This window comes from Brevibacillus sp. NPDC003359 (genome assembly GCF_042878995.1).
Classification (GTDB): domain Bacteria; phylum Bacillota; class Bacilli; order Brevibacillales; family Brevibacillaceae; genus Brevibacillus.
In genome coordinates, this window is record NZ_JBIAOR010000001.1 from 115344 (window position 1) to 173014 (window position 57671).

The 57671-nt window shown below is 45.9% G+C and carries 60 protein-coding genes and 2 other annotated features (2 of these 62 cut by a window edge); of the genes, 42 read left to right on the plus strand and 18 right to left on the minus strand.

Annotated elements, in window-relative coordinates; all coding sequences use genetic code 11:
- On the minus strand, positions 1-307 hold the start of the coding sequence (locus ACFYU8_RS00400; protein WP_390296933.1) for a sigma-54 interaction domain-containing protein. It extends 1112 nt beyond the left edge of the window; 307 of the gene's 1419 nt are visible here — the first part of the coding sequence; the start codon lies at positions 305-307; the stop codon falls past the left edge of the window.
- Positions 308-504: 197 nt separating this feature from the next.
- Between ACFYU8_RS00400 and ACFYU8_RS00405 the strand changes: the two genes are divergently transcribed.
- Positions 505-1716 carry an ornithine--oxo-acid transaminase gene (locus ACFYU8_RS00405; RefSeq protein WP_390296930.1) on the plus strand — a complete coding sequence of 404 codons (1212 nt, stop codon included), beginning with the start codon at positions 505-507 and terminating at the stop codon, positions 1714-1716.
- A 276-nt stretch (positions 1717-1992) separates the two neighbouring features.
- Positions 1993-2130: a sporulation histidine kinase inhibitor Sda gene (sda, locus tag ACFYU8_RS00410; protein WP_390296927.1), complete on the plus strand. Its 138-nt coding sequence runs from the start codon at positions 1993-1995 to the stop codon at positions 2128-2130.
- A gap of 98 nt (positions 2131-2228) precedes the next feature.
- On the opposite strand, the gene ACFYU8_RS00415 is transcribed toward sda, so the two are convergent.
- Positions 2229-2732 (minus strand): molybdopterin-binding protein, encoded by a 504-nt coding sequence (locus ACFYU8_RS00415; RefSeq protein ID WP_390296924.1) that lies wholly within the window; start codon positions 2730-2732, stop codon positions 2229-2231.
- Positions 2733-3139: 407 nt separating this feature from the next.
- On the opposite strand from ACFYU8_RS00415, the gene ACFYU8_RS00420 reads away from it, so the two are divergent.
- The 5 genes from ACFYU8_RS00420 (at position 3140) to ACFYU8_RS00440 (ending at position 9388) form a co-directional block, all read left to right on the plus strand.
- On the plus strand, positions 3140-4666 hold the full coding sequence (locus ACFYU8_RS00420) for an AbgT family transporter (protein ID WP_390296921.1): 1527 nt from the start codon (positions 3140-3142) through the stop codon (positions 4664-4666).
- 129 nt (positions 4667-4795) lie between these two features.
- Positions 4796-5965, plus strand: a complete 1170-nt coding sequence (locus ACFYU8_RS00425) for a MalY/PatB family protein (protein ID WP_390296918.1) — start codon at positions 4796-4798, stop codon at positions 5963-5965.
- 78 nt (positions 5966-6043) lie between these two features.
- The gene (gene glsA / locus ACFYU8_RS00430) at positions 6044-6976 is read left to right on the plus strand and encodes a glutaminase A (RefSeq protein WP_390296915.1); all 933 of its coding nucleotides are present in this window, start codon (positions 6044-6046) and stop codon (positions 6974-6976) included.
- Between the two features lie 93 nt (positions 6977-7069).
- Complete coding sequence (locus ACFYU8_RS00435; protein ID WP_007725848.1) at positions 7070-7351, plus strand: Fpa/YlaN family protein; 282 nt, start codon at positions 7070-7072, stop codon at positions 7349-7351.
- Between the two features lie 108 nt (positions 7352-7459).
- Positions 7460-7700: a binding site (T-box leader), on the plus strand.
- A gap of 50 nt (positions 7701-7750) precedes the next feature.
- Positions 7751-7990, plus strand: a binding site (T-box leader).
- Positions 7991-8053: 63 nt separating this feature from the next.
- Complete coding sequence (locus tag ACFYU8_RS00440) at positions 8054-9388, plus strand: sodium-dependent transporter (RefSeq protein ID WP_390296911.1); 1335 nt, start codon at positions 8054-8056, stop codon at positions 9386-9388.
- A 58-nt stretch (positions 9389-9446) separates the two neighbouring features.
- Here ACFYU8_RS00440 and cax read toward each other — a convergent pair whose 3' ends face one another.
- Positions 9447-10490 (minus strand): calcium/proton exchanger, encoded by a 1044-nt coding sequence (gene cax / locus ACFYU8_RS00445; protein ID WP_390296908.1) that lies wholly within the window; start codon positions 10488-10490, stop codon positions 9447-9449.
- Between the two features lie 102 nt (positions 10491-10592).
- Here cax and ACFYU8_RS00450 point away from each other — a divergent pair, with 102 nt between their 5' ends.
- On the plus strand, positions 10593-10859 hold the full coding sequence (locus ACFYU8_RS00450; protein WP_106837709.1) for a hypothetical protein: 267 nt from the start codon (positions 10593-10595) through the stop codon (positions 10857-10859).
- Between the two features lie 56 nt (positions 10860-10915).
- On the opposite strand, the gene sleB is transcribed toward ACFYU8_RS00450, so the two are convergent.
- Positions 10916-11683: a spore cortex-lytic enzyme gene (gene sleB, locus ACFYU8_RS00455; protein ID WP_390296904.1), complete on the minus strand. Its 768-nt coding sequence runs from the start codon at positions 11681-11683 to the stop codon at positions 10916-10918.
- A 154-nt stretch (positions 11684-11837) separates the two neighbouring features.
- Between sleB and ACFYU8_RS00460 the strand changes: the two genes are divergently transcribed.
- Positions 11838-13466 (plus strand): thiamine pyrophosphate-binding protein, encoded by a 1629-nt coding sequence (locus ACFYU8_RS00460; RefSeq protein ID WP_390296901.1) that lies wholly within the window; start codon positions 11838-11840, stop codon positions 13464-13466.
- Between the two features lie 75 nt (positions 13467-13541).
- Complete coding sequence (locus ACFYU8_RS00465) at positions 13542-13883, plus strand: Asp23/Gls24 family envelope stress response protein (RefSeq protein WP_390296898.1); 342 nt, start codon at positions 13542-13544, stop codon at positions 13881-13883.
- Positions 13884-13929: 46 nt separating this feature from the next.
- On the opposite strand, the gene ftsW is transcribed toward ACFYU8_RS00465, so the two are convergent.
- Positions 13930-15099, minus strand: coding sequence for a putative lipid II flippase FtsW (gene ftsW / locus ACFYU8_RS00470; RefSeq protein ID WP_390296895.1), 1170 nt, complete (start codon positions 15097-15099; stop codon positions 13930-13932).
- A 66-nt stretch (positions 15100-15165) separates the two neighbouring features.
- Entirely contained in the window at positions 15166-15510 is a 345-nt protein-coding gene (locus tag ACFYU8_RS00475) for a YugN family protein (protein ID WP_390296892.1), read from the minus strand.
- Positions 15511-15661: 151 nt separating this feature from the next.
- Between ACFYU8_RS00475 and ACFYU8_RS00480 the strand changes: the two genes are divergently transcribed.
- From ACFYU8_RS00480 to ACFYU8_RS00505, 6 genes are all read left to right on the plus strand, one after another.
- Positions 15662-16102 carry a CBS domain-containing protein gene (locus tag ACFYU8_RS00480; protein ID WP_390296889.1) on the plus strand — a complete coding sequence of 147 codons (441 nt, stop codon included), beginning with the start codon at positions 15662-15664 and terminating at the stop codon, positions 16100-16102.
- 115 nt (positions 16103-16217) lie between these two features.
- Positions 16218-17255 (plus strand): MerR family transcriptional regulator, encoded by a 1038-nt coding sequence (locus ACFYU8_RS00485; RefSeq protein ID WP_390296886.1) that lies wholly within the window; start codon positions 16218-16220, stop codon positions 17253-17255.
- 462 nt (positions 17256-17717) lie between these two features.
- Positions 17718-18425: a thermonuclease family protein gene (locus ACFYU8_RS00490; protein ID WP_390296883.1), complete on the plus strand. Its 708-nt coding sequence runs from the start codon at positions 17718-17720 to the stop codon at positions 18423-18425.
- Between the two features lie 213 nt (positions 18426-18638).
- Positions 18639-20330, plus strand: coding sequence for a methyl-accepting chemotaxis protein (locus ACFYU8_RS00495; RefSeq protein WP_390296880.1), 1692 nt, complete (start codon positions 18639-18641; stop codon positions 20328-20330).
- A gap of 24 nt (positions 20331-20354) precedes the next feature.
- Positions 20355-22802, plus strand: coding sequence for an EAL domain-containing protein (locus tag ACFYU8_RS00500; protein WP_390296876.1), 2448 nt, complete (start codon positions 20355-20357; stop codon positions 22800-22802).
- Positions 22803-22844: 42 nt separating this feature from the next.
- Complete coding sequence (locus ACFYU8_RS00505) at positions 22845-25295, plus strand: bifunctional diguanylate cyclase/phosphodiesterase (protein ID WP_390296873.1); 2451 nt, start codon at positions 22845-22847, stop codon at positions 25293-25295.
- Positions 25296-25393: 98 nt separating this feature from the next.
- Here ACFYU8_RS00505 and ACFYU8_RS00510 read toward each other — a convergent pair whose 3' ends face one another.
- The gene (locus ACFYU8_RS00510) at positions 25394-25900 is read right to left on the minus strand and encodes a hypothetical protein (RefSeq protein ID WP_390296870.1); all 507 of its coding nucleotides are present in this window, start codon (positions 25898-25900) and stop codon (positions 25394-25396) included.
- A gap of 345 nt (positions 25901-26245) precedes the next feature.
- On the opposite strand from ACFYU8_RS00510, the gene ppsA reads away from it, so the two are divergent.
- From ppsA to ACFYU8_RS00590, 16 genes are all read left to right on the plus strand, one after another.
- A complete protein-coding gene (gene ppsA, locus ACFYU8_RS00515) occupies positions 26246-28861 on the plus strand; it encodes a phosphoenolpyruvate synthase (protein WP_390296867.1) in 2616 nt (871 codons plus the stop codon).
- A gap of 184 nt (positions 28862-29045) precedes the next feature.
- The gene (gene copZ, locus ACFYU8_RS00520) at positions 29046-29249 is read left to right on the plus strand and encodes a copper chaperone CopZ (RefSeq protein WP_390296864.1); all 204 of its coding nucleotides are present in this window, start codon (positions 29046-29048) and stop codon (positions 29247-29249) included.
- Between the two features lie 102 nt (positions 29250-29351).
- The gene (locus ACFYU8_RS00525; RefSeq protein ID WP_390296861.1) at positions 29352-29978 is read left to right on the plus strand and encodes a nitrite reductase; all 627 of its coding nucleotides are present in this window, start codon (positions 29352-29354) and stop codon (positions 29976-29978) included.
- Positions 29979-30160: 182 nt separating this feature from the next.
- Positions 30161-30484, plus strand: a complete 324-nt coding sequence (locus ACFYU8_RS00530; RefSeq protein ID WP_390296858.1) for a metal-sensitive transcriptional regulator — start codon at positions 30161-30163, stop codon at positions 30482-30484.
- 128 nt (positions 30485-30612) lie between these two features.
- The gene (locus tag ACFYU8_RS00535; RefSeq protein ID WP_390296855.1) at positions 30613-31356 is read left to right on the plus strand and encodes a PIG-L deacetylase family protein; all 744 of its coding nucleotides are present in this window, start codon (positions 30613-30615) and stop codon (positions 31354-31356) included.
- A 17-nt stretch (positions 31357-31373) separates the two neighbouring features.
- A complete protein-coding gene (locus ACFYU8_RS00540; RefSeq protein WP_390296852.1) occupies positions 31374-33191 on the plus strand; it encodes an ABC transporter substrate-binding protein in 1818 nt (605 codons plus the stop codon).
- 93 nt (positions 33192-33284) lie between these two features.
- Positions 33285-34262, plus strand: coding sequence for an ABC transporter permease (locus ACFYU8_RS00545; protein ID WP_390296849.1), 978 nt, complete (start codon positions 33285-33287; stop codon positions 34260-34262).
- The gene (locus tag ACFYU8_RS00550; RefSeq protein ID WP_390296846.1) at positions 34255-35109 is read left to right on the plus strand and encodes an ABC transporter permease; all 855 of its coding nucleotides are present in this window, start codon (positions 34255-34257) and stop codon (positions 35107-35109) included. The genes ACFYU8_RS00545 and ACFYU8_RS00550 overlap by 8 nt, the downstream gene beginning before the upstream one ends.
- A 6-nt stretch (positions 35110-35115) precedes the next feature.
- Positions 35116-36072 carry an ABC transporter ATP-binding protein gene (locus ACFYU8_RS00555; RefSeq protein ID WP_390296843.1) on the plus strand — a complete coding sequence of 319 codons (957 nt, stop codon included), beginning with the start codon at positions 35116-35118 and terminating at the stop codon, positions 36070-36072.
- A gap of 3 nt (positions 36073-36075) precedes the next feature.
- Positions 36076-37122 carry an ABC transporter ATP-binding protein gene (locus ACFYU8_RS00560; protein WP_390296841.1) on the plus strand — a complete coding sequence of 349 codons (1047 nt, stop codon included), beginning with the start codon at positions 36076-36078 and terminating at the stop codon, positions 37120-37122.
- Positions 37123-37244: 122 nt separating this feature from the next.
- Complete coding sequence (locus ACFYU8_RS00565; RefSeq protein WP_390297389.1) at positions 37245-38117, plus strand: cupredoxin domain-containing protein; 873 nt, start codon at positions 37245-37247, stop codon at positions 38115-38117.
- A gap of 99 nt (positions 38118-38216) precedes the next feature.
- A complete protein-coding gene (locus tag ACFYU8_RS00570; RefSeq protein WP_390296838.1) occupies positions 38217-38966 on the plus strand; it encodes a cytochrome c biogenesis CcdA family protein in 750 nt (249 codons plus the stop codon).
- A gap of 37 nt (positions 38967-39003) precedes the next feature.
- Complete coding sequence (locus tag ACFYU8_RS00575; RefSeq protein ID WP_390296835.1) at positions 39004-39387, plus strand: rhodanese-like domain-containing protein; 384 nt, start codon at positions 39004-39006, stop codon at positions 39385-39387.
- A gap of 124 nt (positions 39388-39511) precedes the next feature.
- Positions 39512-39739: a spore coat associated protein CotJA gene (locus ACFYU8_RS00580; protein ID WP_069844587.1), complete on the plus strand. Its 228-nt coding sequence runs from the start codon at positions 39512-39514 to the stop codon at positions 39737-39739.
- Entirely contained in the window at positions 39736-40008 is a 273-nt protein-coding gene (locus ACFYU8_RS00585) for a spore coat protein CotJB (protein WP_007725800.1), read from the plus strand. The genes ACFYU8_RS00580 and ACFYU8_RS00585 overlap by 4 nt, the downstream gene beginning before the upstream one ends.
- A 21-nt stretch (positions 40009-40029) precedes the next feature.
- Positions 40030-40599, plus strand: coding sequence for a manganese catalase family protein (locus ACFYU8_RS00590; RefSeq protein ID WP_007725798.1), 570 nt, complete (start codon positions 40030-40032; stop codon positions 40597-40599).
- 53 nt (positions 40600-40652) lie between these two features.
- On the opposite strand, the gene ACFYU8_RS00595 is transcribed toward ACFYU8_RS00590, so the two are convergent.
- From ACFYU8_RS00595 to ACFYU8_RS00610, 4 genes are all read right to left on the minus strand, one after another.
- Positions 40653-41777 (minus strand): copper amine oxidase N-terminal domain-containing protein, encoded by a 1125-nt coding sequence (locus ACFYU8_RS00595; protein ID WP_390296832.1) that lies wholly within the window; start codon positions 41775-41777, stop codon positions 40653-40655.
- A gap of 67 nt (positions 41778-41844) precedes the next feature.
- Entirely contained in the window at positions 41845-42294 is a 450-nt protein-coding gene (locus ACFYU8_RS00600; protein ID WP_390296829.1) for a copper amine oxidase N-terminal domain-containing protein, read from the minus strand.
- Between the two features lie 74 nt (positions 42295-42368).
- Positions 42369-42695: a hypothetical protein gene (locus ACFYU8_RS00605; RefSeq protein ID WP_390296826.1), complete on the minus strand. Its 327-nt coding sequence runs from the start codon at positions 42693-42695 to the stop codon at positions 42369-42371.
- A 64-nt stretch (positions 42696-42759) separates the two neighbouring features.
- Positions 42760-44427 (minus strand): ribonuclease J, encoded by a 1668-nt coding sequence (locus tag ACFYU8_RS00610; RefSeq protein WP_390296824.1) that lies wholly within the window; start codon positions 44425-44427, stop codon positions 42760-42762.
- Between the two features lie 165 nt (positions 44428-44592).
- Between ACFYU8_RS00610 and ACFYU8_RS00615 the strand changes: the two genes are divergently transcribed.
- On the plus strand, positions 44593-45012 hold the full coding sequence (locus tag ACFYU8_RS00615; protein WP_390296821.1) for a hypothetical protein: 420 nt from the start codon (positions 44593-44595) through the stop codon (positions 45010-45012).
- A gap of 88 nt (positions 45013-45100) precedes the next feature.
- Here ACFYU8_RS00615 and ACFYU8_RS00620 read toward each other — a convergent pair whose 3' ends face one another.
- Positions 45101-45541, minus strand: a complete 441-nt coding sequence (locus tag ACFYU8_RS00620) for a protease complex subunit PrcB family protein (protein WP_390296819.1) — start codon at positions 45539-45541, stop codon at positions 45101-45103.
- A gap of 61 nt (positions 45542-45602) precedes the next feature.
- Here ACFYU8_RS00620 and ACFYU8_RS00625 point away from each other — a divergent pair, with 61 nt between their 5' ends.
- Together ACFYU8_RS00625 and ACFYU8_RS00630 are read left to right on the plus strand one after the other, a co-directional pair.
- Positions 45603-47498, plus strand: a complete 1896-nt coding sequence (locus ACFYU8_RS00625) for a hypothetical protein (protein ID WP_390296816.1) — start codon at positions 45603-45605, stop codon at positions 47496-47498.
- A gap of 72 nt (positions 47499-47570) precedes the next feature.
- Positions 47571-48026 (plus strand): YlbF/YmcA family competence regulator, encoded by a 456-nt coding sequence (locus ACFYU8_RS00630; protein WP_390296813.1) that lies wholly within the window; start codon positions 47571-47573, stop codon positions 48024-48026.
- Between the two features lies 1 nt (position 48027).
- Here ACFYU8_RS00630 and ACFYU8_RS00635 read toward each other — a convergent pair whose 3' ends face one another.
- The gene (locus tag ACFYU8_RS00635) at positions 48028-48357 is read right to left on the minus strand and encodes a hypothetical protein (RefSeq protein WP_390296810.1); all 330 of its coding nucleotides are present in this window, start codon (positions 48355-48357) and stop codon (positions 48028-48030) included.
- 75 nt (positions 48358-48432) lie between these two features.
- Here ACFYU8_RS00635 and ACFYU8_RS00640 point away from each other — a divergent pair, with 75 nt between their 5' ends.
- Positions 48433-48777, plus strand: coding sequence for a YlbG family protein (locus ACFYU8_RS00640; RefSeq protein ID WP_106837685.1), 345 nt, complete (start codon positions 48433-48435; stop codon positions 48775-48777).
- 144 nt (positions 48778-48921) lie between these two features.
- Positions 48922-49686, plus strand: coding sequence for a LamB/YcsF family protein (locus ACFYU8_RS00645; RefSeq protein ID WP_390296807.1), 765 nt, complete (start codon positions 48922-48924; stop codon positions 49684-49686).
- A gap of 29 nt (positions 49687-49715) precedes the next feature.
- Here ACFYU8_RS00645 and ACFYU8_RS00650 read toward each other — a convergent pair whose 3' ends face one another.
- From ACFYU8_RS00650 to modA, 3 genes are read right to left on the minus strand one after another with little or no spacing between them, the layout of a single operon-like run.
- Positions 49716-50381: an ABC transporter ATP-binding protein gene (locus tag ACFYU8_RS00650; protein ID WP_390296804.1), complete on the minus strand. Its 666-nt coding sequence runs from the start codon at positions 50379-50381 to the stop codon at positions 49716-49718.
- A 16-nt stretch (positions 50382-50397) separates the two neighbouring features.
- Positions 50398-51084: a molybdate ABC transporter permease subunit gene (gene modB / locus ACFYU8_RS00655; protein WP_390296800.1), complete on the minus strand. Its 687-nt coding sequence runs from the start codon at positions 51082-51084 to the stop codon at positions 50398-50400.
- A gap of 30 nt (positions 51085-51114) precedes the next feature.
- The gene (gene modA, locus ACFYU8_RS00660) at positions 51115-51912 is read right to left on the minus strand and encodes a molybdate ABC transporter substrate-binding protein (protein WP_390296797.1); all 798 of its coding nucleotides are present in this window, start codon (positions 51910-51912) and stop codon (positions 51115-51117) included.
- Between the two features lie 143 nt (positions 51913-52055).
- Between modA and ACFYU8_RS00665 the strand changes: the two genes are divergently transcribed.
- The 5 genes from ACFYU8_RS00665 (at position 52056) to ACFYU8_RS00685 (ending at position 56113) form a co-directional block, all read left to right on the plus strand.
- Positions 52056-53015, plus strand: a complete 960-nt coding sequence (locus ACFYU8_RS00665) for a substrate-binding domain-containing protein (RefSeq protein WP_390296794.1) — start codon at positions 52056-52058, stop codon at positions 53013-53015.
- Between the two features lie 198 nt (positions 53016-53213).
- Complete coding sequence (locus ACFYU8_RS00670) at positions 53214-55082, plus strand: stalk domain-containing protein (protein ID WP_390296791.1); 1869 nt, start codon at positions 53214-53216, stop codon at positions 55080-55082.
- A complete protein-coding gene (locus tag ACFYU8_RS00675; protein WP_390296788.1) occupies positions 55079-55600 on the plus strand; it encodes a shikimate kinase in 522 nt (173 codons plus the stop codon). Before ACFYU8_RS00670 ends, ACFYU8_RS00675 begins: the two co-directional genes overlap by 4 nt.
- A gap of 57 nt (positions 55601-55657) precedes the next feature.
- Positions 55658-55819: a YqzE family protein gene (locus ACFYU8_RS00680; protein WP_390296785.1), complete on the plus strand. Its 162-nt coding sequence runs from the start codon at positions 55658-55660 to the stop codon at positions 55817-55819.
- Positions 55820-55858: 39 nt separating this feature from the next.
- The gene (locus ACFYU8_RS00685; protein ID WP_390296782.1) at positions 55859-56113 is read left to right on the plus strand and encodes a YkuS family protein; all 255 of its coding nucleotides are present in this window, start codon (positions 55859-55861) and stop codon (positions 56111-56113) included.
- Positions 56114-56146: 33 nt separating this feature from the next.
- On the opposite strand, the gene ACFYU8_RS00690 is transcribed toward ACFYU8_RS00685, so the two are convergent.
- Positions 56147-57004, minus strand: a complete 858-nt coding sequence (locus ACFYU8_RS00690; RefSeq protein WP_390296778.1) for a hypothetical protein — start codon at positions 57002-57004, stop codon at positions 56147-56149.
- Positions 57005-57114: 110 nt separating this feature from the next.
- On the minus strand, positions 57115-57671 hold the 3' end of the coding sequence (locus tag ACFYU8_RS00695; RefSeq protein ID WP_390296775.1) for a YqhG family protein. The gene runs 568 nt beyond the window's last position; 557 of the gene's 1125 nt are visible here — the last part of the coding sequence; its start codon lies beyond the right edge, outside the window; the stop codon is at positions 57115-57117.

A 57671-nucleotide genomic window follows, 5' to 3' on the forward strand; every position in this document is an offset into this window, starting at 1 on the left:
AAATTTCTTTTTGTATGTCATTAAAATACGTTTGGCGTGTATTGCGAATGCTATTTCCGGTACGCAAGCATGTGAGCAAGGTACTTTCCTGTCCTGACGGGAACTGAAAAACCTCTGCCAAAGGTTTGTGCAAAACGTTTTGTCTGGTCATTGATTCCAGCTCGGTCATTTTGGAATTGTAGACAATCGTTGTCCCTTCCGAATCGATGACATGTACACCTTCATTCATTCTGTCCAAAATATGTTCATAAATGCGCAAGAGAGTGTCAGGTGAAGAATTATGCGTAGAAGACGACACCGTGGTCACCAGCCTTTCCTTATGATGGTATCATAGCATAAAGGGAATGAGTGCAAAAACATTATGCACTGCAAAAGAATAGGAACATAATATGCAAAATTATTTTGCTTATTTGTTCGGATAGGATCGACTTTGTAGGGGTTTTTCTGTTTGGCATCATTCTTGCTAGATAATTTTAGCAAGTGATCTTGAAGGAGGCTAACGACATGAGTAAAACAAACGTGGTTATTGAACAAACAGAAAAATACGGTGCGCACAACTATCATCCGCTACCGATCGTTATTTCCAAAGCAGAAGGCGTATGGGTATACGATCCGGAAGGTAATAAATATCTGGATATGCTGAGTGCATATTCTGCGCTGAACCAAGGGCATCGTCATCCACGTATCATCCAAGCTCTGAAAGATCAAGCTGATAAAGTAACGCTCACTTCCCGTGCTTTTTACAATGACCAGCTGGGTGAATTCTACGAGAAGCTCTCTGCGGTAACAGGAAAAGCAATGATCCTACCAATGAACACCGGTGCAGAAGCAGTAGAGACGGCACTCAAAGCGGTTCGTCGTTGGGCTTATGATGTGAAAAAAGTACCGGAAAACCAAGCAGAAATCATCGTATGTGAAGGCAACTTCCATGGCCGTACAGTTACAGTGACGTCCTTCTCGTCTGCAGAAGAGTACAGACGTGGCTTCGGACCATTCACACCTGGCTTCAAAATCATTCCTTATGGAGATATCGAAGCACTTAAGCAAGCGATTACACCGAACACAGCAGCATTCATGCTGGAGCCGATCCAAGGGGAAGCAGGAATCATCATTCCACAAGATGGCTTCTTGAAACAAGCACAAGAGGTATGTCAAGCAAACAATGTACTCTTGGTCAGCGATGAGATCCAAACAGGCTTCGGTCGCACAGGTAAAATGTTTGCCAGCGATTGGGAAGATGTAGTACCAGACATGTACATCATGGGGAAAGCTCTTGGTGGCGGCGTGTTCCCGATTTCCGCAGTAGCAGCGGATAAAGAAATCTTGAGCGTTTTTGAGCCAGGCTCCCACGGTTCTACCTTTGGCGGAAATCCACTCGGATGTGCAGTTGCCGTAGCAGCTATGGATGTATTGGCTGACGAAGGTCTTGTACAGCGCTCCCTGGAAATGGGCGCATATTTCATGGAGAAATTGAAAGAAATCAACAACCCGATCATCAAGGAAATTCGCGGTCGCGGTTTGTTCATTGGCTTGGAGCTGACAACAGCGGCTCGTCCATATTGCGAAAAACTAAAAGGACTGGGCCTCCTGTGTAAAGAAACACATGAGACGACCATTCGCTTTGCACCGCCACTCGTCATCAGTAGAGAAGACCTGGATTGGGCAATTGACCGAGTCAAGCAAGTTCTGCACGTGACAGAAGCTGCAAACGCATAAAAACAACGACAAAAGCCATCCTGTAGAGGGTGGCTTTTTTACTTGAAGGCCAATTAAGACAGAATAGTCATATCATTCGTTCGACAAAATTCGACTGGCTGTGGATAAAAGGAAAAAAACATCCACAAAGGAAATGCTTGGATGCTTATGAGTTACACACAAGTTGCCCACATGTTACCAACAAGATGTCCACATCGCTTGTGGATATCCGAACGGTTGTTCGATGCGAATGCTTCTGATACAATGGGCTCATATTAGAGATGGAGGTGAGCAAAGGTGAAATACTTAAGTGACCAAATGTTGATAGAAGTATATCATCGCGCTACCGACCTTCAACTAGATGCAGCTTTTATCGAATTGCTTCGCGAAGAACTACAGCATCGAAATATCCGTATTACACAGTTCAGCGCCTAAGAGCAATATCATCACACATACGTAACATATGGCAAAAGCCATCCTCTTTTTTCGAAGGAGGATGGCTTTTGTTCTGTGGGAAATGGCTTATCTTACGCTTACTCGGTAATAAACTCCAAAGCCGTAATTCCTTTGATCGGTGCTTCATTTGCTAGCAACACTTCAGGCAAATAGAAGTACACAGGGCCATCGTCTTTAATAGGCTTGCCGTCTTTAGAGAATTGCAGGATGGCTCTTCTTGCCTCTACAAGTGGAAGAACGATCGCCTCCTGATCCTGACGGTGAAGACGGACATGAGTCACCTCTGGCAGGGGCTCAGCATTTGTAATGAAGGGATCAAGACGGATTCCATACTCGCCTTCGAGCACTTTACGTTCTTCAGCTAAGCTTTTTCGTTCGGAAGGAAGTGTAGCCCCCTCGCGCAATTCCTTATCCCACTGCGTCCCCGTGCCATGCAAATACTTTGTTTGCGTAGCTAGCGAGCTATCATCTTCGCCCGCGTATGTTTTCAGATCGAATTTGCGTTCATCAAATACCCAAACGGTTGGATCCAATGTAATAGGGAAAGCAATGGCCCCTTTGAACACGATAACATCAGACATACGTCATTCCTCCGTGATCATTCATTCTCGATTTCTATTTTACTATAGACCTGCAAATGACAGCAATTATCCAAAAAGCGAAAATTTCATAAAATAGTCTAAAAATTATTGACATGCATTTTCTAAATTATATAATCATATTAGAAAGTAATTATGTGAGAGTGAACTTTGCCTACAGAATTTGAACTTCTGCTGAAAAGTTGGAGTCACAAAAAAGGCATTGTGTACAAGCCTTTCGATTATTGGAAAGGCTTTCACGAAAAAAAGGAAGCTCACTTCGTCTTTCTCCCGCAGAACCATCAACGGTGATGATCGCTAGAGAAGGCAGACCAAATCATTCATCCCGAGGATGGTTGCCAAGCCGCAAGAACATTCAGGGAATTCAAACGACTTATGGGGGCGAAACTATGGCGAAAGGCACGAATGTGCAAGCAGATTTGATGAAGCAAAAAGGTATCTTAAAATGGATTGAAACGGTAGGCAATAAACTCCCGCATCCATTTGTGTTGTTCATTATTTTGTGTGGTTTATTGATGGTAGTCTCTGCAATCCTCGCAGCTATGGATTTTTCGGTTATGCATCCTGCAAAAGGCGAAGAGGTTGCAGTGAAGAGTTTGCTCAGTGTCGAAGGAATTCACTGGATTTTAACGAGTATGCTGAAAAACTTTATTGAATTTCCAGCACTTGGTCTTGTTCTGGCGATGACGCTTGGAATTGGACTGGCAGAAAAAATCGGTCTTTTGACGACTGTTCTACGCAAAATGATGGCAGGTATTCCGGCATCAGTTGTCAGTTACGCAATTGTCTTTGTCGGTATTTTGGGAAATCTTGCTTCTGATGCAGCCATGGTTATTATTCCTCCGCTTGGCGGTCTTGTGTTCTTGGCAATGGGGCGTCACCCGATTGCAGGCTTTGCAGCTGGTATGGCTGGTGTATCCTCCGGTTTTACAGCGAACTTTTTCATCGCCGGTACAGATGCTCTCTTGGCAGGGATCAGTACCGAAGTAGCGAAAACGATTGATCCGAACGCAATGGTTACGCCAGTAGATAACTGGTTCTTCATGTCAGCTTCCGTTGTAATCCTCGCTTTCTTTGGCGGATGGATTACCGATAAAATTATCGAACCACGTCTTGGCACGTATCACGGCGATCGAAACGTACAATTCGAAGAAGTAACTCCTCAAGAAAACAAAGCACTGCGCAAAGCTGGTATCGCAGCGTTGATTTTCGTGGTGATTGTAGCATTGCTGGTCGTTCCAGAAGGATCGCTGTTGCGTGATCCAAAGACAGGTGACTTCATGACATCACCGTTTTTGAAAGGAATTATTCCAATCATCCTGCTGTTCTTCGTGACCGTATCGTTCGTGTACGGTAGAGCAATGGGACTGATTAAAACATCGAAGGACATTCCGCATTACATGTCCGAAGCAATCAAGGATATGTCCGGCTTTATTGTGTTAGCGTTTACAGCAGCACAGTTCATCGCATTCTTTAACTGGAGCAACATCGGTATCTTGATGGCTGTCAATGGCGCAGAATTCATGACAAACATGGGTTTGACAGGCTTGCCGATCATTATTGCCTTTACGCTCTTCACGGGTATCTGTAGCTTGTTTATCACGAGTGGTTCAGCACTGTGGGCGATCCTCGCGCCTGTATTCATGCCAATGCTGATGCTGTTGGATTACAACCCGGCGTTTATCCAGGTCGCTTATCGGATTGCGGATTCCGCAACCAATACGATCTCACCTGTGAATCCGTACATCCCGCTCTTCCTGGCTTTCTATCAGAAGTATAATAAGAATGCAGGAATGGGTACGATTTTCTCTACCATGACTCCATTTGCAATCGTTTTCCTGGTTGTTTGGATCTTGCAATTGACAGCTTGGTACTTCCTGGATCTCCCGTTTGGTCCTGGCGTATACGCTCGCTAAACGAATCATAGTAAGAAGAGAGTCGCTCATCGGGCGGCTCTTTTTTCGTACACTTCAAGCTTGGACAATTGGAAAAAGACGGTTTATGCTGTGTGTATAAGTGTGAGGGGAATTAAGGAGGGAACGGACGTGTACGATTTTGATCAGCGCATCGAACGCAGAGGGACAGATAGTGTCAAATGGGAGATTCAAAATCCGAAATGGAACGGTGAAGGGATGCTTCCGCTGTGGGTGGCGGATATGGATTTTGCTTGTGCTCCTGAAATTACGGAGGCGTTGATCAACCGGGCGAGTCACCCGATATACGGATACACCTTGAAGTCAGATGCCCTTTATCAGAGCTTGAAAGAGTGGATACACAAGCGATTTGGTGTAGAAGTAGAAGTGAGCTGGATGACAGGGATACCTGGAGTCGTTCCCGGCATTCACGTAGCGGTAGAGGCTTTTACAGCCCCTGGAGATGGTGTCTTGATCCAGACGCCTGTGTACCATCCTTTTTACCATGCAGTCGAAAATCGCAAACGTCACGTCGTTACCAGCCCACTCGTGGAACGTGACGGCCGTTATGAAATGAATTGGGATGATCTCGCACAAAAGCTGAGCGACCCGCGGGTGAAGCTCATGCTGCTCTGCACACCGCATAATCCGATCGGGCGAGTATGGACCAGAGATGAGCTGGAGCGTTTGGGAAGATTGTGTGTAGAAAATGGCGTGATTGTGGTGGCCGACGAGATTCATTCGGATTTGGTCTATGAGCCAAATGTTCATACGCCTTACTATTCACTGGCACCGGAGCTGGCCAACCAGAGCGTCACCTTCCTATCAGCCGCCAAAACATTTAATTTGGCTGGTCTGTATACTTCTTATTTGATGACAGAAAATCAGCAGTTATTGCGAGACTTCACAATCACAGCATCCAAAATGGGCTATGAGAATCTGAATCTGTTTGGGATGGAAGCAACAATTGCTGCCTACCAACATGGAGAAGCATGGCTTGCGGAACTGTTGATCTACTTGCGTAGGAATGCAGCCTATGTTCATGAGTATTTATCGACTCGTATTCCTGGGGTATCCATGGCAATTCCAGAAGCGACATATTTGGGGTGGATGGATTTTAGGCAGCTAGGACGTAGTGAGGCGGAGTTGAACAAGCTCATTCGCGAGGATGCAAAGCTCGGTTTGCACGATGGCACGACATTTGGGCGGGACGGTGCAGGGTTTATGCGAATCAATTTTGCCTGCCCCAGATCTATTCTAGTCGAAGCGATGGAACGATTGGAGCACGCCGTTCAGAAGTAGGGTCAATTTGACATGGGTAATGTAGAAATCTACAATCGAATCTATACACATCGACGTAATAGACTGAGGGGTTTTTCGATGGATCTGAAACGAGCCTCCGAACAATTGGAGCAAGTACGCAACCAGTCACTTGAGTATACAACCAAGGGGAGTGTAGCGTCATACATCCCTGAATTGGCAAAAGTCGATCCACATCAATTGGGAGTGGCTGTATGCTTGCCCGATGGGACGATATTTTCTGCTGGGGATGCAGATGTACCTTTCTCGATGCAAAGTATCTCCAAAATTTTCTCTCTGATCGTCGCCTTGTGCCAGAATGACAAAGAATACGTGTTTCGGCATGTGGGGAAAGAACCTACTGGCGACCCGTTTAATTCTATTATTAAGCTGGAGACGACCGAATCACATAAACCACTGAATCCGATGATCAATGCAGGGGCCATTGCGGTTGCGGGCATGATTCGCGGTGCCAACGTGGACGAGCGGCTAGATGCTGTCCTGGCTTTGATGCGGAAAATGACGGGAAATCCTCAGCTTTCTATCAATCAGGCTGTTTATTGTTCGGAAAAGAAAACGGCAGATCGCAATCGTGCCCTTGCGTGGTTTCTAAAGGACAGCGGTATACTGGAAACGGATGTGGAAGAGACACTTGATCTGTATTTTCGCCATTGCTCGATAGAAGTAACCGCAAAGGAAGTAGCTACACTAGGGATGGTGCTTGCAGCAGACGGAATTCTCGTGAATACGGGCGAGCGAGTGATTCCGGAAGCGGTAGCGCGAATCTGTAAGACCTTCATGGTGACTTGCGGGATGTACAATGCCTCTGGTGAGTTTGCTATTGACGTAGGAATCCCAGCGAAAAGTGGGGTTGCTGGCGGTATTATGGCAACAGTGCCACAGCGAATGGGTATTGGTGTGTTCGGACCATCTTTGGATGATAAAGGAAATTCGGTGGCGGGTGTCAAGCTTCTGGAGCTGCTCTCAAGAGAGTGGAAGCTTGGTATCTTTTAGCTTCTTGCAGTTGATCTACCTTCTCCCCTTTTCAAATGGCCCAGAATCGCGTACTATGTATGATAAGGATGGAGGCAAACGGAGGGATAGGTTTTGACAGAAATTAAGGTTCCCGATCTGGAACAAAAAGCGCTAGCGTTGCTTCAAGCAGACGCCGACAAAATTTACAAGCTGATCGACGTACAGATGGAAAACCTGACCATGCCGCAGTGCCCACTGTATGAAGAAGTGCTGGATACCCAAATGTTCGGGCTTTCTCGTGAAGTAGAGTACGCGGTCCGCTTGGGACTGATTAGTGAAGACATTGGTCGAGAAATTATGGGTTCATTGGAACGTAAATTGGCCCATCTTCATGAACTGTTTAATCAAAAGTAAGGCGAGGAGAGCGGTGATCATCCTCGCTTTTCATTTTGTAGAAAGAAAAAACGCTTGCCTATTTCGTATATTTATATTAAATTAAATTCTATAATTTTTTATTAATTTTGAAATGCGATGACGGAGACTAGTATGCGGAATTACCGCTTGTCAGGGAGAAGCTGCCTTAGACTGAAAGCAGCTTTGAAGCGCGCCCCGTAGAATTCCCTCCTGAGCAGCCCTCTTAATGGCTTTTGCCTAGTAGGAGGAATCGGGTCATTCCCGTTATCAATGATGGAGAGAAGTGCGAAGGGATTTTTATATCCCGTGCACTTAATCAGGGTGGTACCGCGAATAACTCGTCCCTTTTTTGGACGGGTTTTTTTTATTTTCGCAAGACGCCCCACAATCGAATAATAGAAACAAGCAAGGATAGAGACTAGTAAACGGACCTGCTGCATGACAGGGAAGGCTGCCATAGACTGAGAGCAGCCCAATGCTTAAGCCCCGTTGAATTCACTCTTGAGCTGACCTCTGAACGCAGGCGCCGCCAGTAGGAGAGTCCGGGTCATACCCGTTATCAATGACGAAGCGAGGCATCGCCTATAAGGGATGTCTAAGTAGGGTGGTACCGCGAGAAATAAGTAACTCGTCCCTTTTTGGGGCGGGTTTTTTTGTATCCATTTTAGGGCATAAAAAGAACATCTTTGGAGGGTGAAAAATATGAAACAAGCCGAACAATGGACGAGCAGGCTCGGCTTCATCTTGGCAGCAGCAGGCTCGGCGATCGGACTGGGGGCCATTTGGAAATTTCCTTATATGGTTGGAACGAGCGGTGGTGGAGCGTTCTTTCTGCTATTCATCATCTTTACACTAGCAATTGGTCTTCCGTTGTTGCTAGGAGAATTCACAATCGGACGCAGTACACAAAAAGAGGCGATTAGTGCGTATAAAACAATCGCGCCAGGGTCACTCTGGCATTGGATTGGTCGCCTTGGGGTGATCACTTGCTTCTTGCTCTTGTCCTTTTACAGTGTGGTAGGAGGCTGGATTCTTAGTTATCTTCTTCGCGGGTTTACTGGTCAATTGCAAGGACCAGCTTATGATAAAGTGTTTGGTGACATTATCGGAGATCCTGTTGGTGCAGTAGTTGCCCAGTTAGTTTTCATGCTTATTACCGCATGGGTAGTAGCGAGAGGTGTACAGAGTGGAATTGAGTCCGCTAACAAGTACATGATGCCTGGTTTGTTCCTTTTATTCATGGTATTGATGGTTCGTTCCTTGACGTTGGATGGAGCGATGGAGGGAGTGTCCTTCTTTCTGCGTCCTGATTTTTCCAGGCTGAGTGCTGAAACGATCCTGTACGCATTGGGTCAATCCTTTTTCGCGCTGAGCGTCGGGGTGTCCGTCATGGTCACGTACAGCTCGTACCTCGCCAAAAACGAAAGTCTGGTTCGTTCTGCCGGATCGATTGTAAGTTTGAATTTGCTCGTATCGCTGTTTGCCGGTTTGGCGATTTTTCCTGCGGTGTTCTCCCTCGGAGTAGAGCCAAAAGCAGGGCCGGGATTACTGTTTATCGTCTTGCCTTCTGTGTTTGAACAAATTGCCTTCGGCGGCATTTTTCTGTTAATCTTTTTGGCTCTGTTCCTTTTCGCTACACTGACTTCAGCTTTTTCGATGCTGGAAATTATCGTTGCATCTCTTGCAAAGGGGGACGAAGTAAAGCGCAAGCGTCTCGCTTGGGTCATTGGTCTGTTGATTTTTATCGTCGGTGTACCGTCGGCTTTGTCATTCGGCGTATGGAGTGAGGTTACGCTGTTCGGCAAATCTATCTTTGATGCGATGGACTTTTTGGTCAGTAATATCCTGATGCCGCTTGGAGCGATGCTCATTTCGATCTTCGTTCCTTTGAAAATGAAGCGTGAGACATTGATCAATGAGCTGGGGGCACATACTTCTCTGGGCAAACGCCTGTTTATCATTTGGCTCCTCATGATTAAATATGTAGCACCTATCGCGATTCTCGCAGTTTTCCTGCAAATGCTGGGTATATGGTAAAAACAAAGAAAGGCTTCGCCACAGTAGGATGGCGGAGCCTTTCTTTTGTGAGAGGGACTTACGCGAAGAAAAAGACCGTACCCAAAATAATATACACGGTCAAGAGAAGTACGCCTTCAAACCAGTTCGTGGCGCCGTCCCGTGTGATGGAAATGGTAATAAAGGTAGCGACTCCGATTGCAGCTAGTTCAAAGGTAGTGAACACGATGTCCATGGGATTGCCTAGCAAGAGACTGATGATGACGAGAGTAGGGGCTACGAACAATGCAATCTGCAAGCTGGAGCCGATCGCGATCTCTACTGCAGCACCGATGCGTCCTTTTAGTGCCAAAAGCAAGGCAGCGCTGTGCTCTGCGGCATTCCCGATGATGGCAATGACAAAAGCACCGACGAATAGCTCCGACCACCCTAACGACTTGGAGACATGCTGTACTCCCTCTACCAGCCATTCCGAGACAACGGCCACGAAAAATGTGGAGACAGCAAGCATCAGGAGAGAGACGCCCTTGGACCATACCGCCTCACTTTCTTGCGGCTCGATATCCGATAAAAAATCGCTGTGGGTAATCATCGAAAAGATAAGCCACAAAATGTAGGCAATGATGAGCAGGCTGGCGATGACGATGCTGATGATCTCCACCTTGATCATAGGCAGATCGAACATGAAGACTGCGGGTATGAACAAAGCGACGATTGCGAGTGTCATCAGGGAAGCATTGTGACTTGCCAGCCTGCTATTAAAGGTTTGTTCTTTGTATTTTAGACCACCTAGTAACGTGCTCAAGCCAAGAACCAACAGCATATTTCCGATGATCGCACCCGTAATAGAAGCTTTGACCATATCGAACAAGCCTTCTTTCACAAGAAAAAAAGCAATAATGAGTTCTGCGGCATTTCCGAAGGTAGCGTTAAGAAAGCCGCCAATTCGATCCCCAGCATAATGGGCGACGCTCTCTGTCGATTTTCCGAGCCAAGCGGCCAAAAAAATGATGGCAAGTGAAGACGTGACGAATTGAAGCATTTCATTTCCAGAAAAATAGTGGGCGTAGAGAGCTAACAGCATGCTCCCGCCTACTAATGAGAAAAAGAGTTTCAGGTTCATATCATCACCTCAGCAGTTTTTACTCATCCCTAGATCCTCATAGGTATAGAGTTCCTGTTCTGGACAAAACTAACCATGAACAAGAAAAGTGAGGTGTTTTTTATGACCCAGCCTTTGTTGTGCCCGACATGTAAATCGAATCGGATGAGGTTCACTGTCATCGAGCAGACCCCTCGCTATATAAGACTGGACCCACAGTCAGGCGAAGTCGTAGCAGAACTCAATCAAGAACAGCTCGATCTGTTTCATCAGCCGTACAAAGGTGAGAACTACATGATTCAATGTGGAGTTTGCGGTACCACAGAACCGGAAGAGCGATTCATCAAAATGGCCCAGCATATGCAATCGCAACGTTCGAATGGAGGCTAGAACAGGAAAACAGGCCCGCAGTTTACGACTGTCGCGCCTGTTTTTTTTATGGGCAGCTAGCGGCAAAAAATGTGTCTGCCGATCTTTTTGATTTGAGGCCGGCTCCAAATCCAACCGGATGTAGCCGTATCCGGATTGAAATAATAAATGGCTCCGTTTGATGGGTCCCAACCTTTGAGCGCATCATTCACTGCTTTTTTGGACTGTTCGTTCGGTGTCAGCCAAATCTGTCCATCGGCCACAGCCGTAAAGGCACGAGGTTCAAAGATAACGCCCGCTGGTGTATTAGGGAAGGACGAGTTCTTCGTCCGGTTCAGAATAACAGCGGCTACTGCCACTTGGCCAATGTAAGGCTCTCCACGCGCTTCTCCATACACGGCATTCGCCATCAAGCGTAGGTCATTCTCCGATACTCCGGCTGCGTGATAGGTAGGCTTAGAAGGCTTAGAAGGCTTCGATGGTGCAGGTGTAGCTGTTTGTGGCACACCGAGATCAGTAGCCGTGGGCTTATAATTTTTCGTTGAGTTGTACAGCTTTACTTTTGTCTGCGCCCCGAGGACACCGTCTACGGTTAAGCCAAACTCATACTGAAAGTTACGCAACGCCCAATAAGAACGCCATCCGAATACGCCGTCTACTTTTCCCGTATAGAATCCAAGGTGCTTCAAGCGATACTGCATTTCACGCACGTCTGAGCCTTCTGCCCCTACTTTGACGATCTGCTTGCTGAATGCATCCGAGCGCACCGGAGATACCATAACCGCAGTCGTAACTAGAAGTGCGAATACTACTACAGCTAGCAGCCATTTGACAGGCTGTTTCATTTTTTACCCTCCTTCGGGTATGGATTTGAATATCAGTTGATTATTGTTAGGTTCTCCAACTTCCGTCATTTTGGCCTTAGTAAAATAATGGAGAATGCGTAGACTATCAGTTGTGAATGTGCAAGGGACTACGTTACGTAAAGGGAGGGTTTTCATGCAGGTCGCGCAATATTTGACGGATCAATTGATCAGATGGGGAGTGAAGCGAATATACGGTGTGGCAGGTGACGGAATCTTTGCCTGGCTGGATCAGATCGCGAAGCAATCCGACATTCAGTACATTTCATGCAGGCATGAATCTGCTGCGGCTATGATGGCAAGTGCGGAAGCAAAACTGACGGGGTGTCCGGCTGTTTGTACCGCGACGATGGGGCCGGGTTTCGTCAATCTGCTGAATGGACTTGCAGATGCGCATACGGATCGCGCACCCGTCATTGCGATTACAGGTCAAGTGGAGACATACAAGCTGGGGGGCGCGTACAAGCAGTTTATCTCACAAGAAGACATGATACGTCCCATCAGTTTTTATTCGACGACGATTACACATCCTGATGCAATCCAAAGTGTTCTGCACAAAGCATTTGTCACGGCTATGCTGCAAAAAGGAGTGACGCATTTCTCCATTTGCAAGGACGTCTTTACCCAGACGACTTCAGATGCTGTCCTTCCTGCACTTCCACGCATTCCACATGCCATTTATCCCGATCGGATGGAGATAGAGCTCACTTGCGAGCAGGTTGTGAAGGCGCAAAAGCCTCTCATACTGCTTGGAATTGGTGCTCGCAAGTCGGTGGATTCGTGTGTGAAGCTAGCGGAACAGTTAGGGGCAGGCCTATTGCTGTCGCTTGGAGCAAAAGGGGCGGTAGATGAATCTCATCCACTTGTGATCGGGGGGTGGGGAGAGGGGGGCAGCGAAACAGCTTTACATGCCCTAGCGGAAGCAGATTTGTTGCTCATTTTGGGAGCGAGCTGGTTCCCCCGCGCTTTTTTGCCAAAGAAACTGTCCGTCATTCAAGTGGATCATCAGCCTGGGTCGATTCATGCGCACCCTTACCTCCAGTCTGTCACGGCCGAATTGGACGATGTCCTGCCTATCTGGATGAGACGGTTGCAATCACGCAGGCTGGATGATGCGTGGCAGGAACAGATCAAACGGTGGCATGGAGAGTTTGGCGAGGAAACAGAGCAGGCTGTTATTCAGCAAGCGAGTGAACAAGTGAAGCCACAAACCTTGATGCATACGCTTGGGAGCTTGGTAAATGAAGATGCGATTATCGTCCTAGATACGGGAGAGCACACCATTTGGTTTAATCGTGCGTTTCGGGGGAAAAAACAGACGCCACTCTTTTCCGGAAAGTGGCGAACGATGGGGTTTGGGTTGCCTGCGGCTGTGGCTGCAAAGCTAACCTATCCTGAGAAACAGGTCGTCTGCGTCGCAGGGGATGGGGGATTGCAAATGAATCTGGCAGAGCTTATGACAGCGGTGCAGCTCCAACTGCCAATTGTGATTCTCGTGGTGAACAACGGGACATTGGGATTAGAAGAGGTCAAAATGAGTCAGGCTGGTTTGATCCCATTTGGAGTGAAATTGCGTAATCCGGATTTTCAGCAATTGGCGCATGCTTGCGGAATCAGTGGGAAGGTCGTCAAAGAGGTACATGCCTTGGAGCCGGTATTGCGGGAGGCGCTCGCAGCAGATCAATTGACACTCGTCGACATTCAGTGCACGTCTCCGACACTAACGGAGAGAAAAAAACAAATTTCCTTCCAAGCCCAAGCATGAATTGTTTATAATGTGAGAAAAGGTAAATGAAACCAGTGGGAGAAGTACGAAACGGGCGAAGAGGAGGACGTCCTGATGGCTGACAGGCTTGGCGAAATCAGAGTAGCAGATCAGGTGATCGCGATCATTGCTGGCGTTGCTGTAGAAGAAGTGTTGGAAGTCACAGTCCGTTCAGGCGGATTATATCAAGACTTGGCGAAAAAGCTGAATGGCGGCGCGAAAGGCATTACCGTATCTGTAATAGACGACAGAGTCACCATTGACATGAGTGTGTCCATCCGTTATGGTGCACAGATCCATCACGTCTGTCACGTCCTGCAGGAAAAAGTAAAAGAAGCGGTGGAAACATTGACGGGTCTGTATGTGGAAGCTGTGAATGTACGGGTGGAAACAATCGAACTCCTTCGAAACGAGTAAGAAAAAAGGGATACTGGACGCATCCGGTATCCCTTACGTATGTTTCTTACATGGTATATGGTTGTTTTTGCAATTGCTCTTCTACCTTCTGGCGACTGACTTCCCGCGAAATACTGAGCAAAAAGCCAGTGGCGAGCAGACATACGAGTAAGGAGGACCCACCATAACTGATAAACGGCAGTGGTACACCTGTCAGTGGAATCAAACCCGATACTCCGCCAATGTTTAAGATCGCCTGTATGGCGAACATGCTAACAACACCGATTCCGGCAAGACTGGCAAAGGTGTCTTTTACGCGCAGGCAAATATGGATGCCGCGCAACAAGAAAAGCAAGTAGATCAAGAGGAACACAGAAGCACCGATAAAACCAAGCTCTTCTGTCATGATCGAGAAAATAAAATCGGTATGCCTCTCCGGCAAGTACAAATACTTTTGAATGCTTTTTCCAAAGCCTGTCCCAGTCAAACCGCCATGTGCAATCGCAATCCAGGATTGAATGATGTTATAGCCAGTGCCATCCATATCACTCCATGGATTGAGGTAGGAGTAAATCCGATTCAAGGCATGGGGCTTTGCTGTGATGTATACCAATAGTGCAACAGTCACAGCTGGTGCACCGAGACCGATCAGTTGACGGATTTTGGCCCCACCACAGATCATGACAATCAAAGCACACCCGAGCAAGATGGCAGCAGAACCGAGGTCGGGTTGGACTATAATCAGCATAAAAAACATCCCTGTTACCATCAGTGGGGGCATCAAACCAGATTTCAGCTTTTGTATCCCGTTCCCTTTTTTGGAGATGATCGCTGCCAAGTACAGAATAAGGCCAAGCTTGGCAAACTCCGCAGGCTGTAAGGTTGCAGAACCGATTTCAAACCACGATCGGGCTCCGTTAACTTGCTTACCAATACCTGGAACAAGGACCAGGAGCAAAGAAAAGAAACTGACGAACGCTATCAATAAGAAATTTCTCTTATAAAAGGAGAAGGGAATGTTCATGGCCACCAGCATCCCAACGACACCGAGCAGCAAGAAAACCGATTGACGCTTCACGAAATAGAGCTCATCTCCGCCACAATAATCACAGCCGCCGCTTGTAAAACTAGTCAATGCGAAAATGGAGCTAGAGCTGAGCACCATGGTTATGCCAAACCCAACAAGTAGGGCGGTCAAAAACAGGAGCAAGAAGTCAGGAACGCCCCTCGTCTTCATAAAAATACCCCCCTCTACGTGAAACAGAGAGGGGATTCCTCTCTGTACACCGTGCCATTTCATTTTTTAGTGTGAGGACAGCTTTTCGCCCAGCATTTGCAGCTTCAATTTCGCTGTTTTTACCACGGAGTCCGGCATTGGGTAATCGTAATCCAGACCGTGTGGGAAAAGATGTTTGCCCATATAAGGATCTTCGAGCTTCAGGACGGCGTGCGTATCCTCCAGTTTGCCTTCTGACACGTTTGCTTCGATACGCAGGTAGAAGACGTTGCCTTTATCATGGATTTTATAATCGTATGTAGCATGCTTGTAATCCCAAGCGCCGCGATCAAAGCCGAGTTCGCTCATGTAGTGCTCCAGATCGGCGAAAAAGACTTCTTTCGTGCCAATCCCCGTGTCCTTAATGACCATTCTTTTTCCTCCTAAAAATGGGTGAGATATTCACTTATTAATCATAGTCTGTTTTTGGAAGAAGCGCAATATATCATACTCTTTCTTGAGAATGAAACGATAGGTGAGCGGACAAACTACAATCGTTGATTAGCAAAAGGAGGAGAAGGAAATGGCAAAGCTGGAAAATCGCACACTGCGCGAAATTATGACAAAAGATGTCGCTACTGTGACGCTTAAGGATAATGTGTATGAAGTGGCTTGCAAAATGCGTGACTGGAATGTAGGGGTCATTCCGGTTGTGGATGAAAAAAATGATGTGATCGGTATCATCACGGACCGCGATATTGTAATTCGCGGTTTGGCTGAAAAGCATGAAGGATCGACTGCCACCGAGGTAGTCATGACACAGGACATTATTCTCGGTCAACCAGGAACAACGGTTGATGAAGCGGCAAGGATCATGGCCCAACATCAAATTCGTCGATTGCCTGTCGTCGAGAAGGGCAAGCTGGTTGGCATTGTGGCGCTGGCAGATATGGCTGTTCGCCAAGTTCACCAGGATGAGGCGAGTGACGCTCTCCAACAAATTTCCGAGCCGGCGACACATTAATAGGATAGAAACGAGTTGTCGGGAGGAATCTCGGCAGCTTTTTTTCTTTCGTTCTGTACATTCACGCTGCGTCAAGGTTTATGATAGGGAAAGAATGATACAGGGAGAGAGTTCCATGCAAATCAAAGACATGGCCCATCGCTTGCAAATAACCCCGCGTGCGATTCGATATTATGAAGAAAAAGGGTTGATCAAGCCATCGAAAGCAGATGTGTCCGGGTATCGCCAGTTCACAGAGGAAGACGTCTGGAGGCTGCAAACCATCATTACACTACGCGAGGTCGGGATGGCGGTAGAAGACATTCGGGAGCTTTTGATTCAAATGAATGATCAGGAAGGCAGTCTTCTCCATTATTTAGAGCTGCAGCGTTCGTTTATGTATACAAGGTGGGTAGAAATGAGCAAGGTCATCCAAACGACAGAAGCGATGATTGAGCGGATAAAGGGCAGAGAAACGATTGATCCAGGAGAGCTGTTTACACTGGCAGAAGCGAACAAGCGATTGAAGCAGACGCGGGATAACTGGGTGGATCGATGGAATTTTAATGAATGGGCTGACCGTTATGATGAATGGGTACATGGCGGGAATGGTCATGAATCGTACGAAAACGTACTGGACGAGGTCGTCGCGACAGTTGTGGTCAAACCGGGAGAGTGCGGCTTGGATGCCGGAACGGGTACAGGAAACCTCGCAGGGCGTCTCGTGAAAAAAGGAGCTAGGATGAGCGGGTTCGATCAATCTCCGCAAATGCTGAAGCAATGCAGAGCGAAACACCCAGAGCTCGAGACGAAACTGGGGACCTTTTTCGCATTTCCGTTTTTAGAAAATCGATTTGATTTTGTAGCTACGAGTTATGCCTTGCACCATTTGACCGATGATCAGAAGCAGCTGGCCTTGACGGAATGTCGTCGCGTATTAAAATCAGGGGGGCGGTTGGTCATTGCCGATTTGATGTTTGTGGACCAGACGCATAGACAAGCTCATCTTGATGCGCTGGAGGAGGCAGGTCATACGAGAATGATAGCTGATATTCAGGATCGCTGTTATGCAGATCGCTCCCGATTGCTACAGGAGCTTGCAAATCTTGGGTTTACAAATGAAGTAAGACAGCTTGGCACCTATACGCATTTGATCTTGTCTACTTGTAAATAGATCATCCTTAGGATGTTTTTTAATAAGTCGTCTTTTGAACACGCATTTCACTTTTGGGCTCTTCCAACTACTGGCACGCGTATAGCCTTCTGCATAGGCTGTAGCGAGAAGGAAAGGAGGACTCCACCATGGGTCTGTTCGACGGTTTTTTTGATCGTGATAACGAGGAATTTATATGGATTATTATTGTCGTGGTCGTCCTGTTGTTCTTGTTTAGCGCCGATCGTGACTAAAGTCTGGACGTATAGACAAAACGACCTTGCCGCAGGTCGTTTTTTTCGTTAGGAAAAAAGGACTTCTTTCTTCAACACATGCTCGCGCGGCGACTGTTCCCGTGGCGCGACGTAAGGGGTCAGGGAGAAGCAATCTTGAACGTTTGTACTTTTTCCTCTCCTATTGACCTGCGTTGGCAAATCCACTACGCTGGAAAACAATGCAACGTAGAAGAGGGGAAGAAAGAAAATGAAGCACGTAAGAATATATCTGCTCGCACTGGTTCTTTTGCTTTCGGCATGTGGAGCATCCGGGCAGCCCGAAGCTAACGGCGAGATAGATGCTGTGATCAAACGAGTGGTTGATGGCGATACATTCGAGCTGGACAGTGGGGAAAAAGTACGTATGATTGGCGTAGATACCCCGGAAACAGTGAAACCCAACCATCCAGTCGAACCATATGGGAAAGAAGCGAGCAATTACTCCAAAGAGCTTTTAACCGGAAAAAAGGTCAAGCTGAAGTTCGATGTCGAGCCCTATGACAAATACAAGCGTTTGCTTGCTTATGTATATATGGAAGACGGCACATTCGTCAATGAAAAGCTCATTCGTGACGGCTACGCCCGGATCATGACGATCCCACCGAATGTAGCCCAAGCAGACCTGTTCCTAGCAGCCGAGCGTGAGGCGCGGGAGCAGAATCGCGGGCTGTGGGCCTTAGAAGGGAAGCAGACAGAGACTCCTACGGAGAAAGCCAAGCCAAAACAGTCCAAGAACAATACCGCGGCAGACACCGCGCCACCAGAAGGCAAGACCATCAAGGGCAATATAAACAGCAAAGGCGACAAAATCTATCACGTTCCTGGCTCGGCTAGCTACGAGCAAACAAAAGCGGAAATGTGGTTTGCGACGGAGGAAGAAGCGCAGCAAGCAGGTTTTCGTGCTCCGAAACGATAATATTTGTAAGAAAGCCTCGCCTGCCGTTGCAGTCGGGGTTTTTATATTGTCGAAAAGAATTTCAAAGATGTTTCAGGACGATGTTGTATGATAAAAAAGTTCAAAAGACCTATAGAAAATGCCGTTACATAAGAGAAAGGGATTATTAAATAACTTACATCTTTCACAGAAAGAGAAATAATTCGTAGAATTACGATGGAGGAAACAACTATTATGAAGATGACAGTAAGGAAAAAGCTTTTTTTAGGCTTTTTGGCAGTGTTATTGCTTTTAGTGGCAGTCGCAGGGATTGGTTATTCTCAGATTTCATCCATCGATTCTCGCTACAGTAAGATGATCCAAGATCGTGTCAACAAGGAGATGTTGTCCAAGGACATTATCGCAAGTGTAAGTGAACGTCAAAAGTATGCACGCGGTTATGTCATTGTAGGCGACGACAGCTATCTGACGGGCTATACAAAAGCAAATGACAGCTATAAAGAGCTTACATCAGAACTATCCCAAATGGGCATGACGTCTGAAGGACAAAAGCTTGTAGCAGAGATGAACGAGCTGCATGCCCAACACGAGAAAATTATTGATCGGGTTGTTGCATTAAAACAACAAAACAAAGTAGAAGAGTACACGCGCTTGGTCAGAGATGAATGCACACCAGTCGGCGAATTATTTATTCAAAAAGCCCAAGAATTCGTTGATCTCGAACAGAAGCTGTTGGAACAAGATATTACTGAGCTGGATAGCAATATTCAATCTACGAAGCTTCTGGTTATCGTGCTAAGCTTGCTGGCGCTTTTCACTGGAGTAGGTATCGCCATTTTCATTGGAAGTGCCATTTCTCGTCCCGTTTTATTGATCACGAATGCAGCAGAACAAATTGCCGCAGGGAACTTAGCCTCAGCAGATATTCAAATCAAGAATCGCGACGAAATCGGTGAACTGGCCCGGCATTTTTCCCAAATGAAGCGCAATCTGCAAGATTTGTTAGAACAAGTCTCTTTCCATTCACAACAAGTAGCCGCATCCTCCGAGGAATTGACCGCCAGCTCCGAATTAACACGTCAGACAGCAGAGCATGTATCGCAATCGATCCAAGGTATTGCAGTAGGAGCTGAGCAGCAAGTCAATGATGCCGAGAATGCCACACAGATCGCAGTGAACATCTCTCAAGTTATGCAGCAAGTATCAATGAGCATGGAGCATGCGATCGGGTCATCCGTTGTAGCGAACCAAACTGCAACCGAAGGCAATGAAGTGGTAGTAAAATCAATCGAGCAAATGAATGAGATTAATCAAAGAGTGAGTTCTTCTACCGAAGTGGTCAACATGCTCGGCGAAAAATCAAAAGAAGTCGGCTCAATCGTTTCGATTATTACCGAAATCGCTAGTCAAACGAACTTATTGGCTTTAAACGCAGCGATTGAAGCGGCGAGAGCGGGAGAACAGGGAAGAGGATTCGCAGTCGTAGCGGATGAAGTTCGCAAATTAGCAGAACAATCCGCACAAGCAGCTTCGCAAATCACATCCATCATCGGGGATATTCAAAGAGATACGGAAATGGCGATTCACGTCATGAGTCAAGGGGACATAGCTGTTAAAGAAGGAGTCATCATGATCGAACAAGCTGGGGTTGCCTTCTATAAAATTCTAAGAGTAGTAGACGAAGTCTCGAAAAGAACACAAGAAATGTCAGGACAAATCAAAGAAGCCAATAACGGAAGTGTTTCCGTAGTGGAATTTATAGAGGGAATTGCGCATGTTTCAAGAATGGCAGCGGAAAATACGCAAAGCGTAGTTTCTTCTGTACAAGAACAATCAGCTTCTATGGATCAGATTACAACCGCTTCCAGTACACTCGCCGAAATGGCAGAAGAGCTGCAGCATTCCATCCGTAAGTTTCAATTGTAGTGCGACAACAGGTGGGGGTGCCATGTGTTTAATCAAATCAGAGATGTTAAGTATGCATTATCTGCATTGGAAGAGTCATCTGTTATTTCGATAACAGATGAAAAAGGAATCATCACCTACGTCAATCACAACTTCTGTCTAATCTCCAAGTTTAGTAGAGACGAATTAATCGGTATGAACCATAACATCGTCGATTCCGGTTTCCATTCGCGAAACTATTTTAAAGCGTTATGGGATACAATCGGCCGAGGAAAAGTATGGAAAGGCGAAATGAAAAATCGGGCAAAGGACGGTACGGAATATTGGCTTAGCATGACATTAGTGCCGTTCATGAACGACAGTGGATTCCTTTATCAGTACGTGGCAATCGGGACGGACATCACGAAACGAAAGCAGATGGAAGAGTCTCTTTCGAAAACGATGAAAGACTTGCACGATATCAAAAATGCACTTGATGAATCTTCGATTGTAGCGATTACAGACGATAAAGGCGTCATTACCTATGTAAATGACAAGTTTTGTGAAATCTCCAGATACGAAGTGGATGAATTAGTAGGAAATACACATCGGGTCATTAACTCTCGCTATCATTCCAAGTCGTTTTTTAAATTGATGTGGGAAACGATCAAGCAAGGTCGAGTCTGGAAGGGCGAAGTGAAGAATCGCGCCAAAAACGGCAATGAATACTGGATGAATACGACCATCGTGCCATTTCTAGACGACCGGGGAGTACCGTATCAATATGTGTCGATCCGCACGGATATTACCGACCGAATTGAAGCAGAGGCAGCTTTGGCAGAAGCATTGCAAAACGATTTTCGAAGAACGGTTCAAAACTTGCAAAACTGTGTGTTCAAGATCGTGACAGATCCGAAAGGGAACATCACCTATACCTTGTGTGAAGGGAAAATTGCAGAAGAGCTTGGGTTAACATCTGAGAGGATGCTGAGAAAAACGTCGTATGAAATCTTTCCTTATGATGTGGCTGAGCAATTGGAAAGCAATTTTCGCAGAGCGTTTGCTGGTGAGCCCGTTACCTTTGAACTGAAATTATCCGGAAATGATTATTATATTACGCTGTCACCTATTGAGGAAAACGGGGAGATCGTGGAACTGGTAGGCTCCATGATTGATATCACCGAGAGAAAAAAGGCGGAAGAAACGATTCGCTATATGGCCCATTACGATTCCTTAACCAACCTGCCTAATCGAACGCTTTTTCATGAAAAACTGGCAAAGGCCATGCTCAAAGCAAAACAAAAAGACAAGGAAATTGGCGTGATGTTCATCGATTTGGATCGATTTAAAAACATAAATGATACGCTTGGTCACTCTATTGGGGATGTGCTTTTACAGGCAGTAGCAAATCGTCTAATCGGTTGTTTGCGAAAAGGGGACTCTGTTTCTCGACTAGGTGGAGATGAGTTCGCCATCGTTCTCACAGGTGTCACACGCAAAGAGGTTGGCGAAATTGCGCAGCGAATCATCACGAACATGTCCGATTCGATTACGTTAGAGCATATCGAAATCTTCATTACACCAAGCATCGGCATCAGCATGTATCCAGATGATGGAGAAGATATTGAAGCGCTGTTGAAGAATGCGGACGCCGCCATGTATTTGGCAAAAGAGCAAGGGAAAAATAATTATCAATTTTTCTCGGAGGAGCTGCATCAGGTTCTAGCCAAAAAGCTACAGCTTGAAAGAGAGTTGCGAAAAGCTTTGGATGAGAAACAATTTACGCTGCACTACCAGCCGAAGGTTCTTTTGCAGACGGGCCAGATAATAGGCATGGAGGCTTTGATTCGTTGGGAACATCCAGAGCTCGGCCTCATCCCACCTATTCAATTTATTCCGATCGCAGAAGAAACAGGCTTGCTCGTACCACTTGGCGAATGGGTGATGCGTACAGCCTGCCAACAGACAAAGGCATGGCAGGAAGCAGGGCATTCACAGCTTGCGGTTGCAGTGAATATCTCTTTGCGTCAATTTATGCAAAACAATCTCATCGAGATGATTACCTCCATCTTGGAAGAGACGAGACTAGCACCTCAATTTTTAGAGCTTGAAATTACGGAAAGCATGGCATTGGACGTGGACTACACCATTCGGATTTTGAATCGATTGAAAAGTCTCGGGATTAGCATCAGTATTGATGATTTTGGGACGGGTTACAGTTCTTTGAGCTATTTAAGTCAATTTCCGATCGATCGGCTAAAAATCGACCAATCCTTTGTCCGGAATTTGAATCCACGGAATCAAGCCATTATTAAAACGATCATTCATATGGCACACAACATGAAAATTGCCGTTATCGCAGAGGGAGTAGAAACACAAGAACATGCTGATTTTCTAAAGGAACAAATGTGTAACGAAGTCCAAGGGTACTTTTACAGTAAACCGCTCCCCACAAAAGAAATCGATTCGCTTTTGCAAATAAATCGTTATGGAGAATCAGGCAGCATGGTTTAAGTGAAACCATCCAGATTAACAAAAGGAAAGCGGTGAAGAAGCTTGGATCATCAGATACATGGGACGTACGACAGTTTCCTTGTGATACTATCTTATTTAATCGCGGTTGCAGCTTCTTTTTCTGCTCTCAACCTGGCAGCCAGAGTGAGTACAAGTAAGGGGAAGCATCAGCTACTCTGGTTGATTTTTGGTGCCACAACGATGGGGCTCGGAATATGGTTTATGCATTTTGTAGGAATGCTGGCACTTACCCTCCCCATAAAGGTTCTGTATGACATGAAATATGTCATCCTATCCGTCGTCCTTGCCATTTTTGTCTCAAGCATAGCCTTGTTTACAGTCACGAAAAGCAACCTGAATGAAAGACAGCTAGGTATCGCGGGAATTCTTATGGCTGCTGGAATATCTGGGATGCACTACGTTGGAATGGCCGCAATGATTATCGAGATTACATACAATACGTGGATCGTTATTCTATCCGTCATCATCGCAGCGACTGCTTCGGCAGCAGCACTTTGGCTCTTGTTTTACTTTCGCCGTGATCAGTCGAAATACGCGTATGTATACAAATTGGGCAGCTCACTCATTATGGGAGCTGCAATCGCGGGTATGCATTACACCGGGATGGTTGCCGCGCATTTCTACGTAACGGAAATGCCGACAACCGAGGTGGAAACGCAGATCGAATCGGAGACCCTGGCTTATATCATTGTTTTGGCCACCTTTTTACTGATCGGCATTACATTGTTCGGCTTATTTATTAACAAACGACTCTCGCAAAAAGATACGGTCATTCAGGAAAATGAAAGCTGGTATCGTTCCCTTTATAAAAATAACGAGTACGGCATTATTTCCTTAGATACAGGTGGATGTATTATCAAAATGAACCCGGCTGTCACGAAGATTGGTGGACTGCTGGAAGAAGAATTCATGAATCAACATGTATCCAAAATTGGCATGCATATTGTTGAGGAGAAAAGGGATATCACCAAAGATTCTTTTGCCCAGTCTTTTCAGCCCATTCGTAATAATTTTGAGACGACCATCCTTCATCCGAACGGAAATCTCGTGGAGCTGAGTGTGCTCAATGTCCCGGTTGAGATTGAAGGAGAGGTAGTGGGGAATCACATCATTGTGAAGGATATTACGGAAGAGAATCGCGCGAAAGAAAAAATCAAGTATTTAGCTTATCACGATGAGTTGACCGACCTACCGAACCGAAGAAAGTTTAATCAAGTCCTTCATCAATCGATTGAAAAAAGTAGCCAAGATTCATCGAGCTTTGCTGTCATGGTTATTGACATCGATCGGTTCAAAATGATCAATGATTCCTTGGGACACTCCTATGGCGATATCTTTTTGCAGGGAGTCAGTAACCGAATCGTAGAAAGTGCAGAAGGGTACCATGCAACCATTGCGCGGATGGGGGGAGATGAATTTACCATCCTCTGCGCAACCGGAGCGGACCGCAAGGAAGCGGCGAGTTTAGCTGATAAGATCATTGAAGCGTTGAAACAGCCATTCTCGCTAAAAGACAGTGAATTTTACATATCAGCAAGTATTGGAACGGCAATATTCCCAGACCACGGTACAGATGTCGTCGCGTTGCTCAAAAAAGCGGATACGGCTATGTACGAGGTGAAAAAACAGGGAAAAAATGGTCACCTATTCTATACGTCAGATTTTGATGTCCAATTGCTGGAAAATATTGAAATCGAAAGTGATCTCCGAAAAGCAATTGAACGAAATGAACTGGTGGTGTATTACCAACCTCAATTTCATGCGGAAAGTAATCGCATGATCGGAGTGGAGGCGCTCGTCAGGTGGAATCATCCAACCAAGGGGATGCTTTCACCGGGAGTGTTTATCCCTATTGCAGAAGAGACAGGGATGATCTATGAGATAGGTACATGGGTGCTTCGCGAAGCGTGTAGGCAAATGAAGCAGTGGCATGATAAAGGGGGACCGTTGATACCCGTCTCCGTCAACTTGTCCTCTCATCAATTCCACCAGCGGAACCTAGTCCAGTACATCAAAAATATTCTCGCTGAAACCAAGCTTGCCCCGCACTTTTTGGAACTGGAAATCACGGAGAGCATGATGATGGATCCGGCAGTATCGATCAGTATCCTGCATGAGTTAAACAAAATCGGAACGAGAATCAGCTTGGATGATTTCGGTACGGGCTACAGTTCATTGAGTTATTTGAAAAAGTTCCCGATCCACAAACTAAAAATTGATCGCTCCTTCATAACAGACCTGTCTCGAAATGATAACGATAAAGCCATTGTGGCCACCATTATTTCGATGGCGCAGCATCTGAAATTGGATGTGATTGCAGAAGGCATTGAAACGAAGGATCAGTTGGACATTTTAACAGAAAATCATTGCAAGGAAATTCAAGGGTACTATTACAGTCGCCCATTATCTGCGAATGAGGTGGAGCAAGTGTTTTTTGTTCCCACCAGGAGGCATCTCAGCCAAGAAGCGTAAGGAAAAACTCCCTATCTTTTAGCGATAGAGAGAAATCGAATTGGAAAATAAAAAGGTATTCAGGAGCAAAAAATACATTCCTGAATACCTCTTTTTATTTAACTATCGAAACCGTTAGTTGAATGAGACTGTAGCAATCCTTTAATTACATCTATTTTTGTTACGTCTTTATTATTGTTTTTTGTCCTTCTATAGCTGTCGTGTAAGCATCTAGAATAAACCTTTAAGAAATCTTCTAAACGTAATGTTTGATACTTCGCTCCATCTAATTCAATTCGTTCAAGTCTTGTGTAATCTACACCTGCAAAATCAGCCAAATCTTCCATAAAAGAAAATGCTAGCTTGATTCCTTCCTTACGAAATTCATGTTCTTGCAAGTCCACAAAGGTGTAACCCATTTTTTCAACTGTCAGCTGTAAGTCGCTCCACCTCTCGTTCAGAAATTCTAATGGCACAAGAAGGTCAATATCTTGTGGATCGAAGTCAATGCCTGATTTCATTTGTAGACCTAGAGAGCCGTACAAAACTGGAATAATGTCAAGTTCACTGTTTAGGATTCTTGCAATATTTAAAAATTCATTAAACTTATTATTTGCTGTTTCCAAAACAGAAGCCTCCATTTTCATACATCAAAGAGATATCCTACATTGTATCAATTTCCCATCACTTCGTATATGTGTTACTACGACTTATCAGCTATACGACTGAGTCTAATGTAAAATCCATTTTGGTGGACTCAATAAGGTATTGGTTGTGGAAAATCAAAAAAGAACCTGGGTAATTTACCAGGTTCGTTCATATTGCACATGTATAGACACGATGATATAATCGGATTACGACTGTTTTTATTGTTGAAAGCATAAGTGCTGAACCTTACACTTTAATCGTACCATTCCGGTGAACTCTTGTCAAATGTTTTTTCTCAATTTAATGGGTAGGAGAGATGTTGAATGAGTTCTTTCGTTCTCGGTTTTCAGGAAATGGAAAAAACGCAGCTTTTGCTCGTTGGCGGAAAAGGGCTGAATTTAGGGGAGTTATCAAAAATTCAAGGAATACAAGTACCAGAAGGATTTTGTGTTACAACAGTGGGATATCAAAAAGCCATCGTACAAAACGAAGCGTATCATGCTTTGTTGGATCGATTAGCCATGCTAAAAGTAGAAGATCGAAATCAAATTGGTGAAATCAGCAGGAAGATTCGACAGATCATTATGGAAGTAGAAATTCCTTCCGATGTTGTGAAAGCCGTTACTCACTATCTCTCCCAGTTTGGAGAGGAACACGCTTATGCCGTGCGATCTAGTGCGACTGCTGAAGATTTACCACATGCCTCTTTTGCTGGTCAACAAGACACCTATTTAAATATCATCGGCGTCGATTCCATCTTGCAGCATATCAGCAAATGTTGGGCTTCCCTATTTACGGATCGAGCGGTAATCTACCGTATTCAAAATGGATTTGACCACAGTCAAGTTTTCATATCCGTTATCGTTCAAAAAATGGTTTTCCCACATGCTTCAGGCATTTTATTTACCGCTGATCCAATTACATCCAGCCGGAAGTTGCTATCAATCGATGCCAGTTTTGGACTTGGAGAAGCACTGGTCTCGGGGTTGGTCTCCGCCGATTGTTATAAAGTACAGGAAGGGGAAATCGTTGATAAGAGGATAGCAACCAAAAAATTGGCGATCTATGGACGAAAAGAAGGCGGAACAGAGACACAGCAGATCGATCCTGATCAGCAAAAGACACAAACACTTACTGAACAACAAATTTTACAACTAGCACGTATTGGAAGACAGATCGAAGCTTATTTTGGTTGCCCACAAGATATTGAATGGTGTTTCGTTGATGATACTTTTTATATTGTCCAGAGTCGGCCAATCACGACTTTATACCCGATCCCTGAAGCGAATGATCAAGAAAATCACGTGTACGTATCAGTCGGCCATCAACAAATGATGACCGATGCCATGAAGCCACTGGGATTGTCTTTTTTCTTGTTAACGACTCCTGCACCCATGCGTAAAGCTGGTGGAAGGTTGTTTGTTAATGTTACAAATATGCTGGCTTCACCTGACAGCAGACAAACATTACTAGATACCCTGGGACAATCCCATCCTCTTATAAAAGACGCACTTATGACCATAATGGAGCGAGGAGATTTTATAAAATCCTTACCAGACGATAAAAAAGAACTGAGTTCCAGTAAAAGCAATAATAGTATCGCGTCTGCGGGTTCTCAAGCACAAATGGAAAGCGATCCGACAATTGTTTCTGATTTGATTACGAGTAGTCAAATTTCGATCGAAGAGTTAAAACAAAGCATCCAAACGAAATCAGGATCAGATTTATTTGATTTTATTCTAGAAGATATGCAGCAATTAAAGAAGATTTTATTTGACCCACAGAGTTTGGGCGTGATTATGGCTGCTATGGATGCTTCATCATGGATCAATGAAACAATGAACAAGTGGTTAGGTGAAAAAAACGTAGCAGATACGCTTTCTCAATCTGTACCAAACAATATTACTTCGCAAATGGGTCTAGCACTATTGGATGTCGCGGATGTCATTCGTCCTTATCCAGAAGTAATTGATTATTTACAACATGTACAAGATGATAACTTTTTGGATGAACTGATTAAGTTTGATGGTGGACAGGAAACCCAAGACGCTATCTATGATTATCTCAACAAATACGGAATGCGATGTGCCGGTGAAATTGATATGACGAAAACGCGTTGGAGCGAAAAACCATCTACACTGGTCCCCATGATTCTTAGTAATATCAAAAACTTTGAGCCTAATGCTAGCAATCGGAAATTTGAGCATGGGCGACAGGAAGCTTTGAAAAAAGAGCGAGAATTATTAGAGCGATTGAAGCAATTACCGGATGGGGAACAAAAAGCCAAAGAAACAAAACGAATGATCGACCTAATCCGGAATTTCAGCGGGTTTAGGGAATATCCAAAATACGGCATGGTTAATCGCTACTTTGTTTATAAGCAGGCTTTACTGAAAGAAGCCGAACAACTCGTACTAGCGAACGTTATTCATGAAAAAGAAGATATATACTATCTCACTTTTGAAGAACTTCATGAAGTCGTACGTACAAATAAATTAGATAACCAAATCATCAGCAAACGAAAAGACGAGTACAAATTATATGAAAAGCTAACTCCACCACGTGTTATCACGTCAGATGGTGAAATCATTATAGGCGAGTACAAACGAGAAAATCTCCCAGCCGAAGCTATTGTAGGTCTCGCTGTTTCTTCCGGAGTTATAGAGGGAAGAGCACGTGTCATCTTAAACATGGAAGATGCTGATCTAGAAGATGGAGATATATTAGTCACCGCCTTTACTGACCCAAGCTGGACACCATTGTTTGTATCCATAAAAGGCCTAGTCACCGAAGTTGGTGGACTGATGACCCATGGAGCAGTTATCGCACGTGAATATGGCTTACCAGCAGTTGTCGGCGTAGAAAATGCTACCAATCTGATAAAAGACGGGCAACGAATCCGCGTGCATGGAACAGAAGGGTATATCGAAATATTGTAATAATGGGTACGATCGTTCAATCAAAATAGCGGCGAGCCTAAGACGTTATTTTCAGGTCTTTGTTTGCCGCTGTTTTATTTATTAGGCACGCAGCAGGAAAATGTAAATTGGGTATTGCATACCATACAGGGGTATCGTAAAATACAATCAAGTAAAGCTTCCCAAAATCAAAGGAGGATGTAAGATGAATGTCACTTTGAATGTACAAGGAATGTCCTGCAATCACTGCGTCATCTCCATAGAAGGTGCCCTTCAAAATCTAGACGGAGTTAGCCAAGCAAAGGTAAGCCTTGCTGACAATCAGGTAAGCGTGACTTTCGATGAATCCGTTGTTTCGTTAGAAAATGTGAAAGAGACTATTGAAGATCAAGGATACGATGTCGTTTAAAGCAGAGGTCTCGTGAAAGGCTGTGATAGTTGAATTGCAGCCTTTCTAACGGCTCTTTTTAACTGAATATTATAAAATTAATGAGTGTAGGAGGAATGCCTCTTGAAGCGTGTACAGTTTGCTGTAAGTCCAGAAATTCGTGTCGGAGGTTCCGTGTTTACTCCAACAGATATGGTAGCGATCGGTCAAATCGTTGGCGAGGATGCACAAATTGAGCTGTCTATCTTTCAGCAGCTCATTGTCGAGATGAACGAAGAGAAGGCTGAGGATGCGAAAAAAGCACTGCGTGAAAAAGGCTTATGCGTGTACGAAACAGGCTCTGTTGTGAAGAATTTGTCTGTCTGTTCTTTTTGCAAAGGAGCAGAGATGGAAGGGCTAGAGGCAGCGAGAAATTTAAATGATACGATTGCAGGGATGACCGTTCCTTTTACGATGAGGGTCGGTTATACGGGATGCCCAAATGCCTGTGGTGAGCCGTTGGTAAAAGATATTGGGATCGTCAAACGAAAAGAAACCTTTGAAATCTACGTTGGAGGCCAATCGAAAACAATGGAGGCCAAAACAGCCGAGCTGTTGGTCGAGCAGGTGAAGGAAGAACAATTATCCTCCATCGTCCAAAGCATCATTACGTTATATCAGACGCATGGGAAAAAGCGAGAGAAGTTTTTCAAGTTTGTCGAGCGATATGGATTGGAGAATGTCCGAAAAGAATTAGGGCTGTCTTCCTGACAAGGGAGCAGAGGAGAGGTGTCATTCGTGCTGGTTGAATGACGATTGGGCACTCGGCATCAAAATGAGGGTTTTAATACCGGGTAGGGGTATGGTAAGATGATTCTTGAAGAAGTTGAAAAATTTCCATTATAATCGAAGCGTATTCTCAACTGATTGCATTATTTTGAGGAGGAATCTCATTGTCAAGTGCAGAATTGAACGTTGTTCCGTCTTGTCATACATCTGAACGAAACAGTCATCATTCAGAAAAAACCAAGCAAAACTTACAGGCGCGCCTCAATCGGATCGAGGGACAGATTCGCGGGATTAAAGGCATGGTAGAGAAGGATGCTTATTGTGATGATGTCTTGAATCAAATCGCTGCGGTACAATCTGCCTTAAATTCAGTGGGACGTATCCTTTTGGAAGGACATATGAAATCCTGTGTGATTGAACGCATCCAGGAAGGGGACAACGCAGTCATTGATGAGCTATTAACGACGATGAATAAGCTCATGAAATAAAAAGCTTCAGAAATGAAGCTTTTTTATTATTGCGAAATATAGGCTAGTGGGGTATAGTATTTTAAAGTCAGAATATTTTAATAATATAAAAAATATCAATCAAAAAGGATGACAAGGGAGATGAAAAAATGGGCAAGAAAATGTTGCTATTAGGTGTGTACGGCATGGAAGTGGTGGAGTGTGGCGGTGCTCTTGCCATAAACGTGAACAATGGAGGGGAATCGTACGCCTCGATCATGCTGTCTAGCGAAAAATCACGCCCGCAGGTTACAGAGGCAGCATCGGTATTGGGGGTTCAGATGTATTTTCCCGGCTTTCAATCGGGTTATGTAGATATCAGTCCGGAGTCCAAGAAAAAGCTCGTACGGATTATCCGGGAAGTGAAGCCAGATATTATCATTACGCAGGATCCGGAGCATTCCTTTCACGACTTGGACCCAGATCGTAGACAAGCCATGATTTTGATTTTAGAAAGTATCGCATTAGCAAGCAGGGAGTTTGCCTTAGATGAAATGCCCGGCTTGGATGCTCACCCGATCCCGACGATCTATTACATGACTCCGCATCATCCCAACTGTGTCGTGGATATTTCATCGGTGTGGGAACAAAAAAATCAAGCAATGGATGTCTTGCACAGTCAGATGGAGTTCAGTGGCCAGCATTTTGAGGAAGCGGTCGATGCGAAGGCAATGGAGGCAATCGTCCCCGGGTTTTCCGCGTTACCCTCTGACTACGAAAAGGGAAGAGCCGTGCACAAAGTACTCGATCAAGCCATACACGTCTATCACGGTTTGGCAACGCATGGTCATTTTGCCTTAGCAGAAGCATATAAACGTGATGGGAACTTCCATTTGAAAGAACTGATCAACTAATAGGAGAGAGATGTCGGATGAAGCATAATCGAATCGCGATCATATGGCTGCTCATCGCTCTGTTTACCACGTTGTTCGTTGTTCCGGCAGGTGCCGAGAATCACAAGGAGGTGAAGCTGGGGATCACACAGGATGAACGCTCCCTGAATCTGTACACATACAATACAGGCTTTCCTGGACTCGAACTGGTAAATCTTCTCTACGACCCGCTATTTATCCTCGATAAAAGCAACAAACCCATCCCTTGGCTGGTCAAGGAATTCACGGTATCCGAAGATGGCAAGCAATACAAAATGATTTTGCATGACCAAATCTTGTGGCAGGACGGAAAGCCCTTGACCTCAGAGGATGTGAGGTTCACTTATGAATACTTGTTGAAATATAAAAAATCCCGTTTTACAACCCCAGCTTCACTCGTGAAAAACATTCAAACACCCGACTCAACCACCGTGATCATGGAGTTAGAGAAGCCTGAACCAGATTTTTTCATTCAACCTCTCGCTGATTTGCCGATTCTCCCCAAACACATTTGGAGCTCTGTGACTGATCCTGATAACTTCAACAATTCCTTGGGAAGTGGCCCATTCATTTTAGAGGACTACAAAAAGGATCAATTTTATAAGCTGAAAGCGAATCCGCAGTATTTTAAAGGAAAACCGGAAATCGATACGTTAGTCATCCCAATTATCGCAGAAGCAAACGCGATGTTTACAGCGTTAAAGGCAGGACAGCTGGACGTCATCAGTCGCAGAGTCCAGCCAGAACTCGTCAAAGAGTTTGAAAGCACTCCGTCTATTAAAGTGGAAAGAGGCCCGGGTTTTGCTACTACGTTTCTCCAATTCAACGCCGAAAAGTTCCCGATGTCCGATCAGAAATTTCGCCAAGCCATAAGTCTTGCCATCGACCCGCAATACTTGGTAGATACGGTTTTGCTCGGTTTTGGCACAAAAGGAAGTCCCGGATTTATTCATCCAGCTACTTCTTCTTACAACAAGGCAGTCGTACATAAGACCGATGTTGAGCAAGCCAAATCCATTCTTGAACAAGCAGGCTATAAAGACACGGACAGTGACGGACTGCGAGAGGCGCCAGATGGCAAAAAGCTCGAACTCATCAATCTGGTTCAATCAAATAATCCTTCTAGCATACGCTCTGCCGAAATCATTGCGGGATGGATGAAAACGATCGGGATTGATATGAAAGTTCGACCGATGGACCCTGATACCGTGATTAGTCTTGTCTGGCCCGAATATGATGTCACAAAAGGCCGGAATTATGACATGACGATGTTTGGCTGGTCGACTACGATGCAGCTGTTCCCTGCCAGATTAATTGATTTGTTCCACTCCGATCTAGCTGGCAAAGGGGGAACCAATATAGGTGGATTCAAAAGTGCAGAGTTTGACACGCTGGCTGAGCAGCTGGATGCCACGTTGGAACCGGAAAAACGCCAACAGATTATCAATCAGATGCAAGAGCAGGTAGCCAAAGAGTATCCGATCGTCCCCTTGTACTATGCGGAGGAAATTAGTGCGTACAATCCTGCTAAATACGAAGGCTGGGTATTCCAGGATGGAAAAGGCATTATCAACAAGCTCTCCTTTGTTTCCAATGGCGAAAAATCCGCTGTGACAACGGAACAGCCAGCAGCAACACCTGCAAGCACAACTCCTGCCGCTGCTACAGACAGTGCCACATCTGCATCCACGCAAGAACAGGCGAATGCGAATACAGGAAAAGGCACGACCTCGATCGTGACCATTCTCATCATTATCGTCGTCGTAGCGGGTGGATGGTATTTGCTCAGCAGAAGAAAAACGAAGAGCGAACGGTAATCAGGTTGACAGCTTCCCCTGCAGTAACACTCTTCAAGGTTATTGCGGGGGAACCCTTTGTTCCTGTTGATGATCGAAAGAGGAGGTGTACACATGACCCGATTTCTAACTGGCAAGGTCATTCAATATATTTTCGTTATTTTTATTATGCTGACATTGAACTTCCTCCTTCCTCGACTAATGCCAGGGAGTCCGCTCGCGTATATAGCTGGAGAAGACATCATGCTCATGACGACGGAAGAGAAGGAGGCCATTTTAGAGGCACATGGATTGAATAAATCACTCTTGGAGCAATACCTCATCTATTTGGGGAATATGGCGACGATGGATTTCGGTTATTCCTACCAACAAAAGATGCCGATAACGCAGTTGCTCTCGGAGCGGTTGCCGTGGACGCTGCTGTTAACAGGATTGAATTTAGTGATTTCGACCTTGATAGGCGTCATTTTTGGGACGATATCTGCCTGGAAGTGGGGGAAAAGAAGCGATGTTAGTCTCTTGACGATTTTCATGTTTTTAAGTGCGATGCCGTCCTTTTGGCTGGGCATGATTCTTGTAGCGATTTTTGCCGCACAATGGGGGCTGTTTCCGATCTTTGGGGCGCAGACGGCATGGAGCAATCTGACTGGCATCGATCGAGTTGTCGACATTGCCCATCATCTCGTTTTACCTCTGGTGACACTCGTATTGATCACTGTTACGACAACCTATATGACGATGCGCTATTCGATGCTGAACGTGCTGGGCGAGGACTACATTATGATGGCCAGAGCCAAAGGCGTAAAAGAAAAAATGATCAAGTACCGTCATGCTATGCGGAATGCATTACTCCCGGTCGCTACGGTTTTCATGCTCAGTCTCGGAAATATTTTTGGTGGGGCAACAGTGATTGAAACCGTGTTTGCCTACCCAGGCATTGGCAGGCTGATGTTTGAGGCTGTCTTGAGCAGAGACTATCCGGTGATACAGGCTGCTTTTCTTATCATTACGCTGAGCGTAGTCATCGCCAACTTCCTAGCGGACATCTTATACCCGATTCTCGATCCAAAGGTGGGAAGGAACAATGGATAAAGGCAAATGGCTGCAGTACTGGACCATTTTTCAATCAAGTCGACTCGGTGCGATTGGAACCATGATCCTCCTTTTGTTTGTCATCATAGCGTTAGCGGCACCACTTGTAGCACCTTTTGACCCGGACGAGCGTGTAGCCGCGCCATTTCTTCCGCCAGGCGGAGATCATGTACTCGGAACCAATGACGTTGGAAAAGACATCTTTAGCGAGCTCATATACGGCTCGCGCATTTCGTTGACGATCGGTATTTTAGCTGCGTTGTTATCGATCTTGCTCGGTTCTCTTGTGGGGATCGTTGCTGGTTACTTCGGGGGAAAAATCGATTCTGCTCTCATGAGGCTGGTAGATTTGGTTCTCGTTGTACCTTTTTTGCCTTTGATGATTTTGCTTGCGGCGTTTATTGGTCCGAGCTTTTGGAATCTCATTTTCGTCATTACGGTATTGACCTGGGCATCTCCTGCTAGGGTGGTTCGCTCACAGGTCCTTACGATAAAAACGAAAGGGTTCGTTGAGGCCGCGCGTTCAATAGGTAGCAGCGTACCTACCGTGATGTTCCGTCATATTTTGCCCGGTGTCGTACCGATCGCTTTATCGCAATTCATCATGGCGGCGAGCAATGCCATCTTGCTTGAGGCTTCCCTCAGTTTTTTAGGGTTGGGCGACCCGTTGAATAAAAGCTGGGGAACGACTCTGTATTATGCACAGGCGAGAAGTGCTTTCTTGACGGATGCATGGCTATGGTGGATCTTGCCGCCGGGTGTGTTAATTACAGCGTTGGTCATCGGCTTTGCACTTGCTGGCTACTCGCTGGAACAAATCTTTAATCCTCGGCTGCGGAAAGGGTGACTCTCCTTGAATAAAGTTCTCGTTGTCGAAAATCTGCATACACACTTTTTTACGACGAATGGTGTGATAGAAGCTGTTGAGGATGTCAGCTTTCACCTGGAAAAGGGGGAAATGCTCGGGCTGATCGGAGAGTCTGGCTGCGGGAAGTCCACCGTGATTCAGTCCATTCTGCGATTGCTCGAATATCCGGGTAAGGTGATGAGCGGAAAAGCCATGTTGGGTGGAGTCGATTTGTTGCAGGCACCAGCAGAGCAGATCGAGAAGCTTCGCTGGAAATCGATTTCTGTTATTCCCCAAAGCGCGATGAATGCCTTAAATCCTGTATTTACGGTCGGGGAACAAATCATGGAAGCGATTTTGTTACACGAAAAAATAGCGATGGGGGAAGCGATCCGACGAACAGAGCAGCTATTGGAAAGGGTCGGGATTCCGAGGCAGAGGCGCAAGTCGTACCCACATGAATTCAGCGGAGGAATGAAACAGCGTGTAGCTATAGCGATGGCGCTAGCCTGTAATCCACAGGTCGTTATCTCAGATGAATCGACGACCGGGCTGGATGTTTTGACCCAAGCGCAAGTCATCGCGATTTTGAAAGATCTGCAACGATCTATGGACTTATCCATTATCCTTATTTCTCACGACCTGCCGATGGTGACAGCCATCTGTGAAAGGATTGCCATTATGTATGCGGGCAAGATTGTGGAATATGGGACAACGGAGCAATTGATTATGAATCCAAGGCACCCGTACTCACAAGGTTTGCTCGCCGCCACTCCCGATATAAATGATCCTGAGAAGGAATGCCGTTCGATTCCGGGGACAGTACCGCTGCTCATCGACCCGCCAAAAGGGTGCAGATTTCATACGAGATGCCAGCATGTGCAAGACAAATGCATGGTAGAGTCTCCTCGATTAAGAGAAGTGCATGAAGGGCATTTTGTATCCTGTTTTGTAGGAGGCTAAGACATGGCCGATACGCAAAAGTCGCAATCCAATAATGATTTGGTGAGGGTGCAAAATTTAGTCAAACGCTTTTACAAGAAGCAGGGAGCGTTTTTTCGCAGCAAAAAGACGACGGTCTATGCAGTAAACAATGTGAATTTCTCCATTAAAAAAGGGGAGATTCTCGGGATCATCGGCGAGAGTGGGTGCGGGAAAACAACGACCGCCCGAATGATTATGCGGCTGACAAAAGAATCATCAGGACAAATTCTTTTTGACGGGCAAGACCTGTGCCGATTAGGGGAAGGGGCAGTGCGGGGAATTCGGCAAGAGATGCAAATGATTTTTCAGGACCCGTACGATTCATTAAATCCGGGAATGACTATTCTTGAAATCTTAATGGAGCCACTCCATGCCCATCAAAAATCCAGTACCTTTGAAGAGAAGAGAGACCAAGTGCTTCAAATTCTCAACCATATCGAACTAAGACCTGCCGAAAGCTTCCTACAACGGTATCCGCATCAGCTAAGCGGGGGACAGCGGCAAAGGATTGCAATCGCACGAGCGCTCATTTTAAAACCAAAGTTCGTTGCTGCCGATGAGCCGACCTCCATGCTGGATGTATCCGTCAGAATGGGTGTTTTGCAGCTACTAAAATCATTGAAAGAGGAAATGGGTCTGACGATGCTGTTTATTACCCATGACCTGTCGACGGCGGCGTACATGTGTGATCGGATAGCTGTCATGTATCAAGGGAATATCGTCGAGATTGGACCGACTCATGAGATTCTGTATCATCCCTCTCACCCATACACACGCGCACTCGTAGCTGTGGTATCGGATCTTAATCATTTTCTCAAGCACAGGCAAGAGCTGATAATAGATGGGGAAGTGCAGAATGAAGGAATCCAACGAGGATGTCCTTTTCTTATCCGTTGCCCCCATCAGGTTGACTACTGCCGGGATACGGTACCCATGCTAGAGCGAATCTCATCCGATCATTATGTCTCTTGTATCCATCACCAAGGGGAATATGAGAGCGCAATGGGTGCTAACAGGCATGTGAATTAGAATAGGTGTGAGCCCTCTCGACAGCAGTCAGAGGGTTTTCTTGTTTGCTTTGTCCTATTTTGTTGGCGTAGGACATACTTTACAATGAGGGGAATATACTCGGGGGTGGTATCTTGAACGCGGTGTATCAGGTCCTGATCTACGTCGGTTTTGCTTACGTTTGCTTCACATGGTTTATATGGCGACGAAAGCAGGGAATCGATCATATGCAAGGCATGATGAGCACGATGTCTGTCAGTATGATGATTGGGTTGATCGGTGGGTTGATCCTGGGCGATGTTTACAGAGGAGACCTTTATGTATCCACCATGTGGGGGATGCTGGCAGGTGGACTGTCTGGTTTTCTGTTAGGGGTTCCCTTGTCGATCCTGAGTATTGTGGAAGGAATCTTATCGGGTGTCATGGGTGGGATGATGGGCGCCATGCTGGGAGAGATGGTTCCTGGTGAAAAAGTAGAGCCTCTCCTGTTTGTTTTTGTCATGCTCTATACCGTGAGTATGCTGCTCGTAGCCAAGCTGATTGATTCCAATAAAAAAGAAACGAAGTGGTCCTCTTTTTTTCATCATCCAGGCACTCCAGCTGTGTTGCTGCTTGCCGTCTTCTTCTGGTTCCAATCATTACCGTTTCCATCCCCGGCTCTGTATGCAGGCGATCGCGCGATAGAAATCAATCTCACAGCCGTCGAATTTTCCTATCAACCGAACCAATTTACCGTGAAAAAAAATACGGAGATCAAAGTCGTCTTTCAAAATGATGGCAATGTAGAGCACGATATCGAGGTTGTGTCTCATGGAAAAATCGTTACGATTTTAGAATCGAGCAGGGAGCAGCATCATGGAACAAAGGCTGAAGGCGTGGTTCATTTGCACGCCAAGCCAGGAGAGTCTGTTGAAACTGTGTGGAAGGCATTGGAGGAAGGAACCTATGAATTTTATTGTACGATCCCTGGACACAAAGAAAGCGGCATGATGGGACGCTTGCAAGTGACGGGATAAAGCAAAGGAGAGGCGAATGCCTTTCTTTTTTTCTTCATAGTTTCCTCACAACCTGTCTGTAAAATAAAAGAATAAGGAAGACCCAGTCGGAGGAAAAGCATGGATTGGTATTCGTACTTGTATCAATATGGCGCATGGATCAGCAAGCCCTTTTCCGATTTGTATTACGGAATGGGCGAACAAGCACCGTTGATTGGAGCGTTGTTGCTCGGGATCGTCGGGGCGTTTGCACCGTGCCAGCTATCAGGGAATGTCGCTGCTTTTACGGTGTTCGGGAAGAATGTCTTTGTCCAAGCTGGTTTTCGTAGTCATGTATGGATGTTCATCCTCGGCAAAGCAGTCGTGTATTCAGCTTTGGGAGCAATCGTATTTACGTTTGGCGAACAACTATCTACCCAAGCGATTCCCTTGTTTCAGTGGGCGAGAAAATTACTGGCACCGATGTTTATTCTGATAGGACTGTTCTTACTTGGATGGATTCGACTGCCCATTCTACATACGGAATCGTTCGAGGAAAAAATCAAGCGTTTTTCGGAGCGATTTGAAGGAAAGACACAATTCTTTTGGCTTGGCGTTGCCTTTTCCCTCGGGTTTTGTCCGACGATGTTTTGGCTCTTTTTTGGACTGACGATGCCACTGATGTTCGCCAGCTCTTTCGGGCCGATCATTCCCACAGTATTTGCACTTGGTACGGCGCTGCCGCTACTCATCGTTCTACTGCTGCTTGCTGTCGCAAGTGATAGTCCTTCTCTCATGAAGAAAACGAGGACATGGGGTACGGTAACGCAGAAATTGGCTGGAATCGTGTTCCTCCTGCTCGGTATTTCGGACTTTATGGCATTTTGGTAAGGGTGCGACAAGATACAATACAAAAGAGGTGGATAGGATGAAAAAGAGATGGATAGCGAGCACTCTGTTGGTCGTTCTCGCTACTGTAGTCCTTGTATTTTGGAATACCAAAACATCATTGCAAATCATTGATTCCGAACAGTTAACGCAATGGGTGACGGTTGAAAAAGAGATGGTGATTGTGGATCTGCGCGAGCCCGAATTGTTTGAAGAGGGAAGAGTCCCCAATGCCATCAACATTCCTTTTGCAGAAATCAATGAGAAGTACACGAGTATCGCCAAAGACAAGAAAGTCGTCTTCGTCTGCCATACCGGACGGATGGGAGTGGAGAGTGGGAATCTTCTGCTAGAAAATGGCTACAAAGATGTTGTGAATCTGGACGGTGGCATGGCTAGATGGACTGGACAGGTGGAGTCGTAAATGTTGGACCGCTTTCCTTTATGGAGAGCGGTTTCTTGTTTTTTGAAACAATCACGCCTACTGGGTGGGCTGCATAGTGTAGTCAAGAAGAAACAACATTGCAAGTTGGAGGAGGATATTGGCATTGCATTCGCAAACGCGTGACTACTATCCGTATGTAGGTCCCTATGATCCTTGTCCGCCAATTCGGGTAAAGACGTACCAGGTGCCCCCTCAGCTGTTCATGACATTTCAGCCGGAGAACTTGCCGCAATACAGCCCGATGGAAGCGTTGAGATTAGGTACGTTATGGCCGGCACTTTTTAGCCCCTATGATCCCAGACTGAGTCATTTGGGGAGGGGGCACTCATGACAGCTGAAAATAGATTTGGTGATGAACAATATTACGCGTTGCTTGAACAGTTGCAAGCGATCGACTTTGTACTGGTAGAGCTGAGTCTATATTTAGATACGCATCCAACCGATCAGAATGCGCTCCAGCAGTTTAACGATTTAACGGAGCAGCGCTGGGTTTTGGCAAACGAATATGAGAAATTGTACGGTCCTCTGCAAAATCTTGGCCGCAGTTATTCAGGCTATCCGTGGCAGTGGAATGATGATCCATGGCCTTGGCAAGTGTAGAAGAGAGGGATAACGAAACCGATGTGGATCTATGAAAAAAAACTGCAGTATCCGGTTCGTGTCAGTAAGTGCGATGTGAGAATGGCGAAGTACTTGATTGAGCAATACGGAGGGGCAGATGGAGAACTGGCCGCCGCTCTACGCTATATGAACCAGCGATATACGATCCCGAATAAAGTGGTCGGATTGCTGACGGATATTGCTACCGAAGAGTTTGCGCATCTTGAGATGATTGCTACGATGGTGTATAAGCTAACAAAAGACGCGACTGTCGAAGAGTTGAAGGAAGCGGGACTGGGTGACCATTACGCCAATCATGATCGGGCGCTCTTTTACAACAATGCCAGCGGTGTACCGTGGACGGCTGCCTATATCGCTGCCAAGGGTGATCCGATTGCGGATTTGTATGAGGATATCGCTGCGGAAGAAAAAGCCCGCGCGACGTATCAATGGCTGATTGACATGACGGATGATGTTGATTTGCAGGACAGCTTGAAGTTTTTACGGGAGAGGGAAGTCGTTCATTCTATGCGTTTTCGAGAGGCTGTAGAGATATTGAAGGAAGAGCGGGATGCGAAGAAGATATTTTGAGGGGGAAAAAAAGAGAGGTGGTGGGCTCTCTTTTTCTAATTTAGCTGTGGGGTTCAAGTATGTAAAGGTACTGGTATGACGATAATGGACTTCTGTCCCCATTTATGATCGAAGTAAATATCGCAATTCAGCAATTCCGCGACATCCCGCAACGGTACAACCAGAATCGTATTATTGTAAAGTTTTGCATTTGCAGATGCAGTGAATTCGATACCATCTCGCAAAAATTTATTGCTACCAACGGGAATGGTTATGGTGGAGTGGCCTCGTATTATTGTTGAAGTCTGAGTTGGATCGTCCCATTGAATAGTGCCATCGAGAGCTTCTACTAGTTCACGAAGGGATACATAGGTGATATCGTTTTCAGTAAAGGTTTGATTCACCAGTTTTTGATTATTTGCGGTCACGTTCAAGGCAGATTCTTGATAAGGAGCAGTGGCCTTATATTTAAATCGAATATCAGCTCTAACTTGATACAAGTCAGTATACTTAGTTTTTAAATAGTTGATAGGTATCTTAAACGATGTTCTTGCGAATTGTCCTGGCTCTAACCTGAATGACTCATTGATAACAGGGTGGCTATTCTCCGGATAGAATAATCCATCTTGTCTATAGTCTATTGCTTCGACTCCGGAGTAGATAAATTTCTCGGCTGTTGCCTCTCCCCGATTTACCAGGATCATATGCGCGATATAATGGGTGTCTGTAAATTCATAAGCAGTCATTTTTGTGTATATGTATGGACGGGGTTCTGCTTTTTTGCCAAGTGTATACGTATATGTTGGCTTTAAGTAAGCACCGGTTAAATCTGATGCCTTTGTAACAGAAGGAACAAGATCAAAGGTTAAGAGCTCTGTAATACCTAACTCGTTGTCTCCTGGGTGCATGACTGGGCTGGAAAAGTAATCAACATCGGAGTCAATATTTATTTTCTCCCCTTTGTTATTATATAGATCAAGTTTTCCGGAAAGGTCCAATAGTTCATAGGGACTGACATTTCCCCAACGCATGTAACCTGTTGCGTAGTGACTTCCATCTTGGCTTGTTGCGAACTTTAATTCCGTCAATTCAAACTGCAAAGGATTCTTCTCAAATGATGCATAGGATACTGAAACGGATGCAAAGAAAATAAAAAAAATCGAAAGAAGGCACGTAAAAAGTCTAACCATCTTCCCCATTTCAAATCACCCCAAGATTGAAATTATCATGTTAGAAAAGCCTTCAGAAAAGAAGGCTTTTCCCTACTCATCTATAAAGATTATTCGGAACGACGATGATGGTTTTCTGACCCCCTTTATGAACAAAAACAACATAGTAATCCAGCATTTCTACAATATCTCGTAGAGGTACAACCAGAGTGGTATTATTGTACAGCTTCGCTTTTCCCGACACAGTAGTTTCGCGACCTAGATCAATAAAGCGATCACTTCCAACCGGTATGACTATTTTTCTATCGTATTCCATGAAGTTGTCTCTCAGGATGAGCGTTGCCGTTTGGGTAGGATCATTCCACTGGATAGTAGCACCAAGAACGCCGGCTAACTCGCGAAGGGAAACATAAGTGACACCATTTTCAACAAAGGTTTGTTGCACAAGCTTTTTATTATTTACGGTCACAGTCACTGCTGAGTCGTCTTTATAAGGAGCAGCGTTATCGTGGACAAAGTCTATACTAATTTTTCTGATGTCTTTCAAGTTCTTAAACCTAGAATCGATAAAATCATAGGGTAGTTCAAATTTTGCTTCTACAAACTGTCCCGGCTCTAGCTTCAACGACGAATTGATAACAGTATGGCTAGTTTCGGGGTAGAAGTGAACCCTTCCGTTTCTGTCCGTAAATGAGAGGCCTGAGTATTTAAAATTTGTAGCGGTTGCTTCACCTTGATTAAGGAATAGGGCATAAATAAAAAACTGGTTTCCTCTGATCCTCCATAAATCATTGAATCTCTAATGACATTTGCTTTGAGTTCTGCCTCTTTCCCTAATGTAAAAGTATAGGTTGGTTTTAGATAAGCCCCTTCAGACACTGGAACCGATGCAAAGAAAATAAAAAAGATTGCAAGAAGGCACGTAAAAAGTCTAACCATTTTCACCATTTCAAATCACCCCAAGATTGAAAATATCATGCTAGAAAAGCCCTCCAGAAAGAAGGCTTTTCCCTCACACATCCATAATAATCGGCAGGATCATGGGTCTGCGCTTTGTTTTGGCATACACGAATTTCCCGATCGCTTCACGCATTCCTTGCTTCAAGCGGTTCCACTGACTCACATTCGCTTCCTGCAAATTGGTGATCACCTCGGATGCAAGGCGAGTCGCTTCTTCCAACAGGCCCTCTGATTCCGGGGCATAAATGAAACCGCGGGAAATAAGGTCAGGACCCGACAAAATCTTGCCGTCGGTTTTACTGCGCGTCACAACGATCACGAGAATGCCATCTTCCGAAAGATGTTTGCGATCCCGTAATATTCCATTCCCTACATCACCGATTCCTAAACCATCCACCAAGGTATTTCCGGCAGGGATTTTTCTTTCCTGCACAGCCACACCATCCTGAATATCCACGACATCTCCGTTATTTACAATGAAAATGGACTCGAAATCAACGCCGACGGATTCAGCCAACAGACGATGTTGATGGAGCATCCGATACTCACCGTGAATGGGGATAAAGTATGTTGGCTTCATGAGAGTGAGCATGAGCTTCAACTCTTCTTGGAAGCCATGACCGGACACATGCATGCCTGTCCCAGAGCCATAAATTACGTTGGCACCTATGATAAACAGGTTGTCGACGATGCGTGCTACATTCCGTTCGTTTCCCGGAATGGGTGAAGAAGAGAGGATGACAGTATCACCGTGTTCTACTTTCACGTGCCGATACCCGGAGGTCGACAATCGAGATAAAGCGGCCATGGGTTCGCCTTGGCTTCCAGTGCAAAGGACAGCGACGCGGGCTGGATCGAGCTCGTTCACTTCTTCTACTTCCACCAGCATGCCTTCTGGAATATGTAAATAGCCTTGTTCGGATGCGATTTTGACCACATTGACCATGCTTCGGCCCAATAAAGCAAGCTTTCGATTCGTCGCTTCTACGGCATCAATGACTTGTTGCAGGCGGTATACATTGGAAGCGAACGTCGAGACAAATATTTTCTGCTGTGCCTTCCCGAAAGCTTCCAATAGACGATCGCCCACATGTTTTTCCGATGGCGTAAAGCCTGGGCGCTCCGCATTAGTACTCTCCGACAACAAGGCCAAGACGCCTTTTTGACCGATTTCAGCCATTCTGTGCAAATCGGGGGATTGTTTATGCACCGGCGTTAGATCAAATTTAAAATCGCCCGTATGCACAATGGAGCCTGTTTTTGTCTCAAACACGACACCCAAGCAATCCGGAATGCTATGGTTCGTTTGAAAAAAGCTGATCGTGAGCGATCCGAATGAAATGGTAGAGTGACGATCGATGGAGATGAGAGTGGTCTGATGAAGCAAATCATGTTCTTTCAGCTTCAATTCGATTAGTCCTAGTGTCAATCGGCTACCGTAAACAGGGACGTTCAACTGTCTTAAAAAATAGGGAATGCCCCCGATGTGATCCTCATGACCATGCGTGACAATCAAAGCTCGGACTTTTTCCTGATTTTCGAGCAGATAACTAATGTCCGGTATGATCAGATCAATTCCTAAATAACTCTCATCCGGGAACTTCGAACCACAATCAATAAGCACGATTTCATCCCCGCATTGAATTCCGTACATGTTTTTGCCGATTTCATATACTCCTCCTAAAGCAAAAATAGAAAGAGTTTCATTCCATGCATTCATACGCAGTCAATGACCTCCCCACAGCATCTTGTGGTTACTTTTGCCTATTGGAAAGCTGAGTATGTATGCATACACAGGTTAGATCATCATGCAAAATTGGATGAATGAACCAATCAGGAGTCGGGCACACTGGGGTAAGACTCATTTTGGAAGGGAGCAGCTCCGGTGAAAACAAAACGATTTCTTTTACGTTTGTTTCTATTGATTGCCATTGCGGCTGGTGTGGAATGGTTTGTGTACGCGAACCAACAAGCGCCTACCGAAGTGGTAGCAGAAGAATCGCACGCTCATCATGCAGCGCCGACACTCGCTGTGACGCATACCCTTGAAAAAGATGATTTGCAACTCAAATTGGCTGTTACGAACTTCTCCTTTTCCCTCGAAAACATGGGGAAAGAAAACAAGCATGGAGAAGGGCATGTTCACCTGTACCTCGACGGCAAAAAGATCGCCAAAGTATTTGAGTCGAGCTATGTTATGAAGGATATCCCTGCTGGGAAGCATGAGGTCAAGGTAGAATTGGCCCATAATAACCACGAGACGTATGGTGTTGCAGAGAGCTTTTCCATTGAGGTAAAGCCCTGACAAGTGAGGGTAACTGTTGGGAAAAGGAAAAAAGCCGACTTCGATACGCCTTGTGGCATTCGAACTGTCGGCTTTTTTCATGGATAGACTAGCGCATATGCACACTGACTTTTGCTTGCTGGTCTGGCAGGGCAATAACCAAAGTCGGATAGCTGATGACTTGCGTTTTCATCGAACCTGGAGCTGGTGCTTGTACCCGAACGTGTACGGCAAAGGCATGAGGGCCTGTCCGCTTGACTTGGTCCGCCACTAAACGATATCCTCCTGTAGGGCGCTGTCCCGCACCTACGACTACATAAGATTTTCCATTGGCACGGACAATCGTGTGTCCACCATTTTTTCTAACTTTCTTCAAAGCTTCCTGCACGGCTGGCGGATAGGGAGCAGCCACAGCTTCATATGCAGCATCTGCTTGTACAGCCTCTTTCGCAACAGGCTCAGATACGGTAGGATGTTGAAGTGACAAGACTTGTGTACCCGTTACTGCCAAGGTTGCAGTCAAAAGCAAACTAGGAAATACATGCAACATCAAGATCCCTCCAATAGGTAAAAGTAATAAATCGAACATCATATAGACTGAGGTGACAGGCGTGCGTGTGAAGGATTCGCTGGAATACCTGTCCGAATCAACGCGACAAGCGATTCTACATGAACAGACCAAACGATATCAGCTTGCCGAAGAGCAAGAATTAACAGCGAGATTGTTGGACCCCGCTTTTATTGGGCAAGTATGGGAACAGGCAGATGAGCTGGAACGAGCCGTTATCCGGCTTTTCGTAACCAAAGCGACGAGAGGCTTTTTTAGCAAACGAACTTGGGAACGTGAAACGGCAAAAGAGCACAGACATCTGTCAGTCGGCTTGACGAAATTGCGACGGCTTGGACTGATCTTGACTGTACGGAAAATGTGGAGTGAGATTGGCTATTTGATGCCACAAGAGGTTCGAGAGCAGTTGACGAATCAAATGTTACCGGAAGCCTCTCAGGCTTTTGTTTCTCTTTCAAAAACGCTCCCTTATTATATATCAGCAGGCAGAGGGATACAGCTGGATCTTTTTGGGCTTCTGTTGTTTATACGAGACAACCACATTCCCATTACGCAAAAAGGAAGTATTCATCGCAGGATGTCGCAAAAAATGCTGCCACTGCTCTCACTTACAGACGAGCATGTAAAAGGCATCGTGATTCCACCGCTCGATCAGGAACAAAGAGAGGGCTTATCCTTGACCGTTGTGCTAGATATTGCGCTCAGGCTGGGCCTGGTGCAGCGGGACGGACGAGAACTTGTACTCGACTTCGATCGGACGAAGCAATGGCTGCATCAACCACCGCTCATACGTTGGGAAGAAATGTACCAACTCGTCATGGAACAATTTTTGCCGCATGGCGACTGGTGGGAGTTTTTCATTCAATTGATGAGGCGGGTTCCTCTCGAGCAGTGGTGTTCTATCCATGAGCAATTGCGCATGCTAAAAGAAGCAGGATTCCCTTTGCCCGACGATGCAGAGGCGCTAATTGTGGAGCAATGGATGCATGTGCTCTTAGGCTTGGGATGGATTCAGCTCGGGATGGACGAAGAGCAAGGGATTTTTTGGCGGTGGAATAGCTTGCCGCAATTATCGTCGGAGGAAGGCTGGTTTGTAGACCCCACAGGTGCCATTACAATCCCTCCGCTTGTGCCGTTACTGGATGTATGGGAAATTAGCCGATTTTGCCAGCTCCAATTTGATGGGCAATTGATTCGAGGGGAATTGCAAGCAAGGCTGTTGCAATCGTATTTGGCACAAGGAGGGACGGAGGAGCAAATCATAGAAAGGCTTCGTGCCTCCTGTGTTCATCCGTTGCCCGAGAGCTTGATTGAGGTTGTGAGCCAATGGGCGAGAACAGCAAGGCAAATTCAAATGGAGCCGTACTTCCTCGTGCGTACAGCGCATGCCGGATTTCTGGAAGAATGGCGCGAAATTCCTGACTTTCGCCCATTTCTTACTCAAGTGATATCTCCGACTGCGTTTTTGATTCCGTTCTCGCAGGAAAAAGAGCTGATCCGTTTACTTCGTCACTTCGGTTATGAGCCGCAAGCGCTGTCACATGTTGCTAGTGTAAGCAAAGAGTTCGAGCCACGCGAAAACAGTCAATCGGGGAATAAAGGTTTGCTTCTAATTGAACGACCTTGGGACGGTTATGCTATTGAAAATACGTTCCCTGAGCAAAATGAGCAAATCGCCGCGCTACCCAAAATGTGGACGAAGCATTTCCAATCGTATCATCCACAATCGATGCGTGACTTATTTAAGCGTGCCACAGAACTGAAGCTGGAAGTGGAAATCCAGCAAAGTGGAAAAGAAAAGCTGCGGGGGCTGCCGACAGAAGTACGACTGGAAATGGGGTACTGGATGGTTACGATCGCCAGACAGAGCGGCAAACAGTGTTACCGTCTCGACAACATCGAGCGAGTGCGCATTGTAGTGCCCGAATATCTGTACTAAGGGTGTGCATCGTGATACAATCAGAAATGACGTAAAGTTTTCAGGCTTTACGGCGAAAGGAGGTCTCGCTTTATGGAAACATTGGAAGCTGTGGATATGACGCAGTTGATAATGGAGTCTCATGAGCTGTCCACGATGATTAATCAATCGAGCGAGGTCTCGGAGTATTTGGAGGCCAAACGTCAAATGGAAGCAGATGAGGAAGTGCAACGTCTGCTCGTCGTGTTCGAGGCTAAGAAGGAACAGTACGAAGATGTGCAACGGTTCGGGAAGTATCACCCGGATTACAATCATATATCCAAAGAAGTACGGGAACTGAAGCGCAGCATTGAACTGAGGGATTCCGTACAGGCATTCAAGCGAGCAGAGGATGCTCTGGATGAGCTCCTGTATCAGGTGAGTAGAACCATTGCTCATTCCGTATCAGAAACGATCAAAGTACCGAGCAACAATCCATTTTTAGAGGCGCAGGGCAGCGGTTGCGGGACAGGCGGAAGCTGCGGATGCAACTCGAAAAAGCCATCGTAATTTACGCTGTTCCCGATTCATTTTGGCGTAGCAGAAAACAGTCTTCACATAGATTGCCACAGCAAAATTGCTTTTCGTCAGGTACGCGAAAGCGGAAGCGATACACATGCTGTACGTCATCAGAACGCACGTAAATGCATTCTGGCTTTAATTTGGTATCAGTGGTCAGGCGCTCTCCTGTTTCCATAAGCTTCTTTGACAGCAAAGGAGCAGGGAGCGTACTGCTTACATAGAAAAAGCGCTGGCCTGCATATGTTCGCCAACTGCTATGGTTCACGATTTTTTCGCGGTGAAGCGCTTCCTCGAATTGATGATAAAACGTAGCCAGCATAGACCACGATTCCTTTCTGTAATAAGCTTTCACCAGTAAGTATACCATGATTGGGAAGGAGACCGACGGCAAAACATGAGAGAGCGACGTCTGGGGGTCGCCGTGTGGGTGAAAAACACGCGTGCCGCCAAAAATTTACGCAAATTTGGCACCATTCATTACATCTCCAAGCGCTTAAATTACGTTTCGATGTATGTGGATGCCAATTTGTTGGATGAAACGATCCGCATTATGGAAAAGCTGCACTTCGTCACGAAAATTGAACGTTCCCATCGCCACGAGATCCCGGTAGAGTACAACAATGCCAGACCGGATAAGGCAAAGGAATACGATTATAAACAAGAGAAGAATCAGGTAATGGCACTAGCAGAGACCTTACTGACAGAAGAAAGCAGCCAAGCAACCGTTGGTTCGACATAAGTTGTTCATAAGCTGCCAATTTTCGGCAGCTTTTTTGCTTTTGTTAAACTGGCGTACATGGTATGCTAAAGTGGAAGAAAACGAGAAGCCACGCGCATGAATGCGTTTTCAAGAGATAGATTAGCGAAAGAAAGGTGAGCATACATGATTCATCTGGATATTAACTGCGATATGGCAGAGGGTTTCAGCAGAGGCCGACAATCAGAGGATTTGGGGATTATGAAATGGATCACCTCCGTTAATATTGCTTGCGGATTGCATGCAGGGGATCCCCATATTATTTGCAGAACAATCGAAGCTGCACTCAGGCAAGATGTGAAAATCGGGGCTCATCCCGGTTATGCAGACATTCAAGGCTTCGGACGTCGTTCGATGAACTTGTCTGTCAATGAAGTGTATGAGCTGGTGCTGTATCAAGTTGCAGCCTTGGCTGGGACTACAAAAGCACTCGGAGGGGAGCTTCACCATGTGAAATTGCATGGCGCCCTGTATAACGAAGCGGCTGAACGCCCAGAGCTCGCCGAAGCGGTTGTCCAGGCCATTTCGGATATTGATGAAGAACTGATCCTCTATGCGCTGTCTGGCAGCAAGCTCGTTGAGGCAGGCTTGGAACACGGCCTTCAGGTGGCAGAGGAAGTATTTGCTGAGCGGGCTTATTTGCCTAATGGTCGATTGGCCCCGCGTGACTTGGAAGGAAGCGTTCTGATCAGCAAGGAAGAACGTATGGAGCAGACACGCCAGCTCGTTTTAAAACAAAGAGTAAAGACGGTTAATGGCGAGCACGTTGACTTGGCGGCCGATACCCTTTGCGTCCATCACGAGAGCCATGACATACTGCAATTCCTTGTCGAAGTACATAAATGGGCAAAGCAAAACGATGTGAAGATTGAACCAATCACAGCTCGATAGTAAAAAAGCCATCCAGCAATGCCATCCCTTTATCGGGAAATGGACGTTGCTGGATGGTTTTTTTCATTTTTCCGTTCTTTGATTGTGCCGTTATCGATTAGTAAAATGACATCCGCAAGCTTCTCGGCTTCTTCACGATCATGGGTGACCAGTAGAAAAGGGATGTTCCACATGGCGTGAAGGCGAAGCAACTCATCCTGGCATTGTTTACGCGTATCCGCATCTAGCGCGGATAAAGGCTCATCAAGGAGCAGGATATCTGGTTCAGTAGCAAGTGCACGAACGAGTGCCACCCGCTGTTTTTGTCCTCCGGATAACTGGTGCGGATATTTTTGTAGCAGATGATCAATTCCCACCGTCGACAACAATGGAGCCAAATTGAGCTCGTGTCCCTTTTTCAAGCCGTATCGAACATTTTGCTCAACCGTCATGTGAGGGAACAACGCATAATCTTGAAATAAATACCCGATGTTGCGTTTTTGAACGGGAAGCGGCTTCTGTCCTTCGCGATAATAGACGTTCTCATTTAATTGGATCACGCCGGTATCGGGATGAACCAGACCTGCAATACTGTTCAGTATCGTTGTTTTGCCAGAGCCGGATGGTCCGAACAGCACGATAATTTCCTTCTGTACCGAAAAGGACACATCCAAAATAAAATCAGGCAAACGCTTCTGAATGTTGACGGAGAGCATCTACCATTCACCTGCCTTACTTTTGATTGGCGTACCTGCGCACATTGCGACGACTCCACCAACTTAGCCAGAGAGTCGTACCCATACCCAAGGAAACAATAATGATGACCCAAAACAATGCCTTATCCATCTGACCAGCCTCAACAGCAAAATAAATGGCGACGGGAATCGTATCGGTTTTCCCAGGGATGTAGCCTGCGAGCATGAGAGTAGCACCAAACTCCCCTAAACCACGGGCAAAAGAAAGAACAAACCCGGCCAACAGGCCAGGCCAAGCCAACGGAAAGGTAATGGTCCAAAATAATCTCCATTCGGAAGCGCCCATCGTGCGTGCCGCATTCTCCAAACGACGATCGACTCCTGTGAAGGCAGCGACTGCACTCTGATACATTAACGGAAAGGAAACGACAATCGAGGCAATAACGGCTCCTGTCAGCGTAAAGACGACGGTAATGTTGAAGCATTCATGCAAAAGCTTGCCGAGAAAACCGTTTTTTCCAAAAAGCATCAACAAGCCAAAGCCGACGACAGTGGGAGGGAGAACAAGTGGAAGCAAAAAGAAAGACTCCAGTACATTCTTCCCCCAAAAATCCTTTTGTGTCATCCATCTTGCAAAAACCATCCCAAGGACAAATACAAAGGAGGTGGAGAGCGCAGCTACTTTAAGAGAGAGCATCAAAGGAGTAAGATTGGTTTCGATCACGCTTGCCACCTCCCATTCGATTATGCTGGTTTATTGAAACCCGTACTTCTGTAAGATCGCTTTTCCTTTGTCGCTTGTCAAGTAGGCAAGAAAAGCTTTTGCTGCTTCAGGGTTTTTCGATGCACTGACGACTGCACCTGGATATACGATTGGCTTGTGCCATTCAGGCTTGGCTGTCGCCAATACCTTTACATTTTTCGAAGCTGCGGCATCACTGGAATAGACGATACCGACTTCCGCGTTACCGGATTCCACGAAGGTTAAAACCTGGCGAACATCACTGCCAAATACCATTTGTGTGGAAAGAGAATCCCACAATTTCAGCGTATCCAAAGTTTCTTTTGCATATCGTCCTGCCGGGACTGTCTCAGGCTCGCCAACGGCAATATGCTTGATCGCTGCGTTGTTCAGTTCTTCAAAAGAAGTGATAGCGACAGCATTAGTGTTACCTGCAATGAGGACAAGTGAGTTTTTCGTGAAGTCTTGGCGTGTGTCTTTGGCGATCAGGTTCTGTTCCTCTAGACCATCCATATCTTTTTTACTAGCCGACAAAAATACGTCAGACGGAGCGCCTTGGGTAATTTGTGTAGCAAGTTTACCCGAGCCTCCGAAGTTAAAGGTCAAGGTCGTTCCCGGGTGTTCCGTTTCATATTGGGTTTTTAACTCATTCAGGGCATCAGTCAAGCTAGCTGCGGCAGATATCATTAGTTCGACCTTTGGTGCATCAGTTTTGGCCGGCTCACTTGCTTGTGGTGCTGTTTGCGGTGTCGAGCAAGCAGTGAGCATCAAGCAAAATGCCGCCAATAAAGCTAACCAGTGCTTCTTCATAAAAAAAGACCTCCATAATTATATTTAGTTATAATTAATTATAACTGGACATAACTAGATTATATTGATTCGTAATGAATAATCAATTGCGATTTTACGAGACTTGATTGAAAATAGAGCAAAGGAGATGACGGAGGCGGGATATGAGTCAACAAAATTCTTATACCACAGAAGAAATAGCAAAAATTCTACGTATTTCCAAGCTGACGGTCTACGATTTGATTAAAAAAGGAGAGCTACCAGCTTATCGCGTCGGTCGGCAAATGCGCGTAGACGAGAGCGATCTGGAAGCGTACAAGGCGAAGGCAAAGGGAGAGTACAGACAAGCCTCAGCCGTTAGCATTCGAGAGACAGGACAAGCCGAGCAATCGTCACGACATGAACAGGCTGGTACAGGCCGCAATATCATTATCAGCGGGCAGGATGTGAGTCTGGACCTACTAGCTGGGCATTTGGAGAAAAAGGATGAGGCATACCGACCGCTTCGCTCGTACGTGGGCTCGCTGAACAGCCTCGTGGCGATGTATACGGGTAAGGCGGATATCGTCAGCACGCACTTGTACGATGGGGATACTAATGAATACAATGTCCCGTATATTCGTCGCATTTTGTGTGGGCATCGTTATGTCGTAATCAATATGCTGTCACGGTGGGCCGGATTCTACGTTCAGGCAGGCAATCCGAAACAGATCAAGGCATGGAGTGATTTTACCAAGCCGGGTATTCGAATGGTCAATCGGGAAAAAGGGTCCGGTGCGCGCACTTTGATTGAAGAGCAGTTTCGGTTGGCAAAAATAGCGGGGATTGACGTGATTGGCTATGAACGGGAAGAGTCCAATCATCTGGCAGTCGCAGGGGTAGTGGCACGGCGCGAAGCAGACGTAGGGGTGGGCATTGAAAAGGCAGCTTCACTGGTCGGAGTGGAGTTTGTACCAACTGTGCGTGAGCGATATGACCTCGTCTTGTTGAAAAACAAGGACAACGAACAGCTCATACAAGCCGTTCTTGATGTTCTCGGGTCGACTCCGTTTCAAAAGGAATTGGAAGCAGTTGGAGGCTATGATCTCAGCCAAATCGGAAAAATTATGTACGAAACCTGGTAAAAGCTAAAGAAAGCTGCCAATCATTACGATACAATGAGTGGCGGCTTTTTTATTTTTCACAGGAAAGAGACTATCGTCAAATAAGGCGTTTTCTCTACAGAATCTCCTGAATTTCTACTCAGTTTGACATATTTTTGCTACAATGAAACAAAAACATTTAGCGCCTGCCGCCGGGCGATTTATTATATGGGGGCTGTCATGAAATCACTACATAAAACGAGCTTGCTAGTATGTGTGACGATCCTCGTTTTTTTTGGCTCAGTTGGGGTCGTCGCGTATTGGCCAGCAATTTCTCAAATCATTGCCATGAATCAATCGCTGGAGGAGGAGCAAAAGTTTGTCGATCCATTTTCATATGATCCTCCGTTGCCGTCTTATGTAAAGGATCTGAACCCTGTATATAAGATTCAAGCTGAATTACATACGTCCGAAGCAAAAATAACGGGAAACATGACCTTGGAGTTCGACAACCCGAAGACGCCAGATGTACGGCTGTATATTTACGACTACCTTTGGAACAAAATGACGGTGAAGTCGATTCGCTACAAGGACAAGCCACTTTCTTTTGAACGTGGTCAATCGCTGGTGAAGATGGCAAATCCTCTCGGTAAGGAGCTTCGTGGCGCCTTAACCATTGAATTCGAGAACCCAGTTCCGCGTAGGGGCACTCGTTTTGGAGTCAAAGACGATATATGGACGTTGACGACATGGTATCCGATGCTCGGTGCCCAGAATCAAAAAGGCGTTTGGTATGATCCTCCGCAACGCGTTGATTTTGGTGATCCATTCGTTTATCACTATGGGGATTATGATGTGTCCTTTACCTCTCCCCAAGGCTACCAATGGGTCAGCTCATGGGGCAGAGGACAATCGAAGGCAGTTGGTGGCAGTAAACAGCAAGTCCATTATCAAGCAAAGAATCTGTTGAACTTTGGACTTGTGGGAAGCCCGCTTTATCACATTGAAACGATTCAATTTGCTCCGAATTTATCGGTTGACATTGCATCCGTCGATAAAGGAAACATTGAAAGAATCAAGACCATTGCCCAATCGGTGTTTCCTACTTTCATCGATATGTACGGTCCGTTACCGTATCCACATGTGGCGATTGCGGAGACAAGTACCGGAACGACGTACGCCATGGAATACGCTAACCTCGCTGTCTTCAAAAGAGACATGCATCACAACAATCTGCTCGATCATTGGCTTCCGCATGAGGTGGGACATCTTTGGTGGTACAACAGTGTGGCTACATTGGAGTCATCGCATGGGTGGCTTGATGAGGGGCTGGTGGAGCTCGGCGTGTACCATTACTTGCAGAAGCGTTATGGTGCCCAATCAGCTACGACTCTGTTAGACGAGTACAACCGGGATGTCAAACGATTGCAGGAGCGCTATCCAAATGGAAAGCTGGACAAGCCGTTGCAGAAGTTTGTCACGGAAGAAGAGTTTAAACTGACTTGGTATTCCCGGGGAGCACTCCTGTTCGACAACCTGCGCCGCAAAATCGGTGACGATGCTTATAAGCGATTCTTGCAGCGCGTCCAGCAAAATTATCATGGCAGCGTCATTGGTGCAGAGCATCTCGATCAGGCGCTTGGGCAAACCTTGCAAGGGGAAGCGAAATACTTCACCCTGTATACCAATAGTGTAAATAAGAATGGCTTTGGTGCCGTGCAATTGGAGCCTTACATCACCACGATCATCAACAACATGAGCTTTTATCCATCGATTCCGGCTCGGGTAACCCAAAATACGGTGTATATTCCGCTGCGTGAGCTCGGTGAGAAAATGGGACTAGCGATTAGCTGGGACGACAAGAAGCAAATGATCCGCGTAAAAGGGAATGGACGCGAAGTATTTATAAAAGAACGGGAGCGCTTTGCTGACGTAGATGGCAAGCGAATGGATTTAGGCAGCCCGTTAATCGAAATCAAAGAACGTACGATGGTTCCACTGTCATTTTTTGAAAAAGCATTGGGATATGAGACAGCATACAATCAACAACAAAAAACAGTGAAGATCAATACATACCGAACGATTGGAAAGGCGGCAGAAACAAAATGATGAATCTGGTGTTGGTCGGATTTATGGGAACAGGAAAAACCACGGTGGGCGCCGCACTCGCTGCTTCTTTAGAAATGAAGCATACGGACTTAGATGATGCCATCGTAGAAAGCGAAGGGCGCAGTATTCCAGAAATATTCACCGCTCAAGGAGAAGCGTATTTCCGAGACGTCGAGACGAAACGTCTTGCACAATTACTGGCAGTAGGATCTCAGGTAATAACAACTGGGGGAGGAGCCGTATTGCGGAAGCAAAACGTAGAGATGATGATGGAGCAAGGCATCGTCATCGCGCTGCATGCCACAGAAGAGGAGCTCATCAAGCGTTTGGAAAATGATACAGGTAGGCCCTTGTTGGCAGGAGGAGTAGCGACAAGGGTAAAAACCTTAATGGCAGAGCGCGCAGGTGTATACGATTTCGCGCCGATTCAGGTGGATACGACAGAAAAGAGCCTTTCCGATATTGTGGTGGAAATTACGACCCAAGTGGTTGAAAGAACGCAGGACGGGGAACAATAGAGGGGACAGCGCTTGCGCCGTGGTGTGAATCCGCGAGTAAGAAGGAGGTCAAGTGCGATGTCCTTTCAGGAATATTTAAAGTACCTGACGAAACAGTTTGTTCAGTACATGGATACCCCAAAAGATGAACGCCGTTTGCGTAAGACTCCGCGCGAGTCATGGGCGTCACGCTGGTTTGGTGCCATTCCGATGTCCATTCGACTGTTGTGGCGCAAATAAAATTCGTAAACCTACCATGAACGAAGACGGAGGGTGCATATGGCGAGAGTAGCGGTAGAAAATTCCCTGTCTGAAGTGTGTAAGATGCTGCGTCAAAATGGTTACGATGTTGTTGATCTGGGCAACTGGCAGCAGGTTGTAGATGCGATTGTCATCACAGGCCAAGACATCAACGTACTGGGTGATCAAAACAAAACGATTACAGGAGCTCCCGTCATCAATGCAGAGGGAATGACGGTCAATGAAATTTTTCATGCCGTTCATGAACGTCTGTCTCCTACAAATCATCGGTGAATAGAATACGTAAAAAACAAGCTCTCCAACCGGTTATTCGGCAGGAGAGCTTGTTTCGTTTACGAAAAATCGTCCGACGCGATGTGCATACGAATACGGGACAAAGCGCAGGCCCTCATCCCATACGCCGACATACGCATTTTGGTCATTCCATAAATGCAGGGACCCCACGACAAATGGAGCTAATACTTGTGATTGATGAATCGGAACGGCCAATGTTACAGGCGAGGTATCATCTTGCTGCCACAATTGGTTCCAGGACACGTCTGTGTCAGTAGTACTCATTTGGCTGACCCACCCAATATGATCAAAAGGATCAGCCTCCCTAGAGCTTAAGATTCTCGTTTGCGTCAGGCGCTGTCCATTTTGTATGAGTTGCTCGCCTGCAAAAGCATCGACAGTAGGCTCACTGACTTGAAAAGAAGTGGGATACATTTCTCCTGTTTTTGCATTGACCATTTGTGTATCTGGCTTCTGGGTGATCAGCCAGTAGGAAGCGAACCCGTCATAAACTGGCTCTGCCGCTATTTCTTTCGGAGCAAAAGCGTCATCGAACAAGATGTACTCCCCGACACCGTATTCCAGCAGAACGAATTTCTCATGGGAAGTGGAATCTGGTGATTCTCCTATTACCAAATATCCTACTTGCTTATCCGCTTTTTTTATACTTACCAGCCATTGATGCTGCCCTGCACCAAGTGTTTGCACGTCTGTCTTTGCATCCTGCCATTGCTTGAATTGTGGGTCTCGGCTTGAGATAGCATCCATCCATTCTCGAATTTGTGCTTGGAATTGCTTGTCCCAGCTTGCCTCGTCTTGCGCAAAAGCTGGTAAGGAAAGCAGCATTAGAGACAAAAGAGCAGCGATAAAAGGAAGAAATCGTCTGGTCACAACTATGCACCACCTTTTGTAAAGGCTTAACCTATTCCTATTGTAACCAGCTATGACAAAAAGATTTGTTGCAACGTGTCTTTTCTATTTCACATTTTCTCGTTGATCTTTTACATGATTCGCCCAGATGCGGGGAGATGTCGCATGCTTTTTGCTTTCGAAGACCGCAAGAGGGGAGGGACGGAAGATAAATAGAACAAGCCACCATTGATGAACTGAACCTCTATCCGCGGCTCGTATTGCCATGCCAGCTCGTCTTTTCGGCGTTGTCTTTCCTCATCTGGCGTGCTCTTCTTCCATTCCCCTTGATTAATTTCTTCGCGTGGGGTAGTTTGAATTCCATTTGCACGTAAAAAGTCGAGGATTCGTCCACCAGAAGCCCGATATTCGTCAAAAGCTATTGGCTGTTCGACAGAAGGTGGTCCGGCTGGATCAGGTTCGGAATGCGAAACTTCCTGCTCGAGTGACGACTGAGCTTCCGGTTGCTCCGGTTCTTCTTCTGTTTCGTCTCCGTTTGTCTGCTCATTTTGTGGTTCGCGCCGTGCCAATTCCTCATAGTACGCTTCCAAAATGGCCATTTCTTCGCTCAAACGAGTGCGCGCGTTCTCCGCCCATTGCTGATCTTCTTGTTCCAATGTATGTTCGACTTCCTGTTGTGCCATTTGGA

Coding starts and splice junctions, on each gene's coding strand:
- ACFYU8_RS00460 (WP_390296901.1), top strand. CDS start 11,838: ATGCAGGTCGCGCAATATTTGACGGATCAATTGATCAGATGGGGAGTG.
- ACFYU8_RS00490 (WP_390296883.1), top strand. CDS start 17,718: ATGAAGCACGTAAGAATATATCTGCTCGCACTGGTTCTTTTGCTTTCG.
- ACFYU8_RS00495 (WP_390296880.1), top strand. CDS start 18,639: ATGAAGATGACAGTAAGGAAAAAGCTTTTTTTAGGCTTTTTGGCAGTG.
- ACFYU8_RS00415 (WP_390296924.1), bottom strand. CDS start 2,732: ATGTCTGATGTTATCGTGTTCAAAGGGGCCATTGCTTTCCCTATTACA.
- ACFYU8_RS00670 (WP_390296791.1), top strand. CDS start 53,214: ATGAAATCACTACATAAAACGAGCTTGCTAGTATGTGTGACGATCCTC.
- copZ (WP_390296864.1), top strand. CDS start 29,046: ATGAATGTCACTTTGAATGTACAAGGAATGTCCTGCAATCACTGCGTC.
- ACFYU8_RS00560 (WP_390296841.1), top strand. CDS start 36,076: ATGGCCGATACGCAAAAGTCGCAATCCAATAATGATTTGGTGAGGGTG.
- ACFYU8_RS00590 (WP_007725798.1), top strand. CDS start 40,030: ATGTGGATCTATGAAAAAAAACTGCAGTATCCGGTTCGTGTCAGTAAG.
- sleB (WP_390296904.1), bottom strand. CDS start 11,683: ATGAAACAGCCTGTCAAATGGCTGCTAGCTGTAGTAGTATTCGCACTT.
- ACFYU8_RS00605 (WP_390296826.1), bottom strand. CDS start 42,695: ATGGTGAAAATGGTTAGACTTTTTACGTGCCTTCTTGCAATCTTTTTT.
- ACFYU8_RS00620 (WP_390296819.1), bottom strand. CDS start 45,541: ATGTTGCATGTATTTCCTAGTTTGCTTTTGACTGCAACCTTGGCAGTA.
- ACFYU8_RS00640 (WP_106837685.1), top strand. CDS start 48,433: ATGAGAGAGCGACGTCTGGGGGTCGCCGTGTGGGTGAAAAACACGCGT.
- ACFYU8_RS00450 (WP_106837709.1), top strand. CDS start 10,593: ATGACCCAGCCTTTGTTGTGCCCGACATGTAAATCGAATCGGATGAGG.
- ACFYU8_RS00685 (WP_390296782.1), top strand. CDS start 55,859: ATGGCGAGAGTAGCGGTAGAAAATTCCCTGTCTGAAGTGTGTAAGATG.
- ACFYU8_RS00550 (WP_390296846.1), top strand. CDS start 34,255: ATGGATAAAGGCAAATGGCTGCAGTACTGGACCATTTTTCAATCAAGT.
- ACFYU8_RS00535 (WP_390296855.1), top strand. CDS start 30,613: ATGGGCAAGAAAATGTTGCTATTAGGTGTGTACGGCATGGAAGTGGTG.
- ACFYU8_RS00595 (WP_390296832.1), bottom strand. CDS start 41,777: ATGGGGAAGATGGTTAGACTTTTTACGTGCCTTCTTTCGATTTTTTTT.
- ACFYU8_RS00645 (WP_390296807.1), top strand. CDS start 48,922: ATGATTCATCTGGATATTAACTGCGATATGGCAGAGGGTTTCAGCAGA.
- ACFYU8_RS00545 (WP_390296849.1), top strand. CDS start 33,285: ATGACCCGATTTCTAACTGGCAAGGTCATTCAATATATTTTCGTTATT.
- ACFYU8_RS00610 (WP_390296824.1), bottom strand. CDS start 44,427: ATGAATGCATGGAATGAAACTCTTTCTATTTTTGCTTTAGGAGGAGTA.
- ACFYU8_RS00570 (WP_390296838.1), top strand. CDS start 38,217: ATGGATTGGTATTCGTACTTGTATCAATATGGCGCATGGATCAGCAAG.
- ftsW (WP_390296895.1), bottom strand. CDS start 15,099: ATGAAGACGAGGGGCGTTCCTGACTTCTTGCTCCTGTTTTTGACCGCC.
- ACFYU8_RS00630 (WP_390296813.1), top strand. CDS start 47,571: ATGGAAACATTGGAAGCTGTGGATATGACGCAGTTGATAATGGAGTCT.
- ACFYU8_RS00465 (WP_390296898.1), top strand. CDS start 13,542: ATGGCTGACAGGCTTGGCGAAATCAGAGTAGCAGATCAGGTGATCGCG.
- ACFYU8_RS00405 (WP_390296930.1), top strand. CDS start 505: ATGAGTAAAACAAACGTGGTTATTGAACAAACAGAAAAATACGGTGCG.
- modA (WP_390296797.1), bottom strand. CDS start 51,912: ATGAAGAAGCACTGGTTAGCTTTATTGGCGGCATTTTGCTTGATGCTC.
- ppsA (WP_390296867.1), top strand. CDS start 26,246: ATGAGTTCTTTCGTTCTCGGTTTTCAGGAAATGGAAAAAACGCAGCTT.
- ACFYU8_RS00680 (WP_390296785.1), top strand. CDS start 55,658: ATGTCCTTTCAGGAATATTTAAAGTACCTGACGAAACAGTTTGTTCAG.
- ACFYU8_RS00485 (WP_390296886.1), top strand. CDS start 16,218: ATGCAAATCAAAGACATGGCCCATCGCTTGCAAATAACCCCGCGTGCG.
- ACFYU8_RS00480 (WP_390296889.1), top strand. CDS start 15,662: ATGGCAAAGCTGGAAAATCGCACACTGCGCGAAATTATGACAAAAGAT.
- ACFYU8_RS00440 (WP_390296911.1), top strand. CDS start 8,054: ATGAAACAAGCCGAACAATGGACGAGCAGGCTCGGCTTCATCTTGGCA.
- ACFYU8_RS00475 (WP_390296892.1), bottom strand. CDS start 15,510: ATGGTCATTAAGGACACGGGGATTGGCACGAAAGAAGTCTTTTTCGCC.
- glsA (WP_390296915.1), top strand. CDS start 6,044: ATGGATCTGAAACGAGCCTCCGAACAATTGGAGCAAGTACGCAACCAG.
- ACFYU8_RS00635 (WP_390296810.1), bottom strand. CDS start 48,357: ATGCTGGCTACGTTTTATCATCAATTCGAGGAAGCGCTTCACCGCGAA.
- ACFYU8_RS00665 (WP_390296794.1), top strand. CDS start 52,056: ATGAGTCAACAAAATTCTTATACCACAGAAGAAATAGCAAAAATTCTA.
- ACFYU8_RS00585 (WP_007725800.1), top strand. CDS start 39,736: ATGACAGCTGAAAATAGATTTGGTGATGAACAATATTACGCGTTGCTT.
- ACFYU8_RS00575 (WP_390296835.1), top strand. CDS start 39,004: ATGAAAAAGAGATGGATAGCGAGCACTCTGTTGGTCGTTCTCGCTACT.
- ACFYU8_RS00650 (WP_390296804.1), bottom strand. CDS start 50,381: ATGCTCTCCGTCAACATTCAGAAGCGTTTGCCTGATTTTATTTTGGAT.
- cax (WP_390296908.1), bottom strand. CDS start 10,490: ATGAACCTGAAACTCTTTTTCTCATTAGTAGGCGGGAGCATGCTGTTA.
- ACFYU8_RS00540 (WP_390296852.1), top strand. CDS start 31,374: ATGAAGCATAATCGAATCGCGATCATATGGCTGCTCATCGCTCTGTTT.
- ACFYU8_RS00675 (WP_390296788.1), top strand. CDS start 55,079: ATGATGAATCTGGTGTTGGTCGGATTTATGGGAACAGGAAAAACCACG.
- ACFYU8_RS00420 (WP_390296921.1), top strand. CDS start 3,140: ATGGCGAAAGGCACGAATGTGCAAGCAGATTTGATGAAGCAAAAAGGT.